54 protein-coding genes and 1 tRNA gene (2 of these 55 only partly in view) are annotated in these 55,157 nt (G+C 71.8%); 31 read left to right on the top strand and 24 right to left on the bottom strand.

Annotated elements, in window-relative coordinates; genetic code table 11:
* Both ACFSKW_RS00920 and ACFSKW_RS00915 read right to left on the bottom strand, forming a co-directional pair.
* Positions 1-226: the 5' portion of a hypothetical protein gene (locus tag ACFSKW_RS00920; protein ID WP_379568058.1), read on the bottom strand. Its footprint begins 83 nt before the window's first position; only the first 226 of its 309 coding nucleotides appear in the window; it begins with the start codon at positions 224-226; its stop codon lies off the left edge, out of view.
* A 242-nt stretch (positions 227-468) separates the two neighbouring features.
* Complete coding sequence (locus tag ACFSKW_RS00915) at positions 469-939, bottom strand: SRPBCC family protein (protein ID WP_379568056.1); 471 nt, start codon at positions 937-939, stop codon at positions 469-471.
* A 22-nt stretch (positions 940-961) separates the two neighbouring features.
* Between ACFSKW_RS00915 and ACFSKW_RS00910 the strand changes: the two genes are divergently transcribed.
* The 5 genes from ACFSKW_RS00910 (at position 962) to ACFSKW_RS00890 (ending at position 6,107) form a co-directional block, all read left to right on the top strand.
* Positions 962-1,600, top strand: coding sequence for a TetR/AcrR family transcriptional regulator (locus tag ACFSKW_RS00910; protein ID WP_379568054.1), 639 nt, complete (start codon positions 962-964; stop codon positions 1,598-1,600).
* Positions 1,601-2,544: 944 nt separating this feature from the next.
* On the top strand, positions 2,545-3,081 hold the full coding sequence (locus ACFSKW_RS00905; protein ID WP_379568052.1) for an RNA polymerase sigma factor: 537 nt from the start codon (positions 2,545-2,547) through the stop codon (positions 3,079-3,081).
* Positions 3,074-3,808 carry a hypothetical protein gene (locus tag ACFSKW_RS00900; RefSeq protein ID WP_379568050.1) on the top strand — a complete coding sequence of 245 codons (735 nt, stop codon included), beginning with the start codon at positions 3,074-3,076 and terminating at the stop codon, positions 3,806-3,808. Before ACFSKW_RS00905 ends, ACFSKW_RS00900 begins: the two co-directional genes overlap by 8 nt.
* Before the next feature lie 348 nt (positions 3,809-4,156).
* Entirely contained in the window at positions 4,157-4,816 is a 660-nt protein-coding gene (locus ACFSKW_RS00895) for an HNH endonuclease family protein (protein ID WP_379568048.1), read from the top strand.
* Positions 4,817-4,943: 127 nt separating this feature from the next.
* Positions 4,944-6,107, top strand: a complete 1,164-nt coding sequence (locus tag ACFSKW_RS00890; protein ID WP_379568047.1) for a hypothetical protein — start codon at positions 4,944-4,946, stop codon at positions 6,105-6,107.
* Positions 6,108-6,167: 60 nt separating this feature from the next.
* Here ACFSKW_RS00890 and ACFSKW_RS00885 read toward each other — a convergent pair whose 3' ends face one another.
* Positions 6,168-6,944, bottom strand: coding sequence for an SGNH/GDSL hydrolase family protein (locus ACFSKW_RS00885; protein WP_379568045.1), 777 nt, complete (start codon positions 6,942-6,944; stop codon positions 6,168-6,170).
* 56 nt (positions 6,945-7,000) lie between these two features.
* Positions 7,001-7,564 carry a PadR family transcriptional regulator gene (locus tag ACFSKW_RS00880; RefSeq protein ID WP_379568043.1) on the bottom strand — a complete coding sequence of 188 codons (564 nt, stop codon included), beginning with the start codon at positions 7,562-7,564 and terminating at the stop codon, positions 7,001-7,003.
* Positions 7,565-7,708: 144 nt separating this feature from the next.
* On the opposite strand from ACFSKW_RS00880, the gene ACFSKW_RS00875 reads away from it, so the two are divergent.
* Positions 7,709-8,101: a nuclear transport factor 2 family protein gene (locus ACFSKW_RS00875; RefSeq protein WP_379568042.1), complete on the top strand. Its 393-nt coding sequence runs from the start codon at positions 7,709-7,711 to the stop codon at positions 8,099-8,101.
* A 90-nt stretch (positions 8,102-8,191) separates the two neighbouring features.
* Here ACFSKW_RS00875 and ACFSKW_RS00870 read toward each other — a convergent pair whose 3' ends face one another.
* Positions 8,192-9,325 (bottom strand): PucR family transcriptional regulator, encoded by a 1,134-nt coding sequence (locus ACFSKW_RS00870; RefSeq protein WP_379568041.1) that lies wholly within the window; start codon positions 9,323-9,325, stop codon positions 8,192-8,194.
* A 171-nt stretch (positions 9,326-9,496) separates the two neighbouring features.
* On the opposite strand from ACFSKW_RS00870, the gene ACFSKW_RS00865 reads away from it, so the two are divergent.
* Together ACFSKW_RS00865 and ACFSKW_RS00860 are read left to right on the top strand one after the other, a co-directional pair.
* Positions 9,497-10,345, top strand: a complete 849-nt coding sequence (locus ACFSKW_RS00865; protein ID WP_379568039.1) for a poly(ethylene terephthalate) hydrolase family protein — start codon at positions 9,497-9,499, stop codon at positions 10,343-10,345.
* A gap of 402 nt (positions 10,346-10,747) precedes the next feature.
* Positions 10,748-11,035 (top strand): hypothetical protein, encoded by a 288-nt coding sequence (locus tag ACFSKW_RS00860; protein WP_379568037.1) that lies wholly within the window; start codon positions 10,748-10,750, stop codon positions 11,033-11,035.
* Between the two features lie 37 nt (positions 11,036-11,072).
* On the opposite strand, the gene ACFSKW_RS00855 is transcribed toward ACFSKW_RS00860, so the two are convergent.
* Entirely contained in the window at positions 11,073-12,119 is a 1,047-nt protein-coding gene (locus tag ACFSKW_RS00855; RefSeq protein WP_379568035.1) for an ROK family transcriptional regulator, read from the bottom strand.
* 73 nt (positions 12,120-12,192) lie between these two features.
* On the opposite strand from ACFSKW_RS00855, the gene ACFSKW_RS00850 reads away from it, so the two are divergent.
* Positions 12,193-13,356 (top strand): MFS transporter, encoded by a 1,164-nt coding sequence (locus ACFSKW_RS00850; protein ID WP_379568033.1) that lies wholly within the window; start codon positions 12,193-12,195, stop codon positions 13,354-13,356.
* A 106-nt stretch (positions 13,357-13,462) separates the two neighbouring features.
* Here ACFSKW_RS00850 and ACFSKW_RS00845 read toward each other — a convergent pair whose 3' ends face one another.
* On the bottom strand, positions 13,463-14,179 hold the full coding sequence (locus ACFSKW_RS00845) for a TetR/AcrR family transcriptional regulator (RefSeq protein ID WP_379568031.1): 717 nt from the start codon (positions 14,177-14,179) through the stop codon (positions 13,463-13,465).
* Between the two features lie 104 nt (positions 14,180-14,283).
* Between ACFSKW_RS00845 and ACFSKW_RS00840 the strand changes: the two genes are divergently transcribed.
* Positions 14,284-15,474, top strand: coding sequence for an FAD-dependent monooxygenase (locus ACFSKW_RS00840; protein ID WP_379568029.1), 1,191 nt, complete (start codon positions 14,284-14,286; stop codon positions 15,472-15,474).
* Positions 15,475-15,801: 327 nt separating this feature from the next.
* Here the strand turns inward: ACFSKW_RS00840 and ACFSKW_RS00835 are convergent, their stop codons facing one another.
* Together ACFSKW_RS00835 and ACFSKW_RS00830 are read right to left on the bottom strand one after the other, a co-directional pair.
* The gene (locus tag ACFSKW_RS00835) at positions 15,802-16,761 is read right to left on the bottom strand and encodes a quinone oxidoreductase family protein (RefSeq protein WP_379568027.1); all 960 of its coding nucleotides are present in this window, start codon (positions 16,759-16,761) and stop codon (positions 15,802-15,804) included.
* A 165-nt stretch (positions 16,762-16,926) separates the two neighbouring features.
* Positions 16,927-17,745, bottom strand: a complete 819-nt coding sequence (locus tag ACFSKW_RS00830; RefSeq protein ID WP_379568025.1) for a phosphotransferase family protein — start codon at positions 17,743-17,745, stop codon at positions 16,927-16,929.
* Between the two features lie 115 nt (positions 17,746-17,860).
* On the opposite strand from ACFSKW_RS00830, the gene ACFSKW_RS00825 reads away from it, so the two are divergent.
* Complete coding sequence (locus tag ACFSKW_RS00825) at positions 17,861-18,466, top strand: TIGR03086 family metal-binding protein (protein ID WP_379568023.1); 606 nt, start codon at positions 17,861-17,863, stop codon at positions 18,464-18,466.
* A 6-nt stretch (positions 18,467-18,472) separates the two neighbouring features.
* Here the strand turns inward: ACFSKW_RS00825 and ACFSKW_RS00820 are convergent, their stop codons facing one another.
* Positions 18,473-19,237: an ankyrin repeat domain-containing protein gene (locus ACFSKW_RS00820; protein ID WP_379568021.1), complete on the bottom strand. Its 765-nt coding sequence runs from the start codon at positions 19,235-19,237 to the stop codon at positions 18,473-18,475.
* A gap of 559 nt (positions 19,238-19,796) precedes the next feature.
* Positions 19,797-20,621, bottom strand: a complete 825-nt coding sequence (locus ACFSKW_RS00815; protein WP_379568019.1) for an alpha/beta fold hydrolase — start codon at positions 20,619-20,621, stop codon at positions 19,797-19,799.
* 74 nt (positions 20,622-20,695) lie between these two features.
* Here ACFSKW_RS00815 and ACFSKW_RS00810 point away from each other — a divergent pair, with 74 nt between their 5' ends.
* From ACFSKW_RS00810 to ACFSKW_RS00800, 3 genes are all read left to right on the top strand, one after another.
* Complete coding sequence (locus ACFSKW_RS00810; RefSeq protein ID WP_379568017.1) at positions 20,696-21,328, top strand: TetR/AcrR family transcriptional regulator; 633 nt, start codon at positions 20,696-20,698, stop codon at positions 21,326-21,328.
* Positions 21,329-21,754: 426 nt separating this feature from the next.
* Positions 21,755-22,690, top strand: coding sequence for a class I SAM-dependent methyltransferase (locus ACFSKW_RS00805; RefSeq protein WP_379568015.1), 936 nt, complete (start codon positions 21,755-21,757; stop codon positions 22,688-22,690).
* A gap of 124 nt (positions 22,691-22,814) precedes the next feature.
* Complete coding sequence (locus ACFSKW_RS00800; RefSeq protein ID WP_379568013.1) at positions 22,815-23,372, top strand: SIS domain-containing protein; 558 nt, start codon at positions 22,815-22,817, stop codon at positions 23,370-23,372.
* A gap of 19 nt (positions 23,373-23,391) precedes the next feature.
* Here the strand turns inward: ACFSKW_RS00800 and ACFSKW_RS00795 are convergent, their stop codons facing one another.
* The 3 genes from ACFSKW_RS00795 to ACFSKW_RS00785 all read right to left on the bottom strand — a co-directional run bounded on the left by ACFSKW_RS00795 (position 23,392) and on the right by ACFSKW_RS00785 (position 25,949).
* Entirely contained in the window at positions 23,392-23,697 is a 306-nt protein-coding gene (locus ACFSKW_RS00795) for a transcriptional regulator (protein ID WP_379568012.1), read from the bottom strand.
* Positions 23,694-24,146, bottom strand: coding sequence for a hypothetical protein (locus tag ACFSKW_RS00790; RefSeq protein ID WP_379568010.1), 453 nt, complete (start codon positions 24,144-24,146; stop codon positions 23,694-23,696). Before ACFSKW_RS00790 ends, ACFSKW_RS00795 begins: the two co-directional genes overlap by 4 nt.
* A gap of 195 nt (positions 24,147-24,341) precedes the next feature.
* Complete coding sequence (locus tag ACFSKW_RS00785; protein ID WP_435192454.1) at positions 24,342-25,949, bottom strand: ATP-binding cassette domain-containing protein; 1,608 nt, start codon at positions 25,947-25,949, stop codon at positions 24,342-24,344.
* A gap of 375 nt (positions 25,950-26,324) precedes the next feature.
* Between ACFSKW_RS00785 and fdh the strand changes: the two genes are divergently transcribed.
* From fdh to ACFSKW_RS00750, 7 genes are all read left to right on the top strand, one after another.
* A complete protein-coding gene (gene fdh / locus ACFSKW_RS00780; protein WP_379568006.1) occupies positions 26,325-29,507 on the top strand; it encodes a formate dehydrogenase in 3,183 nt (1,060 codons plus the stop codon).
* Positions 29,497-30,318, top strand: coding sequence for a 4Fe-4S dicluster domain-containing protein (locus tag ACFSKW_RS00775; protein WP_379568004.1), 822 nt, complete (start codon positions 29,497-29,499; stop codon positions 30,316-30,318). Before fdh ends, ACFSKW_RS00775 begins: the two co-directional genes overlap by 11 nt.
* Positions 30,319-30,332: 14 nt before the next feature.
* Positions 30,333-31,238, top strand: a complete 906-nt coding sequence (gene nrfD, locus ACFSKW_RS00770; protein WP_379568002.1) for an NrfD/PsrC family molybdoenzyme membrane anchor subunit — start codon at positions 30,333-30,335, stop codon at positions 31,236-31,238.
* A 50-nt stretch (positions 31,239-31,288) separates the two neighbouring features.
* Positions 31,289-31,381: transfer RNA gene (locus tag ACFSKW_RS00765), tRNA-Sec, on the top strand.
* A gap of 15 nt (positions 31,382-31,396) precedes the next feature.
* On the top strand, positions 31,397-32,686 hold the full coding sequence (selA, locus tag ACFSKW_RS00760) for an L-seryl-tRNA(Sec) selenium transferase (RefSeq protein ID WP_379568000.1): 1,290 nt from the start codon (positions 31,397-31,399) through the stop codon (positions 32,684-32,686).
* Positions 32,686-34,551, top strand: coding sequence for a SelB domain-containing protein (locus ACFSKW_RS00755; RefSeq protein ID WP_379567998.1), 1,866 nt, complete (start codon positions 32,686-32,688; stop codon positions 34,549-34,551). Before selA ends, ACFSKW_RS00755 begins: the two co-directional genes overlap by 1 nt.
* 195 nt (positions 34,552-34,746) lie before the next feature.
* Positions 34,747-34,902: a DUF6131 family protein gene (locus ACFSKW_RS00750; protein ID WP_379567997.1), complete on the top strand. Its 156-nt coding sequence runs from the start codon at positions 34,747-34,749 to the stop codon at positions 34,900-34,902.
* Positions 34,903-34,983: 81 nt separating this feature from the next.
* On the opposite strand, the gene ACFSKW_RS00745 is transcribed toward ACFSKW_RS00750, so the two are convergent.
* The 3 genes from ACFSKW_RS00745 to ACFSKW_RS00735 form a co-directional block, all read right to left on the bottom strand.
* Complete coding sequence (locus ACFSKW_RS00745; RefSeq protein WP_379567995.1) at positions 34,984-35,640, bottom strand: response regulator; 657 nt, start codon at positions 35,638-35,640, stop codon at positions 34,984-34,986.
* Positions 35,637-36,767 (bottom strand): sensor histidine kinase, encoded by a 1,131-nt coding sequence (locus ACFSKW_RS00740; RefSeq protein WP_379567993.1) that lies wholly within the window; start codon positions 36,765-36,767, stop codon positions 35,637-35,639. The genes ACFSKW_RS00745 and ACFSKW_RS00740 overlap by 4 nt, the downstream gene beginning before the upstream one ends.
* A gap of 111 nt (positions 36,768-36,878) precedes the next feature.
* On the bottom strand, positions 36,879-37,364 hold the full coding sequence (locus ACFSKW_RS00735) for a hypothetical protein (protein WP_379567991.1): 486 nt from the start codon (positions 37,362-37,364) through the stop codon (positions 36,879-36,881).
* A 68-nt stretch (positions 37,365-37,432) separates the two neighbouring features.
* Between ACFSKW_RS00735 and ACFSKW_RS00730 the strand changes: the two genes are divergently transcribed.
* The 5 genes from ACFSKW_RS00730 (at position 37,433) to ACFSKW_RS00710 (ending at position 43,072) form a co-directional block, all read left to right on the top strand.
* Positions 37,433-37,786, top strand: a complete 354-nt coding sequence (locus ACFSKW_RS00730; RefSeq protein WP_379567989.1) for an ArsR/SmtB family transcription factor — start codon at positions 37,433-37,435, stop codon at positions 37,784-37,786.
* The gene (locus ACFSKW_RS00725; RefSeq protein ID WP_379567987.1) at positions 37,783-38,400 is read left to right on the top strand and encodes an SRPBCC family protein; all 618 of its coding nucleotides are present in this window, start codon (positions 37,783-37,785) and stop codon (positions 38,398-38,400) included. Before ACFSKW_RS00730 ends, ACFSKW_RS00725 begins: the two co-directional genes overlap by 4 nt.
* 194 nt (positions 38,401-38,594) lie before the next feature.
* Positions 38,595-39,350: a beta-phosphoglucomutase family hydrolase gene (locus ACFSKW_RS00720; RefSeq protein WP_379567985.1), complete on the top strand. Its 756-nt coding sequence runs from the start codon at positions 38,595-38,597 to the stop codon at positions 39,348-39,350.
* Entirely contained in the window at positions 39,347-41,752 is a 2,406-nt protein-coding gene (locus ACFSKW_RS00715; RefSeq protein WP_379567983.1) for a glycoside hydrolase family 65 protein, read from the top strand. The genes ACFSKW_RS00720 and ACFSKW_RS00715 overlap by 4 nt, the downstream gene beginning before the upstream one ends.
* A 117-nt stretch (positions 41,753-41,869) precedes the next feature.
* Entirely contained in the window at positions 41,870-43,072 is a 1,203-nt protein-coding gene (locus ACFSKW_RS00710; RefSeq protein ID WP_379567981.1) for a hypothetical protein, read from the top strand.
* A gap of 51 nt (positions 43,073-43,123) precedes the next feature.
* Here ACFSKW_RS00710 and ACFSKW_RS00705 read toward each other — a convergent pair whose 3' ends face one another.
* The 3 genes from ACFSKW_RS00705 to ACFSKW_RS00695 all read right to left on the bottom strand — a co-directional run bounded on the left by ACFSKW_RS00705 (position 43,124) and on the right by ACFSKW_RS00695 (position 45,310).
* A complete protein-coding gene (locus tag ACFSKW_RS00705) occupies positions 43,124-43,945 on the bottom strand; it encodes a nitroreductase family protein (protein WP_379567979.1) in 822 nt (273 codons plus the stop codon).
* A 304-nt stretch (positions 43,946-44,249) separates the two neighbouring features.
* A complete protein-coding gene (locus ACFSKW_RS00700; protein ID WP_379567977.1) occupies positions 44,250-44,873 on the bottom strand; it encodes a protein-L-isoaspartate(D-aspartate) O-methyltransferase in 624 nt (207 codons plus the stop codon).
* Positions 44,870-45,310, bottom strand: coding sequence for a YbhB/YbcL family Raf kinase inhibitor-like protein (locus ACFSKW_RS00695; protein WP_379567975.1), 441 nt, complete (start codon positions 45,308-45,310; stop codon positions 44,870-44,872). Before ACFSKW_RS00695 ends, ACFSKW_RS00700 begins: the two co-directional genes overlap by 4 nt.
* Positions 45,311-45,451: 141 nt before the next feature.
* Between ACFSKW_RS00695 and ACFSKW_RS00690 the strand changes: the two genes are divergently transcribed.
* Positions 45,452-46,438, top strand: coding sequence for a winged helix-turn-helix transcriptional regulator (locus ACFSKW_RS00690; protein ID WP_379567973.1), 987 nt, complete (start codon positions 45,452-45,454; stop codon positions 46,436-46,438).
* 99 nt (positions 46,439-46,537) lie between these two features.
* Here the strand turns inward: ACFSKW_RS00690 and ACFSKW_RS00685 are convergent, their stop codons facing one another.
* Together ACFSKW_RS00685 and ACFSKW_RS00680 are read right to left on the bottom strand one after the other, a co-directional pair.
* Positions 46,538-47,722 carry an acetyl-CoA acetyltransferase gene (locus ACFSKW_RS00685; protein ID WP_379567971.1) on the bottom strand — a complete coding sequence of 395 codons (1,185 nt, stop codon included), beginning with the start codon at positions 47,720-47,722 and terminating at the stop codon, positions 46,538-46,540.
* The gene (locus ACFSKW_RS00680) at positions 47,719-49,278 is read right to left on the bottom strand and encodes a class I adenylate-forming enzyme family protein (protein WP_379567968.1); all 1,560 of its coding nucleotides are present in this window, start codon (positions 49,276-49,278) and stop codon (positions 47,719-47,721) included. The genes ACFSKW_RS00685 and ACFSKW_RS00680 overlap by 4 nt, the downstream gene beginning before the upstream one ends.
* Positions 49,279-49,382: 104 nt before the next feature.
* On the opposite strand from ACFSKW_RS00680, the gene ACFSKW_RS00675 reads away from it, so the two are divergent.
* The 3 genes from ACFSKW_RS00675 to ACFSKW_RS00665 are packed head-to-tail and all read left to right on the top strand — an operon-like array spanning position 49,383 to position 52,974.
* Positions 49,383-50,822: a carotenoid oxygenase family protein gene (locus ACFSKW_RS00675; RefSeq protein WP_379567966.1), complete on the top strand. Its 1,440-nt coding sequence runs from the start codon at positions 49,383-49,385 to the stop codon at positions 50,820-50,822.
* On the top strand, positions 50,819-51,955 hold the full coding sequence (locus ACFSKW_RS00670) for an acetyl-CoA C-acyltransferase (protein ID WP_379567964.1): 1,137 nt from the start codon (positions 50,819-50,821) through the stop codon (positions 51,953-51,955). Before ACFSKW_RS00675 ends, ACFSKW_RS00670 begins: the two co-directional genes overlap by 4 nt.
* Positions 51,952-52,974: an LLM class F420-dependent oxidoreductase gene (locus ACFSKW_RS00665; RefSeq protein WP_379567962.1), complete on the top strand. Its 1,023-nt coding sequence runs from the start codon at positions 51,952-51,954 to the stop codon at positions 52,972-52,974. Before ACFSKW_RS00670 ends, ACFSKW_RS00665 begins: the two co-directional genes overlap by 4 nt.
* Positions 52,975-53,059: 85 nt before the next feature.
* Here the strand turns inward: ACFSKW_RS00665 and ACFSKW_RS00660 are convergent, their stop codons facing one another.
* Positions 53,060-53,710, bottom strand: coding sequence for an HAD family hydrolase (locus ACFSKW_RS00660; protein WP_379567960.1), 651 nt, complete (start codon positions 53,708-53,710; stop codon positions 53,060-53,062).
* Positions 53,700-54,446: a metallophosphoesterase gene (locus ACFSKW_RS00655; protein WP_379569161.1), complete on the bottom strand. Its 747-nt coding sequence runs from the start codon at positions 54,444-54,446 to the stop codon at positions 53,700-53,702. Before ACFSKW_RS00655 ends, ACFSKW_RS00660 begins: the two co-directional genes overlap by 11 nt.
* Positions 54,447-54,566: 120 nt before the next feature.
* On the opposite strand from ACFSKW_RS00655, the gene pdxR reads away from it, so the two are divergent.
* Positions 54,567-55,157: the 5' portion of a MocR-like pyridoxine biosynthesis transcription factor PdxR gene (pdxR, locus tag ACFSKW_RS00650; protein WP_379567958.1), read on the top strand. The gene runs 813 nt beyond the window's last position; the window shows 591 of its 1,404 coding nt (coding positions 1-591); its start codon is at positions 54,567-54,569; the stop codon falls past the right edge of the window.

Below are 55,157 nucleotides of genomic sequence, written 5' to 3'. Positions count from 1 at the left end.
CCCAGCCGCTGCTGATCGACACCTCCTGCAGCGGTCCAGTGGGCAGGAACAGGAATTCCAGCCCCCCAAGCGTGGAGCCGTCGCCGCGCCGGAGGCGTGCTGCGTGGTCCCGCAGCTCTCGGATCATCTCGTCCCCCGTGTCCCACTTGCCCGCCCAGATGGTGTCCTGCTCGGACGCGGTGACAATCCCGAGCACGTCGTCCAGCACCTGCGCCAATTCCTCCACTGCGGCCTCCACGGCGGTTGACCGGCCCGTGCGCCTCACGGTAGCAACGGGCGGGACCGGCCCTCGGTGGATCGCTGTACCGCCGCCGAACAGGGAGGGCGGATGCCGGAGGTGGAAGGGCCGTTGAGCGCCTGCCTGCAGGTCGTGGTCGGCGCCGAGGACGCGGGTGCCTGCCCTTGGCCTTCAACGGTGTGACGCGCACGTGCGCTACCGGACGCCTGCCGGTCCTCAGCCCGTTGATGTCACTCCTTCTGCTGTCCCTCGAGGTGCGTCTTCGCCCCGTGGACCTCCTTCTCGACGTCAGGGGGAAGGGTGCGTCGCAGGATCGGTTCCAGCAGCCACCGGATGACGGGTGGGAAGTCGATCGCTATCGTCCGCGTCACCTTGGTGCCGCCGTCGACCGGCTCGGCGACGAAGCTCGCCTGGAACCGCGACACCCGATGGCTGAGCCTGTTGTGCGGCAACGGCGCGTACCTGACGTCGACCCGGTCGCCCGGGGTGAGCCGCATCTGGGACACGACTTTCGGCGCGGGGCCGGGGATCCCCGGCAGGGCTGACCGGAACCTGAACTCGGTGACGTCGCCGGTGCGGCGCACCCAGTCGATCGGCCCGATCTTGTCGTCGATCGTCGCATACCTTTCCGGGTCCATCACGAACTCGAGGAATTCCTCCGGCGTACAGCGGATGATCTCTTCCACGGTGACGTGAACCATGGAAAGAGAGTACTCTCTTTCCATGGCGAGAACCACCCCGGGCGTGACCCGCGAGCGCATACTCGAAGAAGCCGTCCGGCTGTTCGCGACCAGCGGGTACGACGCGACCTCGGTGGCCGACATCCAGGTCGCCTGCGGGCTGACCGCGGGATCCGGCGCTCTCTACAAGCACTTCCCCTCAAAGAGGGCCCTGCTGGAGACGGCCGTCCGGCGGAACCTCGAAACGATGGCGCAGAAGAACAGGGAAACGGTCGCGCAGGCTCCGTCCGACCCGCGCGAAGCCCTCCGCCTGATGGCGTCCACCGTGTGGAGCGTGATCGACGGCGACCGGGACCTGATCCGGATCATGCTCAGGGAGTTCACCGGGTTCCCCGAACTCTTCGAGCAGATGTGGCAGGGCGTGATCGCGAGCCTCTACCGCGAGTGCGCCCAGTGGATCAGCGTCCAGCGCGAACTCGGCACCGTCGAGGTCGCCGACCCGGAGGCCACCGCCACCGTGCTGATCTCGTCGCTGACCTACTACCCGCTCCTGAGAATCCTCATCGGGCACGCGCCGGGGGACCTCGACCCGGACCTCTTCCTGTCGACCTGGGTCGACCAGGCCACCCGCGCTCTCAACGTACGCGACGCCGACGATCTCGGGTCGCGCGTCCGGCCATAGGCGAGCCGGGGACCGTTACGTCCTGGGAGGGCGCGATGCGTTCGGGGATCGCGGCATCCCCCGGAGTCGCGACGAGACGGAAGCGCCCGATGGCGAGGGGCGCCAGGCTCGAAACGGGCGGCCAGCCGCGTTCCCCGGCGGTCCCGTAGGAGACTGGAGCGTGCGGCCCAGTTTCGCCAGGGCGCAGAGCGTGGAGATCGTCAAGCTGACGATCAGCTCGTTGGCCTGGCTGAGCGGCAGGGCGCGCAGGCGGAGGGCCCGCAGCGGCGGGTCCTGAAGTTCTTGGATGTCGGTCACCATCGTCTCCTTGCCTGTGGTGATGCCGTGGAGCAGCGGGCGGCTGTCTGGCGACGACGGGTTGCCGGCACGATCACGCCGCTACTCTCGCGAACGCGGACGGACGAGAGGCGGCGTCGCAGCCCTTCGTTGTTTGGGACTTTCTAGCTGTATCTACTTACAGATCCCTTTTGTCTGGCTTGCTGCGTCCTGTCTCTCCGCCAGCTGTCGATGACGGCCCCGACCGTAGGGGCTGAACGCGCGCTCAACCACGCATGAGCCGTCGGCGGCGGTGACGGCTGGGTCGGCGACCCGGACGGCAGACGGTGTTCCCCGCGAAGCTCCTCGTGGACCACGTGCGGGTCTACCAGAAGCCCCTCGCCTAGCGATCGCGATCCCAGGCCCAGGCACGGACCCGAGAACCGCTTCGGTCCGCGCCTGGGCCTGCTCGCGAGATCCTCAGGACGCCGGGGCCGACCGTACCCTCCGGCCACACCTCGAAGGTGTTCCACCCAGGACGTCCGCCCGCCAGCAGGACGAAGGGCGCGCACGGCTTCGCCGATCCGTGAAAGCATTCCGGCCCGTCGGGAAATCAGGGGTGACCGTGTTTCCGGATCGGATGGAGAGCAGTGCGTGACCCACTTACGGATGCCAGCGGGACGGCCGACATGAGCGTTCCCACCCATCTGGGCACCGACTTCGACCGGATCTTCGACGCCCACTTCGCCGAGATCCACCGCTACATCGCTCGCAGGCTCTCCGTCGACGCCGCCGACGATCTGGCGGCCGAGGTCTTCCTCGCCGCCGTCAAAGGAGGATACGACTCCTCGCGCGGCGAGGTCAGGCCCTGGCTGTACGGCATCGCCACCAATCTCGTCGCCAGGCACCGCCGGACCGAGGTCCGCAGGTGGAAGGCGCTCGGCCGGACGACCGAACGCGAGGCGGAGAGCCACGAGGACGCGACGCTCGCGCGTGTCACGGCCGGAGCGCTGACCGGCAGGCTCGCGGGGGCGCTCGCAGGTCTGAACCGCGGCGACAGGGACGTGGTGCTGCTGGTGGCGCTGGGCGGGCTGACCCACCAGGAGGTCGCCGCCGCCCTGGAGATCCCCTACGGCACGGTCGCGTCCCGTCTCAACCGGGCGCGCAAGCATCTCCGCAAGGCACTGGGCGACGTCAACCCGTTGAAGGAGGCGCACGATGGATGAGGTCACGCTGCTCGCCCAGGCGGTACCGGACGTGCCGCCGCCCTCGGCCGAGACCGTCGCCAGGGCCCGCGCGCGGATCGCCGCTCGCGAGGCTCCGGCCCAACGCCCTCGCGTGCGCCCGCACTGGGGCTGGACGGCGGGCGCCGCGGTCGCCACCACGGCGGTCGTCACGGCGGTCGTCATGATGGTGTCGAACCTGGCGGGTGTCCCTGAATCCGCGTCGCCGCCCGGGCCGCCTCCGGCGTTCCAGCAGGCGCCACGCGTTCACAAGGGCCTGGACCGCCTCGCGGCCGTGAGGATGCCGCGGTCGGCGACGAAGGCGTCCCTCCGGTTCCGTCCCACGAGCACGAAGATCGCGATTGTGATCTTCTGTGAGAAGCCCGGCTCGATCTTCTTCAGCAGCGAGGGAGGGAGCAGCGCCGGCGGGATCTGCGGTCCTGACGGGGCACCCAGCATGCTCGCGGACAAGGCGCACGAACCGGGCTGGCTCGGCCGCGAGCACGAGATCACCTTCTGGGTCTTCCCGCCCGACGCGCCCGTCGTGCGCGGGCGAAGCTCGTGCCCGGCCCGGGGATCGTGCGACGGCAAGGAGGTGCTGTCCACTCCTGGGGCGGCCGACCGGCTGGTCGGCAAGCTGGGGAAGCGCCCTGGAGCCTGGTCCGTCGCGGCGTACGACGTCCCCGCCGCGCACGCACTCCACGACACCGCCGGTCCGGAGGAAGGATGACGTTCCGGCACGGCAGGCGCACGCCCTACTCCGATCCACTCGCTCTCCCTCGACGACGCCTCCTTCGAGACCGTCCGGGCGAGGCGGTGGTCGAGGCTGCCGCGTGACGGCGCCGGGCCGGGCAGGCCGGCGATCGCGGTCCGGGCTCCGCTGCCGGTGCCCATGGAGGTGGGGGTGGGTGTTCGCATCCGGTGCCACGGGTCGCGTCGAAACCCCACACCGGGGTACGGCACGCACCGCGAGACCGGTGTCCCGTCCGGGATGATCACGTGCGGGACGGGCGCCGGTGGAGGGGTGACTGGTGGATATCGCTGCCGCCGACGGCGTTCGACTGGTAAGGGTGGAAGCATGATCTTCTTGAGGTGGACGGTCCGAGTCGCCGTACTCGCTCTCCTGGTCATCCCGATCACCGCTGTCATCGGCACCCCGCCGGCTGCGGCCGACGGGCGCAAGCGGTCGCAGGCCGAGGCCGGCGCGCTGGCCAGACGCATGCTGGCCCAGCTGAAAGTCGCCAGGCCGTTATCCATCCGTGGGTACAGCCACCGGCGGTTCCAGCCCCGATGGGCACACCACAAGGGCAGGTGTGACGCGCGCGAGGTGGTCCTGGCGCGTGACGGGCGGCGCGTGCGCAGGGACGCCTCCTGCCGGCCGGTCAAGGGGGTGTGGTACAGCCCGTACGACGGCAAGGTGCTGAAGAGCGAGAAGCACGTCGACGTCGACCACGTCGTGCCGCTGGCGTACGCCTGGCGCTCCGGCGCCAGCAGGTGGAGCCAGGCGCGGCGGCGCGCCTTCGCCAACGACCTCACCCGCCCCGAGCTGATCGTGGTCAGCCACTCCGCCAACATCGCCAAGAGCGGCCAGGGGCCGCAGAGCTGGCGTCCGCAGCGCCGCGCCTATTGGTGCCGGTACGCGAGCTCGTGGATCACCGTGAAGCATCATCACCGGCTCTTCGTGACCAGGAAGGAGAAGGTGGCCTTGCTCAACATGCTCCGGACCTGCCGAGGGTGATGGAGCCCAACCGGCCGGTCGCGTGGCGTCGCCGTTCGAGGTCGTGCGTGAACGCGATCGGACAGGTGCTCCGGGCAGGTCGGCGAACCACGGCGAGCGGCCCCCGGCCGAGCCGTACGATCGAGGGGTGATCGGACGCGCCGTCGCTCTCGTGACCGTGACCGTGACCGCGATGGCCTGGGGCGCCTTCGTCCTGTTCGCCACCCCGCGGCAGGAGCCTGGCCGCCCCGCCCCTCGACCGTCGCCGACCAGGAGCGAATCCTTCATGGCGGAGCTCGACGTCCCGTGGCGCGCGCTGATCGCGCAGGCGGCGGGTCTGCCCGAGCGGGACGTCGAGAGCCGCCTGCGGGCGCCCCTGACGGACCTGGAGGTGATCACGCCGAGCGACGTCTGGGCGGTGGGCAGCCGGACACCGGCCGACAGCCGCCGATGGCACGAAGAGACCACGGCCGTCCTCATGCGCTGGGACGGGAGGCGCTGGCGCCCGGTGGCCCCTCCGCCGGGCATGCGCTTCCCCGATCTGGTGGCCGCGTCGTCGAGCGACAACGTCTGGGTGATCGAGAACCATCGCGGCGTCCAGCGGTGGGATGGCCGCGCCTGGAGCGACATGGGGCGGCCGCGCGTCACCGACCCGGCCGTCCCGAAGGCGTACGTCCTCCAGCTGGAGAGCGTGGCCGTCACCAGCCCGCGCGAGGCGTGGGTGGCGGGGACCGCCTACCGCGACAGCGACCCTGACGCTGCGACGTTCCCCTTCCTGGCCCGCAGGACGGCTTCGGGCTGGTCGCAGATCGACTCGCCTGGCGGCATGGACATCGAGGAGATCGACGCCGTGTCACCGGAGGACGTGTGGGCGGTGGGCCACGTCGGCGGCAAGCTCGCCGTCGCCCACTGGGACGGCCGCCGCTGGCGCCTCGTGCCGAGCCCCACCGCTCCGGCGAAGAACGGCGACGTCCGCCTCAGAGCGGTGTCCCCGGCCGAGGTGTGGGTGACGGTCTCCTCCGTCGCCCGGGTCATGCGCTGGGACGGCCGGCGCTGGCACGTCCTGCCGCCGCCGACCGGGCGTGCCTGCCAGGTCGAGGGTGACGGGCGGGGGAGCGCGTGGATCCTCGCCAAGCAGTACACCAAGGTCCAGCCGCGCGTCTACGAGGTGTCCACGGTCCTGCTCCGGTACGACGGCCGAAGGTGGAGCGTCGAGAAGCCGCCCCGGAGCTTCTCCGAGTGCCGGGGGACGCTGGCCCGCGCCCCGGACACCGGCCGGTTGATCTGGGCCGCCGACTTCGCGGGGGAGTAGGGCGAGCCTCCCGCGGGCCGGTCGGTACGCCGGGACCCGGGCGCGGCCGGCGCGTGGCGTTCAGGGGCCGGTGACCTGTACCGGTTGCAGGTGCGGGCGTTTGGCGGTGCGGCCGTCGCCTGACGAGCGGCCCTGGAGCCGGCGGACGAGCCATGGTCCCAGGAAGGCGGCCGCCCAGGTCGCCTCGGTGCGGGCGCGCTGCCATGCCGGTACGGGTGGCAGCGGCGGGAGCGGATGGGTCCAGGACCCGTCGCTGCCGGGCAGTTCGAGAACCTCGGCGACGGCCGCGGCGATGCGCGCGTGTCCCAGGGGGCTGACGTGCAGGCGATCGGCGCTCCACAGCCGGGGGTCGGTGGTCACCGGGTGGGTGAAGGTGTCCACCAGAAGGGCGCCGTGGCGGTGCGCCGCCGCCCTGACACGTTCGTTGAAGTCCAGTACGCGGGGCCGCAGGTGCCGGGCGATCGGGACGACCCGGGCGACGTCGGGGAAGGTGAAGGTGACCACGCGTGCGCCGGAGGCGGCGAAAGCGTCCAGCATCGCCTCCAGCTCGGCGGTGACGGCGGGGGCGTCGAATCCCGGCCTGATCAGATCGTTCATGCCCGCCATGACCGTCACCAGGTCCGGCTCCATCGCGAGGGCCGCGTCCGTCTGTTCGGCGCGGATCTGCGCGGCGAGCCGCCCGCGGACCGCGAGGTTGGCGTAGCGGAACCGCGGCTCCTCGGCCGCCAGCTGTTCTGCCAGCCGGTCCGCCCAGCCTCGGTAGCCGGTCTTCTCGTCGCCGTCGTTCAGCCCCTCGGTCTGGCTGTCGCCGACCGCGACGTATCGCAGATGCCTCATCGGCCCACCTTCATCGTCGAACAAGCGATCATGTGCTGACGAAGCCGCTCGGGGCTTCACGTGGTGGCGGCGGAGCGCTGCTCCAGTACGGCCAAGGCCCACTCGCCCCAGTGGTGGTTCTCGCGTTCGAAGGCCAGGCCGCGCATCAGCGTCAGGTACGGGCCGACGCGTTCGGACCGCGACAGGTACTCCTCCTCGCTGCGGCCGTTCAGCAACCGGGCACGGAGCCGTTCGTATCGGGCGATCTTGGCTTGGGCCCAGACCATGCGTTCCTCGACGGCTGCGCGTACGGCCTCGGCGTCGCCGGCGTCCACGGCCTGGACCTTGATCATCAGCTCGTCGCGGATCGCGCCAGGGCGCGGCGGCACGGCGGTGAAGTCGCGCAGCACGCGGCGTCCGGCCTCGGTCAGCGAGAACAATCGCTTGTTGGGGCGACGCTCCTGCTGGATGACCCGTGCCTGGACCAGGCCTTCGGCTCGCATCTTGTCGAGCTCCTTGTACAGCTGCTGGGGTGTGGCCATCCAGAAGTTGGCCACCGACGCGTCGAAACCCTTGGCCAGGTCGTATCCGGACGCTTCGCCCTCCAGAAGCGCGGCCATCACCGCGTAGCGCAACGACATGCGACAACAGTATCGCCAAGTTGATTAGCCGTCTTGTTCCCTAGTCAAAAATGTGACTAGTCGCACGTGTCGTTCTCTGGACGGTGGTCGCACGTCGCAGCTACTGTCTCCCGCGTATAGTCAACAAGTTGAATAGGAGTGGACATGCATCCGTTCCGTCAGGCCGTCGAGGCCCACGACATGGCGGCGGTCGAGGCGCTTCTCGCCGAGAACGTCGTGTTCACCAGCCCGGTCGCCTACCAGCCGTATCAGGGCAAGGCCCTCACGGCGGCGATCGTGCGCGGGGCGGCGCGCGTGTTCGAGGACTTCCGTTACGTCAGGGAGATCGCCGGCGCGGACGGCCGTGACCACGCGTTCGTGTTCGAGGCGAAGGTGAACGGGCGGCAGGTCCATGGCTGCGACTTCCTGCACGTGGACGACGACGGGCTCATCGACGACCTCACGGTGATGGTGCGGCCGTTGTCGGGGGCGAACGCGCTGGCCGAGGCGATGGGCGCGCAGTTCGAGCAGATCAGGCAGGAGGCGCTGGGCGCCTGAACGCCTCAGGGGCGGGCGTCATCGAGTGGCGCGACACCGCACTGACCGCCGCCGCCCGGAGCGGCCCGGCGGCGGGCGACCGTGTCATGCTCAGGCGAGGTCCCTGGCGGTGAGAGCCGCCGCCAGCATGCGTGCCTCGGCCGGCACCATGAGGTCCAGGCCGGTCAGGGCGGTCACCCTGTGGAGCCGGTAGTCAAGCGTGTTGCGGTGGATGTGCAGGTCCTGGGCGGTCTGGCGGCGGTTGTGCCCTCGGTTGACGAAGGCACGAAGGGTGTCGATCAGGTACGGGTGAGCGTTCAGCGGGTCGAGCTTCGCGGCGAGTCTGACGAGCCCGCTGCCGGGCCGGGCCAGCTGGTATTCGACGAGCACGTCGTCGAAGCGGTAGACGCCGGTCGGACGGCCGAGACGCTGGACGATCTCCATGACCCTGCCTGCCTCGTCGGCGGCGTCCGGAAGGAGCGCCGGCTCAGCGGCCCTGGCGGCGGTCGCGAGGACAGGCCGGCCGATGGCCTCCGCGATCCTGGTCACCAGACCCGGAAGGTCGGGCGTTCCGGACAACAGCGCGACGCCTCCCGTGTGGTCCAGCGCGGTGAGCACCGGCGTCCCCGTACAGGCGTCCAGAGCCGACTGCAAGAGCCTCACCGTACGGCGAGCGGCCGGCGGAGCCTGAGGGAACCGCACCTCCACGACCTCGTACGCGGGCGCGATCGTGACCCTGGCCGCCTCCGCGAGCGTTTCGTGCGGTTGGCCCGACAGCAGCGCCCTGACCAGCGCCCGCCGTACCTTTCTGTCGTCGCGGCGGATGTCCTCGTGCGCCTGCAGATGCGCGATGGCGACCGCGGGCAGGGCCGCGCGCAGGCAGCCGAGCAGGTTCGCGCCCGCCTCGACCAGTTCGGCGGGCTCGGCCGTCACCGCCAGGGCCCGCCACCACTCCTGCGCGCCCACGAAGTAGGCGGTGATGACGGCCTCCAGCGGGACCCGCTCCTCAGCTCGCCGCGCCGACCAGGCGATGAGCTCGGTCAGCTCACCGGGATCCAGGACGTCGTCGTCCCGCAGCGCCCGCAGCAGGAGGCCGAGCACCGCCGCGACCGACCTGCTGACCTCCTCGCCCAGGATGTCGTCCGGCACGTCCTGGTAGTAGGGCACCTCGGACCTGCATCGGGCGACCACCGCCGCGGTGAGGTCCCGGACATGCGGAGCCATGCGGGCGTGCAGCTCGAGCATCCAGGGATCGTCACATCGCACAAACCCGTCCGTCAATGATTGCCGCGAGTGCGGAGAGACGGCGGCCTTCCACTCCTTCAAGATGCCGGTCAACGACAAGTGCGCCGGACGAAACACCCGGCTCGCATCGGCACCCCCGCCTCTCGATGACCGCCGTCAGGAGAACGCCCCGTGCTCTGGAGAAGACTGCTCGTCCCGCTGCTCGCCTCAGCCATCGTCCTGGCCGCCGCGCCGTCCACGGCGCACGCCGACACCGGCTTCCCCTCGGTCGGAGGGAACTGGGACGCCCCCGGCCCCTACGCCACCGCCGTCGACGTGGGCCCCGTCACCACGCTGTACTACCCGCGCGACATCGCGCAGAGCCCACGCCGCCACCCGGTCATCGTCTGGGGCAACGGCACGTTCGCCTTTCCCGTGGTCTACCGCCCGCTCCTGCTCCACTGGGCGAGCCACGGGTTCATCGTGGCCGCCGCGAACACCCCTGTGTCCAACCTCGGCGTCTCGATGCGAGCGGGCATCGACCTGCTCGCGCACCGCGACGCCGACCCGAACAGCGTCTTCCACGACCACGTGGACCTGGACCGCGTCGGCGCGTCCGGCCACTCGCAGGGCGGCGCGGCGGCCATCGTCGTCGGCGACGATCCCCGGGTGGACACCATCGTCCCGATCCAGCCCGGGCCGCTGGCCGACGTGGACCACGTGCACGGCCCCATGCTCGCTCTGGCAGGCCAGAACGACAGCATCGTCTGGCCGATCCTGGTGAAGGGCTTCTACGACGACGCCGACCACATCCCGGCGATCTACGGCGAGGTCAGGAACGCCGACCACTTCACCGTCGTGGGGGATCCCGGCCCGTTCGACGGCCCGACGACCGCGTGGTTCCGGTTCCAGCTCATGGACGATGAGGAGGCGCGCGGCGAGTTCTTCGGCTCTGGCTGCCGTATCTGCGCCGACACCGGAACGTGGTCGGACGTTCGCCGCAACCCTCTGGCGCTCCAGGTGCCGGGCCTCGCGCCGTGACGGCGCGGATCGGGAGAGCCCCGAGGCCCTGATCTTCGAGCGCCGACCTCCGGGTGCCTCGGCCCCATGTCCGCGAGGCGGATGGGGCCGAGACACCGGTTTCCTCTGGTGCCTTCGCGAAGGCAGGCCCCGATCGCGCGTTCCAAGGGAGGCGGCGTGCGCTGCACGACGCCGAATGCGGTTGATCGGGCTCTTTCGCGAGATCTACGTGACTTTCGCCGTGGGTTAACCGTGATGTCGCGAGCGCATTCGCCTGTAGGTCCATCCTGGACAGGGGGGAATGCATGATGGCAGTCACCGCCGTGGCCGCGGGGGTATCCGATGGATCGTGACAGCTCGGATCGCACCCGGACGGATCGGAGCAGCGGCACCGTACAGGAAAGGGCCGCGTACGGCGGCACGATGATCGCGCGCACAGGAGCCGCGCTCCTGCTGGTGCCCTGGATCTGGATCGCCTTGTCCGGGGAGTTGCGGGGCCTGCCGCCGGTGGCGTTCGCCGCCTACGTCTCGGTGCTCGTCCTGGCCGTCGCGTCGGCCGTCCTGGGCTGGGCGACGAAACCCGGCTCGCCGCCGGCAGGCCTCGTCGGCCGGTGGGACCGTGAGCGCATGCAGGTGGCGGTGATCGCTCAGTGGCTGCTGGCGATCTTCATCGCCGCCTCGCTCATCGCCTATGTCGTGCTCCCCGAGTGACCCGCCGAGGTCGCAGGCCGAGGAAACCACCCGCCTCCTAGCCGAAGATCCTGTCGCGCGCCGTGTCGAGAGCTGTCAGCACGGCTCCCTGAAGGATCGCGTTACCCGCCACCGTGCTCCCCAGCACCCTCGTCGGAGCCGGTGACAGCTCGCGAAGGCGCTCGCCCACCAGCCCTGCCAGTTCGTCGCCTCCGGCCCGCCCGATCGTGCCGCCGAGCACCACCAGCCCCGGGTCGAGGACCGTGACCATCGCGAACGCGCCCACGGTGATCAGCTTCGCCCACTCCTCGTGATCGAGTCCTCGTGGCACCGAAGCGTCCACGACGTCGCAGAACGTCGCCCCGTTCACGTCCAGGAGCCCGATCTCGCCCGCGCCGCCCGACACGCCTCGCCGCAGCCGGCCGTCCAGCACGACGGCCGCCCCGACGCCGTCGTCGAGCCACAGCAGCACGAAGTCGTCGCTCTCCCTGGCCGCGCCCGTGCGGTGCTCGGCGATGGCGGCCAGGTTCACCTCGTTCTCGAGGATCACAGGAACGCCCAGCCGGTGCCGTACCGACTTCAGGAAGCCCGGCCCCCACCCGGGCACGCCGTTGTCGGACACCAGGTCGCCGCGACGTGGATCGACCAGGCCCGGCGCACCGATCACCACTGTGTCCAGCGCGCGGCCTCCGGCGGCCGCGGCGACCGCGCTCTCCACGAGCGCGGCCAGGTCCACAGGCTCGGGGCGGGACTCTCCCGCCGTTCCCGGGATGTCGCGGACGGCGGTGCCGAGCGTGGTTCCCGTGATGTCGGCGACCTCCACGTTGACCGACACACGCCGCAGGTCCACGCCTGCCACGTGGGCGCGACCCGCCACGATCCCGTACAGGCGGGCCTTCGGCCCCCGGCGGTCCCCGCCGCACTCGCCGGTCGCCTCGATCAGCCCGCCGTCCATGAGCCGCTCGATCAGGTCGGAGACGGTCGGTCTCGACAGGCCGGTCAGCGCACGCAGTTGGGGGGCGGTCAGCGGGCCGCGTTCCAGCAGCAGGTCCAGGGCGAGCCGGTCGTTGATCGCGCGGGCCATGGCCGGGGTCGCAGTCTTCACCCTGGACATAATAATCAGGGAGCCTGCCTATTACATCTTTTCATCAGGAAGGCTTCCTGATAATTTCTCGGCCATGAGCCCCCATCGCGCCATCGCCGCCGTGTTCGCCGTCCACGGCGCCGTCGCGGGCAGCCTGGCCACCCGCATCCCCTGGATCCAGGATCACCTCGGCCTCGGCGCCGCGACGCTCGGACTGGCCCTGCTCTGCCCATCGATCGGCGCGTTCGTCGCCATGCCCATGGCCAGTCGCCTCAGCTACCGCCTCGGCGGCGCCACCACGACCAGGATCCTGCTCGCGCTGTGGTGCGTCGTGCTCGCGCTGCCCGCGCTCGCTCCCGCGCCCGCCGCGCTGTTCGCCGTCTTCCTCCTGTACGGCACGGCCGCGGGCATGTGCGACGTGGTCATGAACGCCCACGGCGTCGTCCTGGAACGGCACCTGCGACGCCCGATCATCTCCGGACTGCACGGCATGTGGTGCCTGGGCAGCCTCGCCGGCGGCGGTCTCGGCGTCCTGGCCGCCCATACGGAGACCGACGCCAGAGTGCACCTCGGCACGATGGCGCTGCTCCTGCTCGTCGTCGGCGTCATCGCGGGTCGCGGGCTGTACCGTGAGCGCTCGGACGGCGCCGAGCCCGCACCCCGCCGTTTCGCCCTCCCGCCGAAGGCGGTCCTGGCCATCGGCGTGGTCGGCTTCTGCGGAACCTTCGTCGAGGGTGCGAGCGCGAACTGGACCGCCGTCTACCTGACCGAGGTCGCGGCCGCGGGCCCCGGCATGGCCGCCGCCGGCTACACGATCTTCATGTTGTGCATGGCGGGCGCCCGGCTGGCCGGTGACCGGCTGGTCCACCGGTTCGGGCCGGTGGCGGTCGTCAGGGTGGGCGGCGCGCTGGCCGCCGTGGGCGGGGTCATGGTGGTCGTCGCCCGCACGCCGCTGCTGTGCGTCGCCGGGTTCGCGCTGATCGGGCTGGGTGTGGCGGCCATCGTGCCGCTCGTGTTCGCCGCCGCGGGCCACGCGGGTCCGACACCCGGCGAGGGGGTGGCCGGAGTCGCGACCATCACGTATCTGTCGGGCCTGACGGCTCCGGCGGTCACCGGCTGGGTCGCGGGCGGCATCTCCTATCCCGCGGCCTTCGCGTTGATCACCGCGGTGGCCGTCCTGATGGTCCTGCTGTCGGCGGTCATGCGGCCGCGCGTGCGTCCGACCCCCGCGGCGGAGCTCACCCCGACCGGAGTGTGACCTCTCACGACCCGTCCCTCTGTCCGGGTCGCCTCGCTGTCCAGGCTGTCCCGCTGCGCGGCCCGTCCCCGCCGTCCGGGTCGTCTGGCCGTCGGGTCGTCCCGCGTCAGTCCGAGCGCTGGGCGATGAGCAGGCCCAAGCCGTCCAGGATGCGTTGCAGGCCGAACTCGAGTGCCTGGTCGTGTCCGCCATGCCGGCTCGCCGAGGTCAGCGCGGCGGCGATGGCGGGGTAGCGCTCGGCGTGCGCCTGCATCAGCTCTCCAAGCGCGCCAGAGAACTGCGCCTCGGGGCCGCCCGCGGGGCCCGCCGCCTGTGCTTGCTGCGCGATCCCGCGCACGTGACCGGCCAGCAGGACCACGGCGTCGAGCCGCTCGGCGCCCGTGAGGCCGGAGCCGTCCAGCGCGCCGACGGCCAGCTCCATCCACGCGAGCTCCCTGGGCCCGGGGACCCTGGGGCCCACCATGGCGTCCAGTAGCCAGGGGTGTCGTTGGAAGACGGTGACGAGCCGGCGGGACCAGTCGGCGAGTCGCTCCCGCCAGCCGCTGCCCGGCCCGCTCAGGGGCGGGGCCTCACCGATCGCGGCCTCGACCATCAACGCCACCAGTTCGGCCTTGCCGGGCACGTACCGGTAGAGCGCCATCTTGGTGACATCGAGCAGCCCGGCGACCCGCTGCATCGACACGGCGGCCAGGCCCTCCGCGTCAGCGATCTCCGCGCCGGCCCGCGCGATGCGGTCCAGGCTCAGCGCCGGTTTGGGTCCGCGTGACGGCTTCGGATGCGGGCCCCACAGCAGCCGTGCGGCCGGACTCTGCTCGTCGCTCATCTCTCCACTCCTGTCCCCGCCCTCTTGCGACCCGCCAAAAACTGTGTCTATCGTACACACTTAATAATCAGTGTCCGGCAGACACAGTTTTTGGAGTGGTGCCCATGAGCAAGAACGTCCTCATTTCCGGCGCGAGCATCGCGGGACCGGCGCTGGCCTACTGGCTGGGGTGCTACGGGTTCCACCCCACCGTGGTCGAACTGGCGCCGGCCCTGCGCGAAGGCGGCCAGGCCGTCGACTTCCGCGGCGAGACCCACCTGACGGTTCTGGAGCGGATGGGCGTCCTCGCGGAGCTGCGCCGGCTCCAGACCGGCGGCAGCCCGATGCGCTTCGTCGACGAACACGGCCGCGAGCTGCTGCGCCTGCCTGACGAGGTCGCCGGCGGCGACGTCGAGGTACTGCGCGGCGACCTGGCCAGGGTGCTCTACGAGCGCAGCCTCCCGCACACCGAGTACATCTTCGGCGACTCGATCACCAGCCTCACCGAGACCGCCGAGGGCGTGCTGGTCCGCTTCCGGTACGGTCCGCCCCGGAAGTTCGACCTCGTGATCGGTGCGGACGGCCTGCACTCCAACGTGCGCAGGCTCGCCTTCGGTCCCGAGGAGGGATTCGTCCGCCACCTCGGCTACCACGCCGCCACCTGGCACCTGCCCAACTACCTGGACCTCGGGCCTGGCTTGGTCGGCTACAACACGCCTGGCCGCCTGGCCGGCGTCGGCGGCGACCACAGGGACGCGACGAAGGCCGGCGCCTTCTTCGTCTTCGCCGCACCCCGCATCACCTACGACCGCCACGACCAGGAACAGCAGAAGGCGCTGATCGCCGAGGCCTTCGCGGGCCTCGGCTGGGAGGTGCCGCGACTCCTCGAGTCCCTGCGGCAGGCCCCGGAGCTCTACTTCGACTCGATCAGCAGGGTGGACGTGGGCGCGTGGTCCAAGGGGCGGATCGGCCTGGTCGGCGACGCGGCCTGCGGCGCGACCATCGGCGGCATGGGCAGCGGGACCGGAGTGGTGGCCGCCTACGTGCTGGCCGGCGAACTCGCACTGGCCGAGGGCGACCACCGGACGGCCTTCACACGGTACGAGAAGACGTTGCGCGGCTACGCCGAGAGCTGCCAGAAGGGCGGCGCCCGCACGGGGAGGTTCCTCGCCCCCGGCACCGCGACCGGCCTTCGCCTTCGCAACGGCCTGCTGAACAGGCGGTCCGTCATGAACTGGATGCTCAAGGAAGGGCAGAAGGTCAGCACGGTCGCCCTGCCCGACTACCGAGCCGAGCTGAGCCGCCCCAGGCGGTGACCGTGGCCGCCCGTCCACCTGGGCAGGCCGTCCGGGGACGCGTTTCACCGACCGCGCAAACGCCTGCCCCCTCCGCCCTGCCCCGCACACAGCTGACCGCACCACCGCTCGACCTCGCCGTACAGGTCGCCGGCACGCCCGCGCCCGGACGGGCCTCCCGCTCGGGCCTCGGCAAGGGCGTGCGCGACGCCGGCCACGCCCGCGCCCCGGACGGGCCGCTTCGATCCCGCACCGCGGAACCACGAGGTGGCCGCGTCGGGGATGCCATGGGAGGGTCGCCTCCGGCGTGACCGGCGCCGCCCTCCCGTGGAGTAGAGGATCAGAGGGTCAGGGGATCAAGAGCAGTTTGCCCGTCGTGCGCCTGGCAGCCAGGTCCTCGTGTGCCTGCCGAGCCTCGGCCAGCGGGTAGCGGCGGGACACGGTCACCTTCAGCTCGCCCCTGCCGATCCACCCGAACACGTCGGCCGCCCGGCTCAGCAACTCGTCGCGTTCGGCGATGTGGTGCACGAGCGAAGGTCTGGCCAGGAACAACGATCCCCGCGAGGTGAGCGCCTGCGAGTCGAACGACGGCACGGGCCCGCTCGCCACGCCGTACACGGCCACCACGCCACGCGGGCGCGCCGAGGCGAGGCTGCCCTCGAAGGTCGCCTTGCCGATCCCGTCGTAGACGGCGTCCACACCAGGCGGTGCGAGCCGCTTCACCTGCTCGGCGAACCCCTCGTAGCCGATCACCTCGTCCGCGCCGGCCTCGCGGGCCGCCTTCTCCTTCTCCGGGGTGGACACCGTGCCGATCACACGGGCGCCGCGCAGCTTGGCGAGCTGGGTGAGCAGCAGGCCCATGCCGCCGGCCGCGGCGTGGATCAGCACGGTGTCGCCCTGCTTCACCTCGTGGGTGGTGTGCGTCAGGTAGTGGGCGGTCAGCCCCTGGAGCAACGAGGCCGCGGCGACCTCGAACGACACGTCCTCGGGAATCGGGACCAGCCGGTCGGCCGGCACCAGGGCCCGCTCCGCGTAACTCCCCAGCACGTTGACCCAGGCGACCCTGTCGCCCACGGCCACCCCTTCGACACCCGGACCGAGCGCGGTCACCGTGCCCGCGCCCTCCGACCCGATGGACGTCGGGAGCGGCACCGGGTACACCCCCGACCTGTGGTAGATGTCGACGAAGTTGACGCCGCTCGCGGCGACGTCGACGAGCACCTCTCCCCGGCCTGGCACGGGGTCCTGCAGCTCGCGGTGGTCAAGGACTTCTGGTCCGCCCTGGGCGGTGATGACAATGGCACGCATACTGCTGATGAACCCGTCAGATCCGGTAGGGATTCCCGGCTTCTGGGCCGCCCTTGACCTCGGTGGCCCCACGCGCGTGGTGGTTCCTGCACCCGATCGAAGGAGCCGTTGCGGTCGCTCCGGCCCGTGGATACGCATCGATCTCCTCCCGTGAGGTGCGGGGAGTCAGCTGAGCAGGTGCAGAACTCGTTCGGCCTGGCGTTCCAGGGTGCCTGCCGGATTGTGGGGTGTGGCCGGCCCATCGGGGCCGAGCATGAGGAACCACCCCAGCGCGAACAGGCGACGAAACTCCCGCACGCGCTCGGCTTCCTGCCGGGTCAGGTCGACGCAGGCAAGCAGCCGCTCTGCGTCCAGGACACCGTCGACGCGGGAGATGTGCTCGGCTACCTCGCCCAGTTCGAAGGCGCGATCACTGCGACCGGAGTCTTCCCAGTCGATGAGCCGCACCTGGTGCTCATCCCACAGGTAGTTGGCATGGTTTCCGTCAGCCAAGCCGAGGACGGGCGTCAGCGGGTTCGTGGTGAGTTCGTCCGGCGCGCAGGAGGCGAGCCAGGCGGCACCCGCGTGGACCGCCTGCCGTACGAGGGGGTCCTCGCCAAGGTCGGGTCGCTTGTCGGCCCAGGCGCGGACCTTGCTCACGGCCAGGGCGGGTCGCCAAGCGGCGGGCTCGACCGCCTCGACCACGTGAGCGGGAATCTCGTGGTGCAACCGGTTCAGAGCCGCGGCCATCGCGCGGATCTGCTCTTCGGTGACGTGCTCGCCACGCAGGACACGGCCGGGCAGCCGGGTCATCACGATCGCGGGGGGACATGTCTCGAACTCGGCTCGGACAGGCGTGGGCGCGAGGCCTGGCACGTGTTCGGCGAGGAGCGTCAGCGCCGCCCACTCTCGGTGGGGTTCTCCTCGATCCCACGACGTGTATCGCTTGGTCACGACGTCGTCGCCGAGTTCAAGGTCGTGCGTGCTGAAGCGGTCGCTCACCATTTCGGTCCCTCTGTCGAAGGGAAGATCTCCAGTCGGCTGCTTCGGAAACTCCCCCTCAGAACGACCACATACTATGCGCATTGACAGATGATAAGCAGATGATGATGATATTTGTATGCTTATCAATCAGGATGGCATCAGGGAGCTTGACCGCCGTGCCGTGATGGCCGGCGTCGCGGTGGTGGGAAAGGCGACGGGCGAGGACCTCGGGCGGCCGACCCCGTGCGCGGGCTGGACGCTGGCGGATCTGCTGGCCCACATGATCGCCCAGCATCGCGGGTTCGCCGCCGCGGCCAGAGGAGAGGGCGCGGACCTCGCGGCCTGGCGGGTCCCTTCGCCGGACGAGGACGTGCTGCAGGAGTACGGCCGGGCCGCGTTGCACGTGATCGACGCCTTCGCCCAGGACGGGGTGCTGGAGCGCGAGTTCGCCCTCCCGGAGTTCGGCTCCCACGCGGTGTTCCCCGGCGCGCGGGCCATCGGCTTCCACTTCATCGACTACCTGGTGCACGGATGGGACGTCGCCGTGACGTTGGGCATCGACTACGTGGTGGCGGACGATCTGGTGGAGGCCGCCTGGCCGATCGCTCAGGCGGTCCCTGACGACGAACGGCGGCTGGCGCCCGGATCCGCGTTCCGTCCAGGCGTGACCGCGCCGGAGGAGGCCACCCGCTTCGAGCGGATCCTCGCCATGCTCGGCCGTACCCCTGACGGGCGCGGTTGACGCGCCCTACGCGCGAGCGGGGCGGCCCTCCAGAAGGTGGACGATCTCGGCATGCCCGGTGCCGAGGGGCGTCTCCGAACGCAACTGGCCGCTGCTGTCGTGCACCTCGGCCACGACCCGTTCGCCGCCGCCTTCCGCATCCTCGCGGCGGACGGTGATCCGCGCCCCCTCGGAGGCGTACTGCCGCGCCCTGTCGCGCACGACCGCCTCGATGTCCTGGCCGGCGTACTCGCGGGCCAGTTCGATGGGACGCAGGCCCTGACCATCGGCGATCGTGGGATCGGCTCCGTGGTCGAGCAGCGTCCTGACCACGGCCGCCGCGCCGTACCGTGCGGCGTGCACGAGGGGGGTGCCTCCGGCGCCGTCGCGGATGTCAGGGCCGGCGCCCCTGTCGAGCAGCACCGACACGACGGCGAGATGGTCCTTCGCGGACGCCCAGTGCAGAGCGGCCATCCCGTGCCGGTCGCGATCCTCGAGCCTGTCGGGGTCGGCCCCTCCGTCGAGCAGCGCGACCACCGCGTCGAGGTGCCCCCAGCACGCGGCGGCGCACAGCGGCAGGCCTTCGCTCTCGGCGCCGCTCTCCCTGTCGGGATCGGCCCCGGCGGCCAGCAGCATGCGCACGATACCGGCTTCCCCTCGCACGGCTGCCCGGTAGAGGGCCGTGGCGCCCTCGTCGTCGGGCTGGTCGGGGGACGCGCCGCCGTCCAGCACCCGCCGGACCTCGTCGTCGCCCTCGAACGTCGCCGCCGTCACCAGTTCGCTCTCCGTCACCCGGCCCAGTGTGTACGGCGGCGCCGTCGACCTCCACCGATTTTCCGCCAGGCCTCTCCGCCGAGCGCCTTTGCCCGCACCCTTCGCGAGGGAAGCGCCCGCACCCCTTCGCGAGGGAAGCGCCCGCACCCCTTCGCGAGGGAAGCGCCCGCACCCCTTCACGAGGGAAACACGGGGCCGTGCCGAAACCCCGTGACGGGCGCGTGCGTTGACGTCCGGTCTGCGGAACCGGTCACGATCCAGAGATCCCGCGCGCCACGGCTCGGGGCCCGAGGTGCAGACCGGCGGTGGCTCCACCGGCCCGGCCCTCCCTCGGCGCCAGCGGTGGCCGGTCGTGCGGAGGGAGGGCATGTGGTGGTCGGTCGGCGCTGAAGGCCCGGCCCCGTGCGATGGCCGGCCGTGCTGAAGACCTCTGGCCGCGGGGTCGGTTGTGCTGGAGGTGAAGGCCTGCGTGGGGTTGGTTGGTTGCTGTGGGAGTGGAGCCCGCGTGGGGGATGTCACCGGGTGGAGTCGGGGGTGGAGGTAGAGGTGTGACGGCTGGAGGTCGGTGCGGGGGTGGTCAGCTGTGCTGGGGGACCGAGGCGAAGTGTTCCCGTAGGTGCGGCACGAGCTCGCCCGCCCGCTCGTCCACGAAGAACAGCCTGCCGCCCTCGATCTCCGCGACCTTCCTGACCCCCGGAATGGTGTCACGCAGCCATGCCGCCCACCGCAGCTCGAAGAACGCGTCGTCGGTGCCCCACACCACCAATGTGGGCACGGTGAGCGCGGCCAGCCCGGGTTCGATGGCGATGAGGTCCTTGGCGTCCAGCCCCGCCACGAACCGTTCGAAAGCGCGGCCGCGTTCGGGGTCGCCGAAGATCGGCCGGAGGAACCGGTCGACCAGTGCGGCGGGATCGTCGATGCGTTCGTAGCTCGTGCCGAAGGCGCTCTGCGCCACGAGCTCGGGCTGGTCGAGCAGTTGGGCGGTGAGCGGGGCGAGCTGTCCCTGCGCGGCGAGCTCGACCGTGGGCTTGAACGTCTCGGGCGGCAGATTGTCGTGCACGTCGCAGTTCGTCAGCGTGAACGTGCGCAGCCGTTCGGGATGCCTGACCGCGAAGACCTGCGCGATGGCGCCGCCGGTGTCGTTGGCGACGAGGTCGACCGTCCCGAGGTCGAGGTCCGCGCAGACCTCCTCGATCAGCTCGGCGAGCGCGGGGAGCGACAGGTCGTCTCTCGCCTCGCTCTGTCCGTGGAGGGGCAGGTCGAAGGCCACGCATCTGCGCTCGGCGCGGAGTTCGGCGATGACGTTGGCCCACAGGCTCGCGTTGGTGCCCAGGCCGTGCACGAACAGGGCGACCGGCCCGCGGCCTTCGTCGACGTAGGAGATTCCATGCGGCGTTCTCATCGTTCCTCCGATTGCATACCGACTGTCGGTCTAGAAAATAACCGACTGATAGTCGGTATGTCTAGAGTGTTCGCATGAACCTCAAGGCAGAGCGCGGCGCCGCCACCCGCGACAGGGTCCTGGCCATCGCCACCCGCCTGTTCGCCGAGCACGGCTACGACGGCACCTCGATCGAGATGGTCCTGCACGAATCGGCCCTGAGCAGAGGTGCGCTCTACCACCACTACGCGGGCAAGGACGCCCTGTTCGAGGCGGTCCTCGAGGCCGTGGAGGAGAGGGTCGGCCGCGAGATCGCCGAGGCGGTGACAAGGGCGGACGGCGCGGCCGGGGCGGCGACGGGGACAGCCGGCGCGGTCGGGGCGGGGGCGGGCGGCGCGGCCGAGGCGCTGCGCCTGGGCGTCCTGGCATGGGTCCGCCTGGCCGGCGACCCGGTGATCCAGAGGATCGTTCTCATCGACGCGCCCTCGGTGCTCGGCTGGGAGAAATGGCGCGAGGTCGAGGCCCGGCACGCCTTCGGCATGCTCAAGGGGGCGCTTCGGGCCACCGGGGCCGTTCCGGGCGACCATCTGGATCTGTACGCGCACATGCTGCTGGCGGCGGTCAACGAGATGGCATTGCTGGTGGCACGGACGGGGAAGACGGAGGAGGCGGAACGCGCGGTCGAGGACTTCCTCGCGCGCCTGCTGGCCGGACCTGCGCCGACCTGAACGAGGCATCCCCGTCGTTCACCGAGGAGGAGTCCCGCCTACCTGCCGACGGTCTCATGGAGCTGGAACATGGGCGGGCGACACCTGATACGAATCCCAGCGCGCGTCCACCGGGTCAGGCCCGGCCGCCGACCGGCTCGCCGCGCCCCGCGGGTGAACCTGCCCGAACAAGCGGGCTCGGCGTTCTGGAGGTGGCCACGTCATCAGCCGGACGAGGCCGGTGAGCGCGGTGAAGAGGAAGAGGTCGGGGGAAGCCGGCCGAAGACGCGGTTGGGGGAACGCCGGGTCACGGTCCGTGGCGTACGGCAGGCCGGGGTCGCGGAGACGTAGGCGACCGGGTCGTCCGGCCGAATTCTCGGCGACGCCCGGATGGCGATGCGGCAAACCCCCTTCAGCACCGGGATCGGGGGCTGTTAGCGTCCGGCCATGTCCGAACCTACGGCAACAGCAGACCTCGCCCCGGCGGTGGATCGGATTCCCGGATGGTTCTGGCCGACCGACCGGCGCCTGTTCGAGTGGTTCCTGTCGGCGGGCGATCAGGGAGACCTTCTCGAGCTCGGGACCTACCTGGGCAAGAGCGCGGTCCTGATCGGCGGGCATCTACGGCAAGGGGAAACGTTCACCGTCTGCGACCTGTTCGAGTCGGACGCGCCCGACGCCGACAACGACGCCGAGACCAGCAAGTCGTACTCCACGCTCACCCGGCGGAAGTTCGAGGACAACTACCTCAGCGTGCACGCCACTCTGCCGCGGATCGTGCACGGGCCGACCTCGGAGATCCTCGACCACGTCAAGCCCGGGTCCTGCAGGTTCGTCCATGTCGACGCGTCACACCTGTACGCGCACGTCAAGCAGGACGTGCTGGCGGCCAGGACGGTCCTGCGCGAGGACGGAGTCGTCGCGTTCGACGACTACCGGAGCGAGCACACGCCGGGCGTCGCCCTGGCGGTCTGGGAGGCCGTCTCCGCGCTGGGGCTGGAGCCGATCTGCGTCAGCACCCAGAAGCTCTACGCCACGTGGGGCGATCCCGCCCCTGTCCGGACGCGCATGCTCGCGTGGCTCGGCACCGTCCCCGACCTGTGGCACACCGTCGACGTGCTCGGCGAGCGTCAGCTCGTGCGCGTCAACCAGCGGAAGAAGCCGAAGCCCGCCGCGGGCGGCGGCGACCTGGCGGAACTGGAACGGCTGAGCGCCGAACTCCAGCGCACCTCGGCGGAGCTGAAGAAGACCGTGACCGAGTCCAGAACCGCCGTGCAGGCGCTACGGAAGGCGACGGGTGAGATCAGCCTGGCCGGGCCCGTCGTCCAGCGCGCCGTCCGGTGGACCCGCAAGCGGATCACCCGGCCTCGGTCGGCAGGCTGAGGGTCGTGGATCGGCGTCTTCCGCCCGGCCGTGAGCGGCGGGAAGGACGGCGCCGTCTAGGACCGGCGGTATCGGGTATCCAAGGACTTCTATCGCCGAACCAGGGGCTGATGGCGGAGCTGTCATGGGCGACAACCTCTTCCGCGCCGCGCTCGACGAGCTTGGCGCCGTGCTCGCGAAGCTGGACGAGCGGCAGGTCGACGCCGCGTGCCGGCTGATCGCCGACGCGACGACGGTCGGCGTCTACGGCTGCGGCAGGGAGGCGCTGCAGATCCAGGGCTTCGCGATGCGCCTCTTCCATCTCGGCCTGCCTGTGGCGGTGATCGGCGACATGACCATGCCGGCGCTGGGCCACGGCGACGTCTTCCTCGTCACCTCCGGCCCCGGCGAAACCGCCACGGTGCTGGCGCTGATGCGGACGGCGAAGGCGGCGGGCGCGACGAACCTGCTGCTGACGGCCGAGGCTGAGAGCAGCGCGGCCGAGCTCGCCGATCTGGCGATCGTGATCCCGGCGCAGACCATGGCCAGCGACCAGGGCGAAAGACGGACGTCCGTCCTGCCGATGGGCTCGGTCTACGAAGGCGCGCTGTTCGTGCTGTTCGAGGTGATGGTGCTGAAGCTCAGCACGTTGACGGGCGCCACGCGCGAGGCGATGCGCGCCAGGCACACCAACATGGAGTGAGCGAGCCGTCCCCCGCTCGTCAGGTCTCCCCGACGATGGCGCGCAGGGCGGCGACGTGCGCCTGGTAGGCGGCCCTGCCGGTCTTGGTGAGCGCGAGCCAGACCCGCTGCCTGGTGTCGCGCACGGCCTTGATCTGCTCCACATACCCGGCGTCCATCAGAACGCTGACGTGCTTGCTCAGCACCGAGTCGCTGACGCCGAGCCGCTCGCGGACCACGCCGAACTCGACCTTTTCGGCCGCCTCCAGCAGGGCGCAGATCCGCAGCCGGTTCGGCGCGTGGATCGTGGCGTCGAAGCCGTCCTCGGCCCTGTCGATCACCTTCATGCCGAGGTCCGCGCCCGCCGGTTGTGGACGATCCCGTATCCGATGATCCAGCCCATGGACAGGAGCGCCGCGGCCACCCAGACCCAGTTCCCCCTGTGGTCGAGTAGCTCGGCGGCGATCCAGAGCGCGGGCAGCGGCGCCGCCAGAACCAGTTGCCGGCGCAGCGTGAGCTCGCGAGGCGCGATCCCCGCCCTGTCGACCTGCCTGGAGTACAGGCGTTCGGTGAGCCACCAGCCGGCGCCGATGACAGCCAGCAGCGCGATCGTGACGAGAGGGGTGGTGTCCGCCAGCATCTGCGCCACCATGATGCCTGCCACCAGCAGGCTGATGACGGGGAAGAACCAGCCTTGGATCGGCGTGTTGCCCGCCGCGCGTGCCTGTCTGGCCGCGTCCAGTGCCGCGGCGGCCTCAAGGGGAGAGGGGCGGTCGACGTTCTCGTTTGTTTCCATACTGGAAAGGGTCGACCAGACTTTCCGTGTTGTCAACACTTGACTTTCCTCTATGGAAACAGTGCGCTCCGGCCCCGTCTGACAGACAGGGACGAGCCGACCGGCTCGGCCCGCTGTTCGTCCTCACGCACCACCTCGGTGACGCGCCCGGCGACGCGGCGGTCACCTTCCTGTCCTGCGGCCTCGACGAGGCGGTCAGTACCGCCCTCGAGGTCGCAGGGGGCAGGGGGGAGGGATCACGACGACGGCCGCCGGCGTGGTTCGCAGCGCGTCGGTGAGCTCGTCGACGAGCAGCGATGACAGGTGGTTCGTGGGTTCGTCGAGGATCAGCAGGTCGGGCCGCTCGGCCAGGCACAGCGCCAGATGCAGACGGCGCTGCTGCCCCTGGGACATCCGCCCCACCGGCGTGCGGAGCGCCTCACGGTCCAGCAGTCCCGTGCTCCCGAGCGGGAGAAGGTCGGTCTCGGCCACCTCACCCTGTGTGACGAGCTTCGCGGTGTGCCTGCGGTACACCTCGTGCGCGTGCAGATCGACCGGCCACGGGGGCACTTCCTGCGACAGGTAGGCGATGGCGGTGCCGGCGGAGCGGCGTACCGCCCCGGTCGACGGGGTGATGTGGCCGGCCAGGACGCCGAGCAGCGTCGACTTGCCGGCGCCGTTCGGGCCGGTGACGAGGATCCGGTCGCCGCCGTCCAGGTCCCATGAGATCAGCGCGCGCAGCCGTCCCTCGACCGTCACCTCGTCGCACCGCAGGATCGGCATGCCACGGCGCGTCCGCAGCTGTGGCCACCGCAACGACTGCGGCGGCTGCGGCACGCTCACCCGGTGCGCCTCCAGGACCTCTTGCCTGCGCCTCAGGCCTTGGACGACCCCTGGGGCGTGCGACTGGCGCTGGTGCTTTCCCGTGCCCTTGTCCGGCCGCCACCCTGTGGTGAGCCGGTTGCGAGCCTCCTGCACAGCCTGGGTCAGCCTGGCGTGCTCCGCCTGCTGGGCCTCGTATTCCTGTATCCACCGCTCCCGTTCCCGTCGGCGGCCCTCCTGCCAGCCGCCGTACCCTCCGGCGAACACGCGAGCACGGCCGTCCTCGCTCGGGTCCAGGTCGAGGAACTCCTCGGCCACCTCGCGCAGCAGGGCACGGTCGTGGGAGACGATCGCCAAACCGCCTGCCCGTGATCGCAGGTGGGAGGTCAGGAAGTCCAGACCGTCGGCGTCCAGATGGTTGGTCGGCTCGTCCAGCAGGAGGACGTCGTGGCTCCCGCCGAGCACGCATGCCAGGCGCACGCGATAACGCTCGCCGACGGACAACGTGGCGAGCTTCCTGTCACGGTCCGTGCACGCGTCGAGCCCTTCGAGGGCGATGTCGACCCGACGTTCCGCGTCCCACGCATCGAGGCGCGTCGCGGCGTCGAGGGCGGTCGCGTAGAGATCATCTGCACCCTCGTCGCCCCTTTCCAGACCCGCGGCGGCAAGGTCCAGCGCGCGCAGAGCCAGGTGCGGCAGGCGCACCGACTCGGCGACCAGGGTGCCGACGCTCTCTCCCGCATGGGCACGGAGCGACTGATGGACCACCCCCGATGTGCCCACGCGTTCGACGGCGCCGTCGTCGGGCGCGAGGTCGCCGGCCAGGACGCGCAGCAGCGTCGTCTTGCCCCGGCCGTTCTCACCCACGACGGCCGTCCGCGACCGGTGCGAGACCGTCACGGTGACGTCGGACAGCACAGGTCGCCCGCCGAGGACGACCCGTATCTCGCGGGCGCGGACGTGAGCGCTGGTCCCGGCCGGCAGGCGACCGGTCGTACTCAGTTCAGAGAGAAGTTCTTGCGTCGACCGGCTGGACGCAGGCCGACCGCGTGAGGGTGATGCCTTCACAGTGTGCTCCACAGTTCGCTCCGGAACCGGGCAGCACGAAGAAGCCGCCCGGTACGACTACCGGGACGGCGGACACACGAGAAGAGAGCTCAGTGCCGCGCCGTCAGGCGCGACGGCGGAGCTTCAGGGAGCCAACACCTCGATACATGCGCCTCATGCTACACACCCTCACGACCTGCCCTCCCGTCCGTCGACAAGGTGCTCGACGAGCCGGCCGAGCGGCTCCCACGAGGGCCCTCGCCGAGAACGCAGGCCGCGGCAGGCGGCGCTGGGCGGTTAGGCCGGACGGATCAGGGCAGGATTCGCATTATGGCAGGTCGGGGATGGCTCTCTCGGTGGCCGGTGCTCCGGCAACTCAAGGGAGAGGACGGCAGGAGCGATGCCGTGCGCTCGGCGCGGACCGACGCTCTGAGGCCGCGCACCGAGGAGGCGGACACGGTCGCCCGCTCGATCTGCCCGTACTGCGCGGTGGGCTGCGGCCAGCTCGTCTACGTCAAGGACGGCCGCGTCAGCCAGATCGAGGGCGACCCCGACTCGCCCATCTCGCGCGGGCGGCTGTGCCCCAAGGGCTCGGCCAGCAAGCAGCTCGTCACCCATCCGGGCCGCCAGACCCACGTGCTGTACCGCAGGCCGTACGGCACGCAGTGGGAGCGGCTGGATCTCGGCACCGCGATGGAGATGATCGCCGAGCGGGTGCTGAGGACGCGACGGGAGACCTGGCAGCAGACCTCTGAGGGCAAGGTCGTGCGCCGCACGCTGGGCATCGCCGGTCTGGGCGGGGCGACGCTCGACAACGAAGAGAACTACCTGATGAAGAAGCTCTACACCGCCCTCGGCGCGATCCAGGTGGAGAACCAGGCGCGCATTTGACACTCCTCCACCGTCCCCGGTCTGGGGACCAGCTTCGGGCGTGGCGGCGCGACCACCTTCCAGCAGGACCTGGCGGGTGCGGACTGCATCGTCATCCAGGGCTCCAACATGGCCGAATGCCACCCTGTGGGCTTCCAGTGGGTGGTGGAGGCCAAGGCACGGGGGGCGAAGGTCTTCCACGTGGATCCGCGCTTCACCCGGACCAGCGCGCTGGCCGACCGCCACCTGCCGATCCGCGCGGGTAGCGACATCGTGCTGCTCGGCGCCCTGATCAACCACGTCCTCGGCAACGAGCTCGACTTCCGCGAGTACGTGCTGGCCTACACCAACGCCGCCACCCTCGTGTCCGAGGACTTCCAGGACACCGAGGATCTCGACGGGCTGTTCTCCGGCTTCGATCCCGAGACGCGCTCGTACGACCCGGCGAGCTGGTCGTACGAGGGCACGGGCGAGCACGCGCCGGGCGAGACCCTGGAGGGCGGACTGCACCACGCGAGGGCCGCGGGGGCCGACCGCTACGGCTCCAGCGGCGCCGCCGCGCACCCCAGCCCGCCGACGGACCCGACGCTGCGCCACCCGCGCTGCGTCTACCGGGTCCTGAAGCGGCATTTCGCCCGTTACACCCCGGAGATGGTGGAGCAGCTGTGCGGCATCTCGCCGGAGGACTTCGCCGAACTCGCCGACGCGATCACCGCCAACTCCGGCAGGGAACGCACCACGGCATGGGTGTACTCCGTCGGCTGGACGCAGCACACGGTCGGCGCGCAGTACATCAGGACCGCGGCCATCCTCCAACTGCTGCTGGGGAACGTGGGCCGTCCCGGCGGCGGCATCCTGGCGCTGCGGGGACACGCGAGCATCCAGGGCTCGACCGACATCCCGACGCTGTTCAACATCCTGCCGGGCTACCTGGCCATGCCCCACGCCCACCGGCACGAAGCTCTGGACGACTACCTGGAGCGCGAGGGCGGCGACACCGGCTTCTGGGGCAACCGGCGCTCCTACATGGTGAGCCTGCTCAAGGCCTGGTGGGGAGAGGCGGCCACCGAGGAGAACGACTTCTGCTTCGACCACCTGCCGCGCCTGACCGGCGACCACAGCCACTACACCACCGTGATGGGCCAGATCGACGGGACGGTGAAGGGCTTCTTCGTGGTGGGGGAGAACCCCGCGGTCGGCTCCTCCGGCGGCCGCGCCCAGCGGCTCGGCCTGGCCAACCTCGACTGGCTGGTGGTGCGCGACCTGACGTTGGTGGAGACGGCCACGTTCTGGAAGGACGGTCCGGAACTCGAGACCGGCGAGATGCGCACCGAGGACATCGGCACCGAGGTGTTCTTCCTCCCGGCCGCGAGCCACGTGGAGAAGGAGGGCACCTTCACCAACACGCAGCGGCTCCTGCAGTGGAGGGAGAAGGCGCTCGACCCGCCCGGCGACTGCCGCAGCGACCTGTGGTTCTACTACCACCTCGGCAGACTCGTCAGGGAGCGGCTGACCGGGGACGAGATCGACCGGCCGGTGCGCGAGCTGACGTGGGACTACCCCGAGGTCGGCGAGCACAGGGACCCCTCGGCGGCGGCCGTGCTGCGGGAGATCAACGGCGTCGGCCCCGACGGCAGGGCGCTGTCGTCCTTCAGCCAGCTCAGGCCCGACGGGTCGACCGCGTGCGGCTGCTGGATCTACTGCGGCGTCTACGCCGACGAGGTCAACCAGGCCGCCCGGCGCAGGCCGGGCCGGGAACAGACGCCCGTGGCACCCGAATGGGGCTGGGCCTGGCCGGCCAACCGGCGGATCCTCTACAACCGCGCCTCCGCCGATCCGCAAGGCCGCCCGTGGAGCGAGCGCAAGGCGTACGTGTGGTGGGACGCGGAGCGCGGCGAGTGGACCGGGCACGACGTGCCCGACTTCGAGCGGAACAAGCCGCCTGACTACGTGCCGCCCGAGGGCGCCAGGGCCGAGGCCGCGCTGGCCGGGACCGACCCGTTCGTCATGCAGTCCGACGGGAAAGGCTGGCTGTACGTGCCGGCGGGCCTGGCCGACGGACCGCTGCCCACCCACTACGAGCCGCACGAGTCGCCGGTCGCCAACCCGCTGTACGGCCAGCGGGCCAACCCCGCGCGCCGGATCTACGCGCGTCCGGAAAGCCCCTACAACCCGCCGGAGTCGCCCCGCTATCCGTACGTGCTGACCACCTACCGGCTCACCGAGCACCACACGGCGGGCGCCATGAGCCGGCCGCTGGCCTACCTCGCCGAGCTGCAGCCCGCGCTGTTCTGTGAGGTGTCCCCGCAGCTCGCCGCCGAGCTCGGGCTGGTCAACGGCGACTGGGCCACGATCGTGACCAGCCGTACCGTGATCGAGGCCAGGGTGCTGGTCACCGGCCGGGTCCGGCCGCTGCGGATCCAGGGCAGGACTGTCCACCAGATCGGCATGCCCTACCACTGGGGGTGGGGCGGCGGCGGCCTGGTGACCGGCGACGTCACCAACGACCTGCTGCCGCTGGTGCTCGACCCGAACGTCTACATCCAGGAGGGCAAGGCCGTGACCTGCGACGTGCTGCCCGGAAGGCGCCCGAGGGGCCGGGCGATGCTCGACCTGCTGGAGGTCTACCGCGATGGTGGCTGAGCGGATGGGGTTCTTCACCGACACGAGCGTCTGTATCGGCTGCAAGGCCTGCGAGGTGGCCTGCAAGGAGTGGAACCAGCTGCCCGACGACGGGTTCGTGTTCGAGGCGACCTCCTACGACAACACCGGGCGGCTCGGGGCGAGCACCTGGCGCCACGTGGCCTTCATCGAGCAGTCGCGCCCCGTGCGGACGAACGGCGGCGGGGACGACAGCGGCGTGGACGACGGCGGCGTGGACCGCTGGCTGATGTCGTCGGACGTGTGCAAGCACTGCACCCACGCCGCCTGCCTGGACGTGTGCCCGACCGGCGCGCTGTTCAGGACCGAGTTCGGCACGGTGGTGGTGCAGGAGGACATCTGCAACGGCTGCGGCTACTGCGTGCCTGCCTGCCCGTTCGGCGTGATCGACCGCAGGGAGGACGACGGGCGGGCCTGGAAGTGCACGATGTGCTACGACCGGCAGCGCGGGGGCCTCGAACCGGCGTGCGCCAAGGCGTGCCCGACTGACTCGATCCAGTTCGGCCCGCTCGACGAGCTCCGGGAGCGGGCCGAGGGCAGGCTGGAGCGGCTGCACGCCGAGGGACGCACCGAGGCCCGGCTGTACGGCGAGAGCCCCGACGACGGGGTGGGCGGCGCGGGGGCGTTCTTCCTGCTGCTGGACGAGCCGGAGGTGTACGGCCTGCCGCCGGATCCCGTGGTGACCACCCGCGACCTGCCGTCCATGTGGCGCTGGGCGGGGGCTGCGGCGCTGTCCTTGGCAGGGGTGGTGGCAGTGGCCTTCGCGGCGTCCCCCAACGGGGGCCGACGGTGACGCGGGAGCGGGCGATGGTGCAGGAGGCCGAGTTCCGGTCGTACTACGGCCGGCCGGTGATCAAGCCTCCGATCTGGCATGAACCACACATGCCCACCTATCTCTACCTGGGCGGTCTGTCCGGTGCCTCGTCGGTGATGGCCGTGATGGCGGGGTTCACCGGGCACCACCGGCTCGCGCGCACCGCCCGGCTCGCGGCGGCACTCGGGGCGATCACCGGTTCCGGCCTCCTGGCGGCCGAGCTGGGCAGGCCCGAACGGTTCCTCAACATGTTGCGTGTGTTCAAGCCGACCTCGCCGATGAGCGTGGGCTCCTGGATCCTGGCCGCCCAGGGAGGGCTGTCGGCGGTCGCCGCCTCGTCCGAGTTGACGGGGGTCCTGCCCCTCGTGGGCGACGCCGCGGCCCTCGCCACGGGAGTGACGGGTCCGCTGACCGCCACCTACACCGCCGTCCTGGTCGCCGACACCGCCGTGCCCGCCTGGCACGAGGCGTACAGGGAGCTGCCGTTCCTGTTCGCCGGGAGCGCGCTGGCCGGCGCGGGGGCGCTGGGCATGCTGGCGGCGCCCCGCGCGGAGCAGCGGCCCGCCCGTGCGGTGGCGATGCTCGGGGCCGTCATGGAGACCGCCGCGGCCGCGGTGATGGAGCGCAGGCTGGGGCCGGCGGGCGAGCCGTACCGGCTGGGGAGGGCGGGCCGCCTGATGCGCTCGGCCCGCGCGCTGACGGTCTGCGGCGGGCTGTTCGCCGCGGCCGCCGGGCGCGGCCGTACGCTCAGCGTGCTGTCCGGCCTCGCCCTTACGGCCGGCGCCCTGTGCACCCGCTTCGGCATCCTGGAAGCGGGTAGGGCATCGGCAGCCGACCCGAAGTACACGGTCGTGCCCCAGAGGCGGCGCCTCGACGACGGAGCCGCCGATGGACGGTGACGGCGTGTGCCGCCGCGGTCACCGCCCCGCCGCGGGGTAGGTTCTTGCTTGGAGGCGTGAGGGCGCCTGGTGGCCCCCGCGGTCTTCAAAACCGACGAGGCCGAGGTCCTCGGCCTGGCGGGTTCGATTCCCGTCCGCCTCCGTTCTATTTTCGAAGAGTGGACCCACGAAGGCACGTGCCGCGCACCGACGCCGTGCTCGCCGATCCGCGGCTGGTCGCGGAGGGCGGGCGGCTGGGCTGGTCGGTCGTCAAGGACGCGGTGGTGCGGGCCCAGCAGCGGGCCCGGCTCGGCGAGATCGCCCCCGAGCAGGTCGCGGACGCGGCCCTCGCGGCGCTTCCCGCGCAGGCCGCCAGCCTGCGCGCGGTGATCAACGCGACCGGCGTGCTGATCCACACCAACCTCGGCAGGGCGCCGCTGTCGCCCGCCGCGGTCGAGGCGATGGCGGCCGCGGCCGGTGCCGCCGACGTGGAGTTCGACCTGGAGACCGGGGCCAGGGCCCGCCGCGGGCGGGGCGCGATGGAGGCTCTCGCGCGCGCCGTCCCTGCCGCCGAGGACGTGCACGTCGTCAACAACAACGCCGCCGCGCTCGTCCTGGTGGCCACCGTGCTCGCCGCAGGGCGGGAGATCGTGATCAGCCGCGGCGAGCTGGTGGAGATCGGCGACGGATTCCGCATTCCCGACCTGCTCGTCTCCACAGGGGCGCGGCTGCGCGAGGTCGGCACCACCAACCGCACCTCGTGCGGCGACTACGCGGCGGCCGTGGGGCCGGAGACCGGATGCGTGCTCAAGGTGCACCCGTCGAACTTCCGTGTCGAAGGTTTCACCGGCGCCGCCGAGGTGGCGGAGCTGACCGGGCTGGGCGTGCCCGTCGTGGCCGACATCGGTTCGGGCCTGCTCGCCCGCGAGCCGCTGCTGCCCGCCGAGCCCGACGCGACGACCGTGCTCCAGGCGGGGGCGGATCTCGTGACCGCCAGCGGCGACAAGCTGCTGGGCGGACCGCAGGCGGGGCTCCTGCTCGGCCGCCGTGACCTGGTCGAACGGTGCAGGCGGCACCCGCTGGCCCGTGCGCTGCGGGTCGACAAGCTGACGCTGGCGGCGCTGGAGGCGACACTCCGCGGCCCCGCCGTCCCGGTCCGCCAGGCGCTGCACGCCGATCCCGCGGCGCTCGCCGACCGGGCGGAGGCGCTCGCCGACAAGCTGGCCGGCGCGGGGATCGAGGCGCGAGCCGTGCCGAGCAGGGCCGCCGTCGGGGGCGGGGGAGCGCCGGGCGTCACGCTGGCGAGCGCCGCCGTGAGCCTGCCCGAGTGGTTCGCTGTACCGCTGCGAACCGGCGATCCCCCCGTCGTCGGCCGGATCGCGGGCGGGAGACTGCTGCTCGACCTCCGTACCGTCGCCGGCGACCGTGACGGCGATGTGGCCCGCGCGATCCTCGAGGTGAGCGGCTGATGGACGTCGTCGCCACGGCGGGTCACGTCGACCACGGCAAGTCCACGCTCGTGCGGGCGCTCACCGGGATGGAGCCCGACCGGCTGGAGGAGGAGCGGCGGCGGGGGCTGACGATCGAGCTCGGCTACGCCTGGACGACCCTCCCCTCGGGGCGGCGCCTCGCCTTCGTGGACGTGCCGGGCCACGAGCGGTTTCTCGGCACGATGCTGGCCGGGGTGGGCCCGGTGCCGGCCGTCATGTTCGTGGTGGCCGCCGACGAGGGCTGGATGCCGCAGTCCGAGGAGCACCTGGTGGCACTCGAGGCCCTCGGCGTACGGCACTGCCTGCTCGCGGTGACACGCGCCGACCTCGCCGACCCGGCCCCGGCGATCGAGCAGGCACGGACCCGCATGGCCGCCGCCGGCCTCGGTGGCGCGGGCCTGGACGCGGGCGGTGCGGCGGGCTTGGATGGCGCTGGTCTGGACGGGGCCGGTGGGGTGGCGGGGCCGGGTCGCGTCGAGGCGGTGGGGGTGAGCGGACGCACCGGCCAGGGGCTCGGCGAGCTGCGGGAGGCCCTGGAGCGGCTGGTCGCCGGGCTGCCCGCGCCCGATCCAGGGGCGCCGGTCCGGCTGTGGATCGACCGCGTGTTCACCGTGACGGGCAGTGGCACGGTCGTGACCGGGACCCTGGCCGGGGGCACGATCTCGGTGGGCGACGAGCTGGCGCTCGGCGGCGAGCCGGTGCGGGTCCGGGCGCTGGAGTCCCTCAAGGAGCCGCTCGCCTCGGTGACCGGCCTCGCCAGGGTGGCGGTGAACCTGAAGGGCCGCGGCCTCCCCGAGCGAGGCGGGGCGCTGGTCACACCCGGCCGATGGACGTTCACCGACCTGGTCGACGTCCGGATCTCACCTGTCGGAGCCCTCGTGGGTCCCGGCCGCGGACAGGGTGAGCGGCACCTGCCCAGGCGGCTCACCGCGCACATCGGGTCGGCGGCGGTGGCGTGCGAGGTGCGGCCGCTCGGCGGGCACGTCGTGCGGCTGCGCCTGGCCGTCCCGCTCCCGCTCCACCTCGGGGACGTGCTGCTGTTGCGCGACCCGGGCCGCGACAGGGCCGAGGTTCGGGTGCTGGCGGGGGCGAGCGTGCTCGACGTGCGGCCGCCGGAGCTCGGCCGCCGGGGGGCGGCGCGGGCGCGCGCGGCGCGGCTGGAGTCGGCCACGCCCGACGCGACCTCCGTCCTGCGCACCCATCGGCTGCTGCGCGCCGCCGACCTGATCGCGATGGCCGGGGCTACAGGAGGGCACCCGGTCTGCGGCGACTGGTACGCCGACCCCGAGCACTGGGCGCGGCTGGCCAGGCGGCTGGCCGAGGTGGCCCGGCGGTACGCGGTGGAGCATCCGCTGGAGCCCGGCATGCCGGTCGAGGCGGCCAGGCACGAGCTCGGCCTGCCCGACCGGCGGCTGGTCGTCGCGCTGGTGCGCCCGCCGCTCACGGTCGCCGAGGGTCGCGTCCTCGCCGAGCCTTCCGGGCGGACTTCCGGCCTGCCCGTGCCGGTGGCCCGGGCCGTCGCGCGGCTGAGGGCCGAGCTGTCGGCGCACCCCTACCAGGCGCCGGAGACGTCGCGGCTGGCCCAGCTGGGGCTGGGCACAAGGGAACTGGCGGCGGCGGTACGGGCGGGGAGCCTGCTGCGCGTGACCGAAGGTGTGGTGCTGCTGCCCGGCGCGGACAGCGGGGCGGCGGAGCTGCTGAGGCGGCTGCCGCAGCCTTTCACGGTCAGCCAGGCCAGGCGCGCCCTCGACACCAGCCGAAGGGTCGCGGTGCCGCTGCTGGAACACCTCGACCGGAGCGGGATCACCGAACGGGTGGACGAGATCCACCGCCGCTGCCGATGACCGAAGGGGGCGGCGCCGCAGCGGCTCGAGCAGGCCGTGACGCCGGTCGAGGCCACGCCGCTACGCGGACGCGGGCCCGCGATCGCGCATCCTGAGGGCGACGCCGTTTGAACGATTCGTGTGCCCTTGCCAGGGAATATTACGGTTGTCACGCGACCGCGTGGCAGGGGACTCACGTCTTCCAAGGAGGATGTCATGATCATCCTCGGTGTGATACTGGTGGTGCTCGGGTGGCTGCTCGGCATCTCGATCCTGTACACGATCGGCGCCATTCTCCTTGTCATCGGCCTCGTGCTGCTGTTGCTGGGCGCGGTCGGACGTCCGGTCGGCGGCCGGCGGTACTGGTTCTGAGCAGGGCGCGATCCCCGGACGGCCCGCGCGGCGGGCGCCGGCGTCGAGGGGGGTGCCGAGAGGCGGGTGGCGAAGGCGCCTCTAGGTGGCGTCCATCATGCGGTTCGCCCAGGCCCAGGCGGTGATCTCGACCCGGTTGCGCACCCGGAGCTTGGTCTGGATGCCGGAGATGTGGCCCTTGACCGTGCTCAGGGAAATGAACAACTCGGCGGCGATCTCCTGGTTGGTGCGGCCTCTGGCGACGGCCATGACGACTTCGGCCTCCCGTTCGGACAACGGACTGGCGGGCTCGCGGGCGGCCGGAGCGCCGGCGGACCTCAAGTGACGCAGCAGGCGCAGGGTGACCGAGGGCGAGATCAGGGCGTCCCCGGCGTTGGCGGCCCGCACGGCCTCGACGAGCAGGCCAGGGCCCGCGTCCTTCAGGACGAAGCCGACCGCGCCGCCGTGCAGCGCGCCGTAGACGTACTCGTCGAGGTCGAAGGTCGTGACCACGATCACGCGGAGCGGGGAGGAGACACCGGGGCCGGCCAGAGCGCGGGTGACGTCGATGCCGTCGAGGCGAGGCATCCGGATGTCCACGAGGCACACGTCCGGCCGTAGCCTGCGCGCCAGAGTGACCGCATCGGCGCCGTCCGCGGCCTCGCCCACCACCTCGATGTCGGGCTGGTCCTCGAGGATGACCCGGAGGCTGGCGCGGACCATCGCCTGGTCGTCGGCGAGCAGCACCCTGATGGTCATCGGCGCTCCCACGCGGGGACGGGCAGGGTGGCGAGCACCGACCAGCCGGCCCCGTGGCGCGGGCCCGCGGACAGCGTGCCTCCCAGGGCCTCGAGGCGTTCGCGCATCCCCACCAGGCCGTACCCGGCCCGGCGGTGGTGCAGGGCCGGTGCCGGCGGGGCGTCGTCGACGACCTCGACGACGACCGCGTCGCCGTCCCTGGAGACGTCGACCATGACGGAGCGCGCGTGAGGGGCGTGCCGGGAGATGTTGGTCAGCGACTCCTGAACGACCCGGTAGACGGTGCTGCTCACTTCGGGCGGCCACCCCGACGTGTCCTCGTCGCCGGGCAGCCGCAGGCGTACGGCCGGCCCCTCGAAGCGGGTGACCAGGTCGCTGAGCCGTTCGGCGCCGAGCGTGGCAAGGGCCGCGTCGTCGGCGTCGCGCAGCAGGCCGACGAGGCGGCGCATGGCGGCCAGCGCGTCGGAGCCTGCTGCCTCGATGCCCGCCAGGGAGTCGTCCAGCCGCTCCGCCTGCTTGCGGGCCAGGAGCCTGGCGGCCTGGGACTGGAGCACGATGCCGGTGACGTGGTGCGCGACGACGTCGTGCAGCTCCCTGGCCAGTTGCAGGCGCTCGTCGCGGCGTACCCTCTCGGCGGCGGCACGGCGGCGGGCGGCGAGCAGCCGCAGGCACAGCCCGGCCGAAAGGCCGGCGAGCAGGACTGCGCCACTCAGCGCGGTCACCGGGGGGAGGCCGGCCGAGGACGTGTCGGACGTGAGCGGGCCGCCGATGACCACCGCGAGCCCTCCGGCGGCGAGGGCGCAGGCCGGCGGGGCGGGAAGCGCTCTGGTGGTGGAGCCGACGAGCACGGACAGGCCCAGCGCCATGGCCGGGCCTGGCTCGGCCGGCAGATGGGCGAACAGGCCGGCCACGACGGCCGCCCCCGCGACGGCCAGGCCGGCGACGGCGGCCCAGGCCCGGTCGCGCCTGCGGACCAGCGCGATCACGCACACCACCGCGCCGGCGGCGCAGCCGAATTGCCAGTAGCCGGGACCCCAGCTTTCCGCGATCCGGGACGCCTGGAAGGCGAGCGCCGCCGCGAACACGGCGCCGAGCACGACATCGGCCGGCCACCCCCGAAGATGCATGCGGCTCAGGCTAGGAGATCGCCTCCTGCCGGCAGAACCGGCCGAAAGTACGGTCTCGGTCGGTACCGCCGGCCGTGATGACACCGTGCGGGCGGCAGGGGACGACTGGGGTCAATCCTGCGACGCGCGGTGGCGGGACCTGGCCTTCGCCACTGTCGCCACCGTCATGATCACCATGAGCACCGCGAACAGCGCCGCCGATCCGGCCACCACGGGATTGACGAAGCCGGGCACCAGGTCGGGGCCGCACGTGGTGTCGTGCAGGGGCCACATGCTGTGCGATCCGCCGTCCGGGCCGCGGTGGCCGTAGCCGTACAGGTCGGGCCGGGCCAGCCCGCACCGGTCGTCGGGGTCGGTCCACGCCCCGAAGGTGGTCGTCCTGAGGCCGTAGCCGTAGGCGGCGATCGCCGCGCACGCCGACGCGGCGGTGAGCAGCCATCCCGCCCGCAGCGCCCTCGTCCTGTCTCGCACCGCCGTCCGGCCGGCGCGGCGGGACAGGCCGAGGGCGGCCGGCACGACCAGCGCCAAGGCGGCCAGCGCGGGCACGGGCCAGGCGAGCATCAGGAGGAGGAGCGCGATGAGCAGGATGACGTTCATGGGAGCGCCACCATATCTCAGTATATAAGAGTTGACTTATATAAGCCGTGCCTGGCATAGTCTCCCGCATGCACGCCTTCGACGTTCTCGGTGACCCCGTACGTCGCCGCATCCTGGAGCTGCTGGTCGACGGGGAGCAGACCTCAGGTTCGCTCACCACCGCCATTCAGGCGGAGTTCGGCATCTCCCAGCCGGCCGTCTCCCAGCACCTGCGCGTGCTGCGCGACTCCGGGTTCGCCAGCGTGCGCGCCGAGGGCGTGCGGCGGCTGTACGTCGTCAACGCCGCACCCCTGCAGGAGATCGACATCTGGCTGGAACAGTTCCGCCGCTTCTGGAACCACCACCTCGACGCCCTGGCGACCGAGCTCGCCAGGGGCAAGCGCGAACGCCGTAAGGCCACCGAAGAGAAGAGAGCGAAATGATCGACATCCTGGCCCAGATCAACGCCACGAGCCGCGGCGTCAGGCGCGACGACGAGAGCGTGACCGTCGTCATGGGGCGCACCTACCAGGCGTCGGTGGAGGACGTCTGGGACGCGCTCACCGACCCCGACCGCATCAAGCGCTGGCTCATGCCCATCAGCGGCGACCTGCGCGTCGGGGGGAGGTTCCAGCTCGAAGGCAACGCCGGCGGCGAGATCCTCGAGTGCGACCCGCCGCACCGCTTCAGGGCCACCTTCGGGGACGCGAGCAGCCTCGTGGAGGTGAGGCTGCGCGCGGACGGCGACGAGCGCACCGACTTCGAGTTCGAGCACACCGTCCCGATCGCGATGGCGGTCAGCGGCGCGGGAGCCTTCTACGTCGGCCCCGGCTGGGACGGCGCCGTGCTGGGCCTGGATCTGTTCCTGCGCGGCGAAACGGCCGCAGACCCGGTCGAGGCGGCCAACTCCGAGGAGGCGCAGCGCTACTCCAAGGAGTCGGTGCTGGCCTGGACGTCGGTGATCGAGAAGTCGGGCACCGCCACCGCCGAGGAGATCGCGGCGGGCAGGCAGGTCGCGCTGGACCAGTTCGCCCCCGGCCTCGACCAGCCGCTGTGATCCTGCGGGCCGGGTGGGCGCGGTGAGGCTGAGAGGGACGGCCGAACCGTTTCCACGCGCCAGGCGGCGCGGCACCGGAAGGCGCCCCGGCCGAGTCCGTGCCCTTCCTTTACCAGGACCACGGATCTCCCAGGTGGACCGTTGCGTCCGGCCGGGCACGTCTTCCAGTGAAGCGACCTTCGGTGGGGGATGACATGAAGGCAACCGACCTGGGATTGCCCGATGGGATCCGCGCGTGCCTGTTCGATCTGGACGGCGTGCTCACCCAGACGGCGAAGGTGCACGCCGCCGCGTGGAAGGAGATGTTCGACGTCTACCTGCGGGAGCGAGCCAGGTCGTACGGCGAGCCGTACGTCCCGTTCGATCCGGTCGGCGACTACGACACCTACGTGGACGGCAAGCCCCGTGCCGACGGCACACGGTCCTTCCTCGCCTCACGCGGCATCGTCCTGCCGGAGGGCAAGCCCGACGATCGGCCCGGCGCGGAGACCGTGGAGGGGCTGAGCAACCGCAAGAACGAGATCGTGCTGCGGCGGATGCGGGACGACGGCGTGCAGGCCTACGACGGTTCGGTGCGCTACGTCCGGACGGCACGGGACGCGGGGTTGCGTCGCGCCGTTGTCTCCTCCAGCGCGAACTGCCGCGACGTGCTCGTCGCGGCCGGCATCGAGGATCTGTTCGAGGTGCGCGTCGACGGCCTCACCGCGCAGCGGGACCGGCTGGCGGGCAAGCCCGAGCCCGACATGTACCTCGCCGCAGCGCGAGCCCTCGCGATGGCTCCCGGCGAGTGCGCGGTGTTCGAGGACGCCCTGGCCGGAGTGGCGGCGGGGCGCGCCGGCGGCTTCGGGTTCGTGGTCGGCGTCGACCGGGTGGGACAGGCCGCCGAGCTCACGGCGCACGGAGCCGACGTCGTGGTGACGGATCTGGCCGAGCTCCAGGGCCAGTCGTGATCAGCCATCCGGCCTTCCCCAGCGAGCCGTGGTGCCTGCGCGCCACCCACCTCGACCTCGCCGTTCTGGCCGAGTACGAGTCGCTCTTCGCCCTGTCCAACGGCCACATCGGCTGGCGGGGGAACCTTGAGGAGGGGGAGCCGCACGGCCTTCCCGGCTCCTATCTGAACGGCGTCTACGAGCTGCGGCCCCTGCCGTACGCGGAGGCGGGCTACGGCTACCCGCAGTCCGGCCAGACACTCATCAACGTGACGAACGGCAAGCTGATCCGCCTGCTCGTCGACGACGAGCCTTTCGACCTCCGCTACGGCGAACTGCACTCCCACGAGCTCCTGCTCGATCTGCGCGACGGGGTGCTCCGCCGCCACGCCGAATGGGCCTCTCCCGCCGACGACGTGGTGCGCGTCTCCACGACCAGGCTCGTGTCCTTCACGCAGCGCTCCGTCGCGGCGATCTGCTACGAGGTGGAGTCGCTGGCCGGACCCGTACGCCTGGTGGTGCAGTCGGAGCTGGTCGCGAACGAGCCGCTTCCGTCTCCCGACGGCGATCCCCGGGTCGCCGCCGCGCTGGAGGCCCCGCTGGTGCCGCTGGAGCACGCGGCGAAGGAGGCCCGCGCGGGACTCGTGCACCGTACCCGGCGCAGCAGCCTGTGTGTCGCCGTCGGGATGAACCATGTCGTCGAAGGGCCCGACGGCGTCCATGTGAGCGCCGAGAGCCTGCCCAATCTCGGGCGGGTCACGATCACGGCGTCTCTCCAGCCGGGGCAGCGGCTACGGGTGATCAAGTTCGTGGGCTACGGATGGTCGGGGTCCCGCTCGCAGCCCGCGGTGCGCGACCAGGCGGCCGCCGCCCTCACCGGCGCGGTCCAGACGGGATGGGACGGCCTGCTGGCGGAGCAGCGCGCCTACCTGGACACGTTCTGGGAGCACGCGGATGTGCAGGTCGAGGGCGACAGCGAGATCCAGCAGGCGGTGCGCTTCGCGCTGTTCCACGTGCTGCAGGCGGGCGCCAGGGCCGAGGGCAGGGCGATCCCGGCCAAAGGCCTGACCGGGCCCGGATACGACGGCCACAGCTTCTGGGACACCGAGTCGTATGTGCTGCCCCTGCTCACGCAGGTCGTGCCGGCCGCCGCCGCGCACGCCCTGCGCTGGCGGCACTCCACGCTGCCCCTGGCGATGGAGCGGGCGAGCCAGCTGAACCTGAGAGGGGCGGCCTTCCCGTGGCGGACGATCGCGGGCGAGGAGTGCTCAGGCTACTGGCCTGCCGGCACCGCCGCCTTCCACGTCAACGCCGACATCGCCGACGCGGTCATCCGCTACGTCGACTCCACCGGTGACGAGGCCTTCGAGCGGGGGGTCGGGCTGGACCTGCTGACGCAGACCGCTCGGCTGTGGCGTTCCCTGGGGCACCACGACGCGCAGGGCCGCTTCCACATCGACGGGGTCACCGGTCCCGACGAGTACAGCGCCATCGCCGACGACAACGTCTACACCAACCTGATGGCCCAGCAGAACCTGCACGCCGCCGCCGAGGCCGCGCGCCGCCATCCGGAACGCGCCAGAGAGCTGGGCATCGACGCCGAGGAGATGGCCGGGTGGCGGGACGCGGCGGAGACGATGCACATCCCGTACGACGCGGCGCTCGGCGTCCACCCACAGGCGGCAGGGTTCACCGGGCACGAGGTGTGGGACTTCGACGCCACCACCGACGAGCAGTATCCGCTGCTGCTGCACTTTCCCTACTTCGACCTGTATCGCAAGCAGGTGGTCAAGCAGGCGGACCTCGTGCTGGCCATGTTCAGGCGTGGCGACGCCTTCACCGCCGAGGAGAAGGTCCGCAACTTCGCCTACTACGAACGGCTCACCGTCCGTGACTCCTCGCTGTCGGCCAGTGCTCAGGCGGTCCTGGCCGCGGAGGTGGGGCACCTGCGGCTGGCCTACGACTACGTGGCGGAGGCCGCTCTCATGGACCTCGACGATCTGGAGCACAACACCGGCGATGGACTCCACATCGCCTCGCTGGCCGGGAGCTGGATCGCTCTGGTCAACGGCCTGGCAGGGATGCGCAGGAGGGACGGCAGGCTGGCGTTCGCACCCAGGCTGCCCGACGGGCTGACCCGGCTCGGCTTCACGATCGTCATGAGAGGGAGCAGGCTGGGGGTGCGGGTGGACGAGGGCACCGCCACCTACACGCTGATCGACGGCGAGCCGTTCGCGGTCACGCACCACGGCAAGCCGGTCACTCTCGCCCGCGGTAAGCCGATCACGTGCCCGATCCCGGCCGCTCCGCCGGAATCCCCCGCGCCGCGCCAGCCACGCGGGCGCGAGCCGTCCCGCAGGCGCCTGAGACCGGCGCAGGATGGTCCTTCGCCGGCAGTGGGGCCCGGATCCGCGGGCGCGTGAGCAGGTCTGGCGCGAGTACCCGGAACGGGGCTGACGAGCCAGCCCGAAAAGCGGACAATGGGAGCAAATGACCGCAAAGAACTCTCGATGACCGCTCGGATGGTGAGGGATACGCCAATGGTTGACATCGATGTTCCGGTCTGGGCCGCCCGTCTGCGGAGCTTGCGCCGCGGCCGGCTGTGGAGCCGCAGGGAACTGGGGAAGCGGATGGTCGACGCGGCGGACGAGACGTCGCGCGACCGGCTGCCCGCACAGGAGACGCTCGCCTGGATGATCCAGCTCTGGGAGGCCGGAGAGGGCCGGCCCGACGAGCGGTATGCGGAGCTGCTCTGCCGGGCCTTCGGCGTGGACGAGAAGGAACTGTTCGTCGGAGAAGCCACCGGCACCACCCTGTGGCACCACCTGACGGGCATCCCGCTGATGCCGGGGATGTTCACGGCCGACGAGGAGGAGCGCACCGGCCGGGCGATCGAGCAGCCCCAGCGGGCCGACGAGGGAACGGTCGGCTACTTCAGGGCGATCCTGGACGCCTACACCCGTACCGACCTGCGGCCGGCCGACCTGATCAACGTCCTGCGGCCGGTCTTCGCGGGGATCGAGGAGTTCCACCGCGACAGCAGTGCGCCTGTCAGGCGCGCCTTCCTCCTGCTCGCCGCGGAGAACGCGGAGCTGATCAGCCGCATGCACCACGAGGCAGGCGACCCTGACGGGGCGCTTACCTGGTCGGATGAGGCCATACACGACGCTCGCGAAGCGGCGGACACGCTGCTCGAGGCCTACACGCTCGCCCAGCGCGGCGGTCTTTCCGACGTCGGCGGCAGTCCCGGGCAGCTCGTCGCCCTGGCCGTCGCGGCCCGCGAACGAGCCGACCTCCCTCCGCACATGGACGCGCTGTCCCGGCACCACGAAGCGCAGGGTCATGCCCTCGCCGGAGATCTGGACATGTGCCATCGACGGCTGGAGGAGTCAGCCCAGTCGCTCGCGGAACCGGGCGACGACACGCCCTACCGGTTCGACTGTTCCCCCGAGGCCCACAACACGCTGTGCGTCGGGTGTCTCGTCGATCTGGGCCGGGCCAGGGGCGCGATCGAACTGCTGGAGGCGGGACCGCCGAAGGCGCCGATGACGTACGCCAGCGCCTACGCCCTGGCTCGCATGGCCCACGCCTTCGCCGACGCCCACGAGCGCGAGCGGTCGGTCGAGACGGCCCGCCAGGCTCTCGCCGTGGCCAGGCAGACCGGTGCCCTGCGAGCCCTCAGAGAGCTCGCGAAGGTTCAGATCCCTCCTCAGGCGGCCAGACGCAGACGCATCCTGGTCTAGGAGCCGTTCCCTGATCCGGCGCGGAGCCGGACGACCAGGGCGAACGCTTCCTCAGCCGAGGTCGAAGCCCTTGGCGCGGACGAAGGCGCCGAAACCCGTACGCTGCGGCCGCGAATACTGCCGAGCCTTGTCCTCTGACCAGCCGTACGAGGGGTCGTGCCCGTACTCGGCCGGCATCCGCTGCGTCTCGTACGGTTGGGCCGCCGCTCTCCGCTTGTCGTAGTCCCCGATCCGCGCCTCGAGGTCGCCGTCATCGAAGCGGTCGACGTGCACCGTGACCGAGAGCGGCAGCCGGGGGCTGATCACGGCTTCACCCGCCGGACGCCCGAGCGCCAGGCCCGCGACGGGAAAGACGTGGTCCGGCAGGCCCAGAAGGTCGCTGACCTCCTCGGCCCGATCGCGGACCGAGCTGACCGGACAGCACCCGAGCCCCACGGCCTCCGCCGCCGTGACGAAGGCCGCCAACGCGATCGCCGCGTCGACGGCGGCGTTGAAGAACGCGTCGAGGTGGTCGTTGGGGAAGGGGCGAGCGCGCATGCCGTGGATCTGCCGCTGGCGGCGGTTGTTGCCGCAGATCATGACGAACGCCGGCGCCGCGGCGATCCACGGTTGCTCCCGCAGCAGCTCGTCGAGCGCGGCGCGGACGGCCTCGTCCTCGATGACGATGATGTCGCGCTGCTGGAGGTCGCTCTTGCTCGGCGCCGACAGCGCCACCGCGCACAGCAGCCGCACGAGCCCCGGATCCACCGGGCGATCGGCGAAGTCACGGCACGACGCCCGCCCCGCCAGCGGCGCCAGCACGTCGGCCGCCGACCGGTCCGGCACGTCGGGCACCTCGCCGAACCGCGCGTGAAGATCGTCACGAAGCCCCATCGTGCTCCTCTCAGGCTTGAATCCGGACGTGCGCGAGGACAGCGATCTTGCTTGTGGCAGTCATCCAACGACACCACGAGGACCTGCGACAGGGCCAATTGCGGGACGACTGATCGGGCCAACCTCCATGCGTCCGCACGCCGCAGGGGGACCGCCCTGCCCGCGGCACGTCGGGAAGGCCATGGTTTCACCCCGGGCCTCTGGCCTGCGGGGGGAGGGAGGATGCTGGAATGTCGTCCGTTCTGCTGGGATCCGCAGGCCATCGCCGAGGCCTGCGGGCAGGGTGCGAACGACAGCTGAGGGGCTACGGGTCGGTGCCCGCCTGGACCAACGGAACGAAGCAGGCGGGCAGCAGCAGACGCTGCCGTTCCAGGCGGCCGTGCCTCTTGACGAACAGGGTGACCATGTCGGCCTCGTGCGTGCGGATCGGCATCACCAGCCTGCCCCCCTCGGCCAGCTGCGCGGCCAGCGGGGCAGGCACCCGGCGCGCCGACGCGGAGACGACGACGGCGTCGAAGGGGGCGTGCTCCGCCAGGCCCACGCTGCCGTCGCCCACCACGACCTCGGTGTTGCGCAGGCCCGCCGACTCGAGGTTGGCCCTGGCGCGCGCCGCCAGGTCCGCATGGCGCTCGACGGAGTACACCTGCCTGGCCAGCCGCGCCAGCAGAGCCGTCTGGTAGCCGTATCCCGTCCCGACCTCCAGGACCTCGTCCGTCTCCGACAGCCGGAGGGCGTCGATCATCCGGGCGATCAATGTCGGCTGCGAGGTCGGCTGCTGGTGCCCGATAGGGATCGGCTCGTCCCGCTCGGCCCGCGCGGCGAACTCCGGCGGCACGAACCCCTTGCGCGGGGTGGCGCGCACGGCGTCCAGCAGGCGCGGGTCGCATACCCCTGCGTCCTGGACGGCCTGCACCAGCGTCCTGGTCACCGAGCGTAGGTCCCGACCAGGGTGCCGGCCGCCAGAGTGTTCGCGTCGAGCTGCCTGTTGAGCTCCTCGAAGTCGAACCCGTCCGCCAGGCGCGTTTGGGCCGACAGGGCGTAGACGCGGAAGAAGTAGCGGTGCCGGCTGCCCGGAGGCGGATGCGGCCCGCCGTACCCCTGCTCGCCGAAGTCGTTGCGCCCCACGGCGTACTGTTTCAGGTCGGCGCCGACGTCCAGCCACGTGGTCTCCGGTGGAATGCCGGCGACCAGCCAGTGGATGAAGGTGCCGCTCGGGGCGTCGGGGTCGTCGCACACCAGCGCCAGCTCGGCCGTGTCCTCAGGCACGCCCGACCACTGGAGCTGGGGAGAGACGTCGCCGGCCGCGCGGGAGTGGTCGCGCGGGATCTCCCCGTAATCCTTGAACGCGGTGCTCCGTATTGTCATCCCAGCCATGCCCACCTGCTGCCCAGCGGGCCCGAAAGCTATCCCGGCCGTCCAGCCCCGGCTTTCCGGCCCCAGCTGTCGGACCCGGCCTGGCTCGGCGTGCGCGGTCCCGGGGCGCTCCGATAGCTTTCGGTTATCGAAGTGGCAGGTCGGCGAGCGGGGGCAGGAAGGGTGTCGGACGCGGAGCGGCCCAGCGCGATCGGGCAGGCGCTGCTGGCGATCAGCGACCAGTGGACGTTGCTGATCCTGCAGCGGGCCTTCCTCCTGCACACCCGGCGCTTCGCGGACTGGCGTGACCAGCTGGGCATGTCGGAGTCAGTGCTGGCCAACCGGCTGAAGGAGCTGGTGGCGGGCGAGCTCCTCCGGCCGGAGCCCTACCGCGAGGCGGGCCGCGCGCGCACCGAGTACCTGCTGACCGAGCGGGCCATCGAGCTGTGGCCGATGCTCGTCGAGATCTGGTCGTGGGAGCGCCGGTGGGTGCCGCGGCGCCACAGCCTGCCCGAGTTGGTGCACGAAACCTGCGGTAGCCGTACCGACGTCGAGCTGGGCTGCGCGAGCTGCGGCCGGGCGCCGGTGACCGCCCGTGACACCGAGACCGTGCGGGCCGCGGCGACCTTCGCCCAGGTGACGGTGCCGCGCCACCACCGCAGGACGGTCCGCGGCGAGGCCGAGCGTGACCCGCTGTCGTACTTGCCCGACACGTTCGAGCTGCTGGGCGATCGCTGGAGCACGGTGATCCTCGCGGCGGCCTTCCTCGGCATGCGGCGCTTCGCCGATTTCCAGTCGGAGCTGGGGGTCGCTCCTTCGGTGTTGTCGAACCGGCTGCGCCGCTTCACGGAGCTGGGCGTGCTCGCCGTGGAGGAGCCGGGGGCGCGGCCCAGGTACCGGCTGACCGGCAAGGGCCTCGACTTCTTCGGGATCTTCGCCTTCGTCGTCGAGTGGGCGCAGGCGTGGTACACCGGCCCGCCGAACACGGACCTGCGCGTCACCCATCGTGCCTGCGGGCAGCCGTTCAGGCCCTGTCTGCGGTGCCGGTCGTGCGGGCGGGCGATCAGCCGTACCGAGGTGCACTTCGTCGTGCCCGAGGTCCTGCCGGAACGGCGGCTGCCGCTCGCCGGGACCGCGTGACGCCGGCGCCTGCCCGCGGCCTTGCGGGACAGCCGGGCCCACGGGCCTCGGCCGGGCGCGTCCGCCGGGCGATCGGAGGCGGGGGAGAGCCGGTGAGGCTCAGCCCGCGGTGACGGCGAACATCGCCACCGTCGTGCAGCTGCCCCCGATGTTGAGGGTCAGCGCCGTGCGCGCGCCCGGCACCTGGCACTCGCCCGCGCTGCCGCAGACCTGGCGGGCGGCGTCGTGCAGCATGCGCACGCCGGTGGCGCCGACGGGATGGCCGAGCCCGATGAGGCCGCCCGACGGGTTGACAGGGAGGGAACCGTCGAAGGCGATCGTCCCCGACTCGACGGCCCTCCACGACTCGCCGGGCGGGGTGAGGCCGAGGTGGTCGAGCGCGACGTACTCGGTGACGGTGAAACAGTCGTGCGTCTCGATGAGGTCGACGTCCTCGGGACCGCGCAGCCCTGCCCGCTCGTAGGTGTCCAGCGCGGCCCTCCGCAGGTGCGGGAAGAGGTAGGGGCCCGGCGTGGCGAGCTTGTCCTTCAGCAGCATCGGCCCGGTCCTGTGTCCCCAGCCGGAGATGACGGGGCCGGGCCTGCCGTACCGGTCGGAGGCGAGGACGACCGCCGCGGCGCCGTCGGTGATCCGCCCGCAGTCGTACTTGCGCAACCGCCCCTCCACCACGGGGTTGAGGGTGTCGTCCGGCCCGAAACAGCCGTCGGGGAAGGTCCACGACCGGGCCTGGGCGAGCGGGTTGCGCAGGGCGTTGCCATGGTTGATCTCGGCGATCCTGGCGAGATGCTCGTGAGACAGGCCGTGGCGCGCGTCCACCTCGTCGGCGATCTCGGCGAACAGCGCGGGCCACGGGAAGCCGGCCGCCTGCGCCTCCCGCCCTGCCCAGGCCGCGCACCCCAGGTGCTGGGCCGCCTCCTTGGCGCCGACGTTGCGCATCAGCTCCACGCCCACGACCAGCGCCACGTCGTACCGCCCCGCCTCCAGATCGGCCATGGCGGCCAGGACCGCCATCGACCCGGACGCGCACGCGGCCTCGTGCCGGGACGTGGGCAGCATCGCCCACGCAGGATCGAGGGAGGCGACCATGCCGCCCAGGTGGGCCTGCCCGGCGAACAGCTCGCCCGCCAGGTTTCCGACGTGCGCGACCTGCACGTCCTCCGCCGGTACGGCCGCCGCCTCCAGCGCTCCGAGCGACGCCTCGCGCAGCATCTCGAACAGGCCCAGCCCCTCGGCGGCCCAGGAGCGGGCGAAATCGGTCTGGTAGCCGCCCAGGACGCGGATCACAGCTTCAGCTCCCTCTTGAGGATCTTGCCGACCGGATTCCTCGGCAACGCCTCGACGATCTCCAGCCGCTCGGGCAGCTTGTAGGAGGCGATGCCCTTGTCCCTGAGGAAGGCGACGACCGACTCCAGGTCGATCTCGTCCCTCGGGACCACGACCGCGCAGACCTTCTCGCCGAGCACGTCGTCGGGATATCCGGCGACGGCCACCTCGGCGACGGACGGGTGCCCGGCGAGCAGGGACTCCAGCTCGGCGGGGGCGATGTTCATGCCCCCGCGGATGATGATGTCCTTGGCGCGGTCGACGTAGCGCAGGTATCGCCCCTGCTCGCCGGCGATCTCGAACAGGTCGCCGGTCCTGAGGTAGCCGTCCTCGTCGAACGGGTCCGCGGTGGCCGTGCCCGGCAGGTAGCCCGCGAAGACGGTGGGGCCGCTCAGCCGCAGCTCGCCGGGGACGCCGGGCTCGGTGATCTCCGCTCCGTCCGGGGTGACCAGCCTGGTGCGCACCCGGTCGAGCAGCGCGGGCGCGCCCGGCGCACCGGGGCGAGGGAAGAAGCGGGCGCGGTCCTCGGGGTCGGGCATGTGGGCGGGGTCCGACAGCAGGCAGACGCCCTCGTTGGAGCCGAAGAAGTTGATGATCGCGATGCCGTGTTCCTCCTGCCAGCCACGCACCATCGGCGGCGGCAGCGGCGCCGAGCCCGAGCCGATGCGGGTGAGGGATCCGGCGAGCCCGACCTTCCGGTGCAGGAGCATGGTGAGCAGCGCGGGCGGGGCCAGGGTGTAGGTGACGTTCTCCTCGGCGATCTGGGCGAGGTAGGCGGGCAGGTCGAAGGGATGGTGCTGGACGAGCACCGCGCCGACCCGCAGCCACGGCAGGAACACGCCGCCGATCCCGGCCATGTTGACCATCGGGAACGGGTTGAGGATCACGTCCGAGGCGGTGAGCGCGGGCGCCGCCGTGCAGACCGCCTCGACCGCGAGCCAGTCGTAGTGGCAGCGCGGCACGCCCTTCGGGGTGGCCTCGGTGCCGGAGGTCCAGCAGATCGTCACCCGCTCGGCGGGGTCGGCCTCGCGCTCGGGTGCCGCCGCGCCCCGGACGCCCTCCAGATCGCCGGGCCACGACAGCGTTGGGGTGCCCTCGGGCGCCCTGGACTCCCTGCCGGTGATCAGCAGCCGGGCGCCGGACAGGGGCAGTAACTGGGCCAGCTCGTACTCGCGGTACTGCACGGGAAGGGGCGTGACGGTCGCGCCGAGCCGGACGATCGCGAGGAAGCTCACCGCCAGCTCGACGCTGTTGGGCAGGTGGACGGCCACCACGTCGCCGGGACCGATGCCCCGCGCGTGCAGCACGCCCGCGACCCGCTCCACCTCCGCGCCGAGCTGTCCCCACGTCAGCCGCTTGGCCGGGCCGTCGAGCAGGTCCGCCTTGTTCAGCGGGTCCACGATCGCCGTTGCGCCTGGCCGGGTCGCGACGTGTGTCCTGAGGAGCTTGCCAATCGTGTCACCGGTCCACCAGCCCTCGGCGGTGTAGCGGGCGATCCGGTCCGTGGAATGCGTCATCGCGACTCCCATGGGGTGTGATGGCCGCAACACTACGAAAGCAGAAGTCAGCCCGTCAATGTCCGGATATTGACACCTGACTTCGCCTATCGTAGCTTCCAGCCATGGTCGAAAGTGTCGTGATCGTGGACGAGTCGGGCGAGCCGAACCCGTACCTCCTGGGCGTCTACGCGCCGGTCCAGGACGAGATCACCGCCGACGAGCTGACGGTGATCGGGCGGATCCCCGCTGACCTCAACGGCGTCTACCTCCGCAACGGGCCCAACGCGCGCTTCCCGATGAAGGGGCGCTACCACTGGTTCGACGGCGACGGCATGGTCCACGCCGTGCACTTCGAGAACGGCCGGGCCCGCTACCGCAACCGCTGGGTGCGCACCCGCGCCTTCGAGGCCGAGTCCGCCGCCGGGCGTTCGCTCTGGACCGGTGTCATGGAGAACCCGAAGGACAACCCGTTCGGCAACGCCCGCGGCCTGCCCTTCAAGGACACGGCCAACACCGACGTGATCTTCCACCGCGGCAGGGTGCTGGCCTCCTGGTACCTGTGCGGGACGCCGTACGGCCTGGATCCGCTCTCGTTGGAGACGCTCGGTGCCGACACCCTCCTCGACACGCTCAACGGCGACTTCATGGCCCACCCCAAGGTGGACGAGCGCACCGGCGAGCTGTTCTGGTTCGACTACGGCCCGCGCCCGCCGTACCTGCGCTACGGCGTGGTCGGCCCCGGCGGCACGGTCGAGCACTGCGTGGAGCTCGACCTGCCGGGGGCCCGGCTGCCGCACGACATGGCGATCACCCGGAACCACGCGATCCTCATGGACCTGCCGCTCTACCAGGACCTCGACGCCGCCCGGCAGGGGCGCTACAAGCTGACCTTCAACAGGGAACTGCCCTCCCGCTTCGGCGTGATCCCGCGGCGCGGTCAGGCGCACGAGATCCGCTGGTTCGAGGCCAAGCCCTGCTACATCTACCACGTCGTCAACGCCTGGGAAGAGGACGACGCGATCGTCATGGACGTCTGCCGGGTCTCGCGCCCGGCGCCCGCGGGGAACGGCTCGCCGCTCTCGCGGATGATCTCCTATCTCAAGCTCGACGCGCGGATGTACCGCTACCGCTTCGACCTGCGGACGGGAAGCACCTCCGAGGGATACGTGGACGCCGACCACAACACCGAGTTCCCCTCGATCGACGCGCGCTCGACCGGATACCCCACGCGGTACGCCTACAACGTCTCCGTGGCCGACGCCGCGACCAACCTGTTCGACGGCCTCGTCCGCTACGACAACGTCACCGGCGCCAAGGAGACCTACTTCTACGGCCCAGGCCGCTACGGCAGCGAGGCCCCCTTCGCCCCGCGCGACGGCTCGACCGGCGAGGACGACGGCTACCTGGTCAGCTTCGTCACCGACGAGCGGGAGGGCCGCTCGGAGGTGCAGATCCTGGACGCCTCCAGGATCTCCGACGGGCCGCTCGCCCGCGTGCTGCTGCCCCAGCGGGTGCCGCTCGGCTTCCACGCCACCTGGGTGCGGTCGGAGCAGCTGCGATGAGCGTCTACGTCTACGACTGCGTCCGCACCCCGCGCGGCAAGGCCCGCCCCGGCGGCGGCCTGGCCGACGTCACGCCGCTGGCCATGCTCGAAGGACTGCTGTCCGCCCTGCGCGAGCGCACCGGGGTCGGCGCCGCCGACGACCTGATCGTCGGCTGCGCCACCCAGCACGCCGAGCAGGGCGGCAACCTCGCCCGCACCGCCGCGCTGACCTCCGGCTTCGACACGCCCGGCATGACCGTCAACCGCTACTGCACCTCCGGGATCGACGCCGTGCGCACCGCGGCCGCGCTCGTCGCCTCCGGTGCGAGCCGTACCGTCGTCGCGGGCGGGGTGGAGTCCGTCTCGCGCGTGCCGATGTTCTCCGACCGCGGCCCGCTGTGGTCGCTCCCCGTCGGCTCCATCCACATGGGCGTCGCGGCCGACGCGGTCGCCACCCTCGAGGGCTTCTCGCGCGAGGAGCTCGACCGGTACGGCCTGCGGACCCAGACGCTCGCCGCCTCGGCGTGGGCCGCCGGCCGTTACGACCGCTCCCTCGTCCCGCTGAACGCCCTCGACCGCGACGAGCACGTCAGGCCCGGCCTGACGATCGATTCCTTCGCCGGAATGGAGCCCGCCTTCGCCGGCACCCCCGAACAGGACGCGGTCGTCCTCGAGCACCGGCCCGAGCTCGGCGAGGTCCGCCACCCGCACACCAGAGGCACCTCGCCCAGCCTGTGCGACGCTGCGGGCCTGGTGCTCGTCGGCACCGGCCTCGACCTGGACCCTCTCGCCCGCATCGCAGGCACCGCCACCGCTGTCGGCGACCCGGTCACCATGCTCACCGCCGGACAGCTCGCTGTCGAACGGGTCCTGGCCGATGCCGGGCTGTCCGCCGACGACGTCGAGGTCTTCGAGTTCGCCGAGGCGTTCGCCGCGCTCTGCCTGAAGTTCCAGCGTGACCTCGGGGTCGGCGACGACCGGTTCAACGTCAACGGCGGCACCATCGCCATGGGCCATGCCTTCGGCGCCACCGGCGCCCTCCTCATCGCCGCCTGCGTCGACGAACTCCACCGCAGGGGCGCCCGCTACGGCGTGGCCGCGGTCAGCGGCGCCGCCGGCTCCGGATCGGCCGTCCTCCTGGAGCGCGTATGAGCCCTTCGCCGTCGTCTCACCCCGCGCCCGTGCCGTCCCCCGCCCCCATGGTGTCGCCCGCGCCGTCGTTGTGCGTGTCTCTCGGGTTGTGGCAGGACCGGCCCGCGGAGGAGGCCCTGCTGACGGCCGGGGCCGCGGACGAGCTGGGCTACCCGTCGCTGTGGATCGGGGAGATGGCCACCTACGACGCCTTCGCGCTGGCCACCGCCGTCGGCCTGGCCACCACGCGGATCCGGCTCACCGTCGGGCCGCTGGCGGTCGCCGTACGGGATCCGATGATGATCGCCATGGGGGTGGCCTCGGTGGCCGGGCTGACCGGGCGGCAGGTCGACGTCGCCGTCGGCACCTCCAGCCCGCTCGTCGTGGAGGGATGGCACGGGCGGTTACGGGCCCGCTCCGCGACGGCGCTGCGGGAGACGGTCGAGGCACTGCGGCCGCTGCTGGACGGCGAGCGCTCCGACTTCGCGGGCTCGTCCGTGGCGAGCAGCGGTTACCGGCTCCGGCTGCCTGCCCCGCGGTCGCGGCTGTCCGTCGCGGCCTTCGGGCCTGCGGCCGTCCGGACCGCGGCCATGGCCGACGGCATGGTGCTCAACCTGGTCACGCCCGCCTCGGCCGAGCGGCTGATCGCCCAGGTGCGTGCCGTGAACCCGGCCACGTCCGTGACCGCCTGGGTCACCGCCGCCGTGAACCCCGACCGCGAGGCCGTCGACCGGATCCGCAGGGCCGTCGTCGGATACCTGCCCGCTCCCGGCTACGGCGAGATGTTCGCCGAGGCGGGATTCGCCGACGTCGTCGCGTTCGCGCGCGCCCGGCCCCATCCCCGGGAGCTGCTGGCCGCCGTGCCCGATGAGCTGGTCGCCGCGGTCGCGTTGCTCGGCGACGCGGACGCGGTCGGCGCGCGGCTGTCCGCGTACGCGGCGGCCGGGGTGGACGAGGTCGCCCTGGTGCCGGTGAGCACGGGCCGCGACCCCGGCGGGGCGGCCACGCTCAAGGCGCTGAGCACGGCCGCGGCCGGCTGATCGGGCCGGGCGCGGCCGCCTCCGCGGAACCGGCCCGGCCTCCGGCGATCCGGCCCGGCCTTTACGGGCCGGCCCGGCGCCGGCGTCAGAGGTGGTCGAGGAGCTCGGGCAGGCGGGAGATCAACCCGGTCGCACCGGCGTCGACGAGCTGTTGCTCGGGGGTCAGCGCCGTGTATCCGAGCACGTCCATGCCCGCCGCACGGGCGGCCCGGACCCCGTTGGGGCTGTCCTCGACCACCAGGCAGTCGTGGACGGCGACGCCGCGCGCCGCCGCCGCGTGCAGGAAGACGTCCGGCGCGGGCTTGCCCACGCCGCCGACGTCCTGCGCGCTGAAGACGGCCCCCGGGGGAAGGAGGTCGCGCAGCCCCGCCCTGTCGAGGGTGAGGTCGATCCAGGCGTGGTCCGACGAGGAGGCCAGGCAGTACGGGATGCCGCGCAGGCGCAGCTCCGCGAGCACCTCGGCCGCGCCCGGCATGGCGGCCACGCCCTCCCGGAAGGCGGCGAAGACGCGCTCGTGGCAACGGGCGGTGAAGTCCTCCGGCAGGCTTCCCCCGTAGCGGTCGGCGATCACCTGGTGGACGTTGCGGCCCGCGTTCCCCAGGAAGTGGTGCAAGGACTCCTCCAGGGTCGTCGGGTACCCCAGCTCGGTGAGATAGCCGGACATCACCCGGTGTGCCGTGGGTTCGCTGTCGACCAGCACGCCGTCGTTGTCGAAGATCACCAACTTAGACGACATTGCGGTAATGGGTGGTGAGGCGCCCTTCGTCGTCGAGGACGTGGAAGGCGAGCGCGGGCGGCTGGTCGAGGTGGACGTGGTCGCGGGGATGGGCGTGGGGCTCCCAGGGCAGCCGGAGGGTGGACACCACACCCGGCGCCACCAGCAGGGGCCGACCGGCGAAGGTGGTCGCCGCCGCCGTATGCGCGTGCCCGGAAAGGAAAGCCACGATGTTGTCGTGGCGGTCGGCGAGCGCTGCCAGCCGTTCGGCGCCGAACTGGCGGATGCCGTCGATGAAGGGGTCCTGCAGCAGGGCCGGCGGGTGATGGAACCCGATCAGCACCGGGACCGTCCTCGGGGTGCCGGCCAGCAGGCGCTCCAGCCAGGTGAGGGTCTCCTCCTCCAGGAAACCCTCGGCCTTGCCCGGCACCGAGGAGTCGCAGAGCGCGACGACGGCGTCGCCGACGCGGCGTGACTGGTCGATCGGCGCGGCCGACGCGGGCCGCCGGAGCAGGTGCTCGCGGAACGCGGCGCGGTCGTCGTGGTTGCCCGGGCACACCAGGACCGGGTGCCGCGAGGTGAACAGCTCCCGGGCGCGTTCGTACTCGGCGGGCAGGCCGTGGTCGGCGACGTCCCCGGTGATCAGGACCGCGTCAAGGTCGTAGGGGAGGTCTTCGAGGTAGCGCATGACGGCCGCGGTGCGTTCGACGCTGCGCTCACCGTCGTCGATGTGGGTGTCGCTGAGGTGCGCGATCACTGTCAAGACGGGCATTCCTTCCAGGCGGTGTCCTCGCCCGGCACGTCGGTGCCCATGGCGTCCCGGGCTGTCGAGCCCAGAGCCTAAGCGGCGACCGGACTACAGATAAGATCCAGTCTTGTGCCACTTTCTTGGGCCAGTTCGGGGATCGACCTGTATCTCCGTGTCGAGGCGGGCGGCGGACGGCGCGCCGGCCTGGAATCCGCCCTGCGCAAGGCCATCCGAGAGGGACGCCTGCCCGCGGGGACCCGGATGCCCTCCACCCGAGGGCTGGCCCGCGAACTCGGCCTCTCCCGCGGCACCGTCACCACCGCCTACGACCAACTGGTCGAGGAGGGCTACCTGATCACCCGCCCCGGGTCCGCCACCACGGTGGCCGAGCTGCCGGCGCGCGCCCCGGCCGCCCCGCCGCTCGCACCCGCGCCACCACCGCCCCTCCACGACCTGCGCCCCGGCCTGCCTGACATCAGCGCCTTTCCCACTCGCGCCTGGCTCGCCTCCACCCGCCGGATCCTCACCGGCGCCCCGCCGGAGATCTTCGCGTCCGGCGACCCCCAGGGCGGCATCGAGCTACGGCGTGCGCTCGCCGACCACCTCGGCCGCACGCGCGGCGTCATCGCCTCGCCCGACCACATCGTGATCACCTCCGGCCACTACCAGAGCGTGACCTTGCTCGGCGCCGTGCTGGCCGCGCGCCACGCCACGACGGCG

The sequence above is a fragment of the Nonomuraea mangrovi genome, from assembly GCF_042681425.1.
GTDB lineage: Bacteria > Actinomycetota > Actinomycetes > Streptosporangiales > Streptosporangiaceae > Nonomuraea > Nonomuraea mangrovi.
This window is presented reverse-complemented; position numbering and strand designations above follow the sequence as displayed.

Coding starts and splice junctions, on each gene's coding strand:
- ACFSKW_RS00915 (WP_379568056.1), bottom strand. CDS start 939: ATGGTTCACGTCACCGTGGAAGAGATCATCCGCTGTACGCCGGAGGAA.
- ACFSKW_RS00910 (WP_379568054.1), top strand. CDS start 962: ATGGCGAGAACCACCCCGGGCGTGACCCGCGAGCGCATACTCGAAGAA.
- ACFSKW_RS00905 (WP_379568052.1), top strand. CDS start 2,545: ATGAGCGTTCCCACCCATCTGGGCACCGACTTCGACCGGATCTTCGAC.
- ACFSKW_RS00900 (WP_379568050.1), top strand. CDS start 3,074: ATGGATGAGGTCACGCTGCTCGCCCAGGCGGTACCGGACGTGCCGCCG.
- ACFSKW_RS00895 (WP_379568048.1), top strand. CDS start 4,157: ATGATCTTCTTGAGGTGGACGGTCCGAGTCGCCGTACTCGCTCTCCTG.
- ACFSKW_RS00885 (WP_379568045.1), bottom strand. CDS start 6,944: ATGAGGCATCTGCGATACGTCGCGGTCGGCGACAGCCAGACCGAGGGG.
- ACFSKW_RS00880 (WP_379568043.1), bottom strand. CDS start 7,564: ATGTCGTTGCGCTACGCGGTGATGGCCGCGCTTCTGGAGGGCGAAGCG.
- ACFSKW_RS00875 (WP_379568042.1), top strand. CDS start 7,709: ATGCATCCGTTCCGTCAGGCCGTCGAGGCCCACGACATGGCGGCGGTC.
- ACFSKW_RS00870 (WP_379568041.1), bottom strand. CDS start 9,325: ATGCTCGAGCTGCACGCCCGCATGGCTCCGCATGTCCGGGACCTCACC.
- ACFSKW_RS00860 (WP_379568037.1), top strand. CDS start 10,748: ATGATCGCGCGCACAGGAGCCGCGCTCCTGCTGGTGCCCTGGATCTGG.
- ACFSKW_RS00850 (WP_379568033.1), top strand. CDS start 12,193: ATGAGCCCCCATCGCGCCATCGCCGCCGTGTTCGCCGTCCACGGCGCC.
- ACFSKW_RS00845 (WP_379568031.1), bottom strand. CDS start 14,179: ATGAGCGACGAGCAGAGTCCGGCCGCACGGCTGCTGTGGGGCCCGCAT.
- ACFSKW_RS00840 (WP_379568029.1), top strand. CDS start 14,284: ATGAGCAAGAACGTCCTCATTTCCGGCGCGAGCATCGCGGGACCGGCG.
- ACFSKW_RS00835 (WP_379568027.1), bottom strand. CDS start 16,761: ATGCGTGCCATTGTCATCACCGCCCAGGGCGGACCAGAAGTCCTTGAC.
- ACFSKW_RS00830 (WP_379568025.1), bottom strand. CDS start 17,745: ATGGTGAGCGACCGCTTCAGCACGCACGACCTTGAACTCGGCGACGAC.
- ACFSKW_RS00825 (WP_379568023.1), top strand. CDS start 17,861: ATGCTTATCAATCAGGATGGCATCAGGGAGCTTGACCGCCGTGCCGTG.
- ACFSKW_RS00815 (WP_379568019.1), bottom strand. CDS start 20,621: ATGAGAACGCCGCATGGAATCTCCTACGTCGACGAAGGCCGCGGGCCG.
- ACFSKW_RS00810 (WP_379568017.1), top strand. CDS start 20,696: ATGAACCTCAAGGCAGAGCGCGGCGCCGCCACCCGCGACAGGGTCCTG.
- ACFSKW_RS00805 (WP_379568015.1), top strand. CDS start 21,755: ATGTCCGAACCTACGGCAACAGCAGACCTCGCCCCGGCGGTGGATCGG.
- ACFSKW_RS00800 (WP_379568013.1), top strand. CDS start 22,815: ATGGGCGACAACCTCTTCCGCGCCGCGCTCGACGAGCTTGGCGCCGTG.
- ACFSKW_RS00795 (WP_379568012.1), bottom strand. CDS start 23,697: ATGAAGGTGATCGACAGGGCCGAGGACGGCTTCGACGCCACGATCCAC.
- ACFSKW_RS00790 (WP_379568010.1), bottom strand. CDS start 24,146: ATGGAAACAAACGAGAACGTCGACCGCCCCTCTCCCCTTGAGGCCGCC.
- ACFSKW_RS00775 (WP_379568004.1), top strand. CDS start 29,497: ATGGTGGCTGAGCGGATGGGGTTCTTCACCGACACGAGCGTCTGTATC.
- nrfD (WP_379568002.1), top strand. CDS start 30,333: ATGGTGCAGGAGGCCGAGTTCCGGTCGTACTACGGCCGGCCGGTGATC.
- ACFSKW_RS00755 (WP_379567998.1), top strand. CDS start 32,686: ATGGACGTCGTCGCCACGGCGGGTCACGTCGACCACGGCAAGTCCACG.
- ACFSKW_RS00750 (WP_379567997.1), top strand. CDS start 34,747: ATGATCATCCTCGGTGTGATACTGGTGGTGCTCGGGTGGCTGCTCGGC.
- ACFSKW_RS00745 (WP_379567995.1), bottom strand. CDS start 35,640: ATGACCATCAGGGTGCTGCTCGCCGACGACCAGGCGATGGTCCGCGCC.
- ACFSKW_RS00740 (WP_379567993.1), bottom strand. CDS start 36,767: ATGCATCTTCGGGGGTGGCCGGCCGATGTCGTGCTCGGCGCCGTGTTC.
- ACFSKW_RS00735 (WP_379567991.1), bottom strand. CDS start 37,364: ATGAACGTCATCCTGCTCATCGCGCTCCTCCTCCTGATGCTCGCCTGG.
- ACFSKW_RS00730 (WP_379567989.1), top strand. CDS start 37,433: ATGCACGCCTTCGACGTTCTCGGTGACCCCGTACGTCGCCGCATCCTG.
- ACFSKW_RS00725 (WP_379567987.1), top strand. CDS start 37,783: ATGATCGACATCCTGGCCCAGATCAACGCCACGAGCCGCGGCGTCAGG.
- ACFSKW_RS00720 (WP_379567985.1), top strand. CDS start 38,595: ATGAAGGCAACCGACCTGGGATTGCCCGATGGGATCCGCGCGTGCCTG.
- ACFSKW_RS00710 (WP_379567981.1), top strand. CDS start 41,870: ATGGTTGACATCGATGTTCCGGTCTGGGCCGCCCGTCTGCGGAGCTTG.
- ACFSKW_RS00705 (WP_379567979.1), bottom strand. CDS start 43,945: ATGGGGCTTCGTGACGATCTTCACGCGCGGTTCGGCGAGGTGCCCGAC.
- ACFSKW_RS00695 (WP_379567975.1), bottom strand. CDS start 45,310: ATGACAATACGGAGCACCGCGTTCAAGGATTACGGGGAGATCCCGCGC.
- ACFSKW_RS00680 (WP_379567968.1), bottom strand. CDS start 49,278: ATGACGCATTCCACGGACCGGATCGCCCGCTACACCGCCGAGGGCTGG.
- ACFSKW_RS00675 (WP_379567966.1), top strand. CDS start 49,383: ATGGTCGAAAGTGTCGTGATCGTGGACGAGTCGGGCGAGCCGAACCCG.
- ACFSKW_RS00670 (WP_379567964.1), top strand. CDS start 50,819: ATGAGCGTCTACGTCTACGACTGCGTCCGCACCCCGCGCGGCAAGGCC.
- ACFSKW_RS00665 (WP_379567962.1), top strand. CDS start 51,952: ATGAGCCCTTCGCCGTCGTCTCACCCCGCGCCCGTGCCGTCCCCCGCC.
- ACFSKW_RS00660 (WP_379567960.1), bottom strand. CDS start 53,710: ATGTCGTCTAAGTTGGTGATCTTCGACAACGACGGCGTGCTGGTCGAC.